The organism is Halovenus marina (assembly GCF_051414115.1).
Taxonomy (GTDB): Archaea; Halobacteriota; Halobacteria; order Halobacteriales; family Haloarculaceae; genus Halovenus; species Halovenus marina.
This window is the reverse complement of record NZ_JBLKNZ010000001.1, coordinates 1447576-1503884: the sequence shown is the minus strand read 5'-3', so window position 1 is coordinate 1503884 and position 56309 is coordinate 1447576. Positions and strand designations below refer to the sequence as shown.

Genomic DNA, 56309 nt, shown 5'->3' with positions numbered 1-56309 from the left:
CACTGTGTCAGTCCGTGTGACATGGCATCGAACGGAGCGACGACACGTCCGATGCGGGGAATGGTGACTTTGATATAGCTGGTGAATCAATAGCGTCCTGTAGCTGGAATGGACTCACCGAGCATCCTTCTCGTCGAAGACGACCCGGAACTCGCCAGTATACACACCGATTTTCTCGACGACGAGTATCAGGTCACGACCGTTCACAGCGGCGAGACAGCGCTGGAGACGCTCGGAGACGAGTTCGACGTCATCCTGCTCGACCGCCGTCTGCCAGTCGTCTCGGGAAACGAGGTGCTCGCAGCGATCGAAAACCGGAATCTCGACTGCCGGGTTGCGCTTGTCACCGCTGTCGCCCCGGATTTTGACATCATCAATCTCGGCATCGACGACTACCTCGTCAAACCGGTCACGAGAGCGGAGTTGCGCGAGACAATCTCACGACTGCTCTCGCTCGACGAGTACACCGAACACAAGCGCAAACTCACTGCAAAGCGACTCAAGCGAAATCTCCTCGAAGTCGAGAAGAGTCGGCGCGAACTGCATGGCAGCCCCGAATTCGTCGAACTGACCGCTGAAATCGACGAACTCGAAGCCGAGATGGAGTCGATAGCCGAATCGCTCGACGTCGAGAACATCGAAAGTCGGCTGTGATCGACGGGCGTTCTCCCCGATCAACAGTCCCGTCCGCGTTCCTCACTTCCGTTCGACCATGTCGCCGAGCGTGTAGCTGCCAGCATCCGAGTCGCTTTCCCACTCGGTGTCGTCAGCACCGCCGCTCTCGGACAGATCGATGTCGAGTTCGTGTTCGAGTTTGGACTGAATTTCGTCGGTCGGGAGCGTCGACCCCTGTTCGAGTTTCCGGATGAGACTCGCTTTCTCGTTGAGTCGCTTCGCCAGGTCCTCCTGACTGAGTCCCGCCTTCTCGCGCGCCGTCCGGATGCGCTCGTCGTAGTCCTGCGCGATTTCGTCGATGTCGTCGAACATCTCGGTGTTCCGGGATGAACTCCCGCCGGAACTCCCGCTCGTCCCCCCCGTCGTGCTGCTACTGGAAGACGAACTCGAAGACGACGAGGTGGAATACTTCGTCGATGTCGACGAACTGCCCTCGTCCGTTTTCACCTCCGTCCCGAAGTCCGTACACTCGTCACAGACATCGAGTTCAGCCCCTTCGATCTTGACGCGGTTTGGATTTGCCGTCTCCGTTCCGCACATCTCACACTGAACCATATCTGCCGTAGATTGGCCGCAGGCATAAAACGCACGCACACTCCAGATGATGCCGTCTCGTACGAACTCATATTACCGTATCGGAAGGTCGTTTACAGGTCCCGCATCGCTCCGGAGAAGCGCTGGAGAGCGGTCAGGTGGCCGACGACGGCAAAGACGACGAGCAGCCAGCCGATCAGCCCGAGACCGTACGCAGTCGCGTCGGTCAGGACTCGCAGCGTCGCCACGACGCCGACCAGCGCGAGTCGGTCCGCTCGCCCGAGCAACCCGCCGTACACTCGGTCGAGACCGACAGCCTGTGCCTGTGTTCCGAGATACGAGGTCATCAACACACCCGTGACTGCGGTGAATCCGAGCGCGAACGCCTCGATACCGGCGGCCAGCCCTGCGAGGATCAGAATGTCAGAATAGCGGTCGAAGACGTGGTCGAGCAGGTCACCGGCGGCCGACTGACTGTCGAGTTCTCGCGCGAGCGCACCGTCGAGCAAGTCGAGCATCCCGTTACAGAACACCAGCACGGCACCGAGTAGATACAGCGACCGCATCTCCCCGGCACCGTAGAAGCTGAGTCCAGCAGCCAACGCAGTCACCAGCGCGATGACGCTCACGCCATTCGGCGTCAGACCGACGCGTCTCGCGCCCCCGACGAATGGTTCGAGCACTCGCTCGGCCACCGGTCGCAACGAGTCGAGAGTCATGCTCTGCTCACCGTGTCACACTCGCTTTGGGATACTCCGGTGCTGGACAAATATTTGTGGTTCCTCGGCTCACAGATAGTCGATGTAGGAGACGGTTCCGGCGGACGGTTCGCGCCTGCCGTTGATCACGTCCTCGATCGCCGCTGCAACCTCCGCGATGGATCTGTCTGTCGTCTCGATTTCGTACACGTTCTCACGCCCGTAGAGTTCGACGGCTTCGGTCAGGATGACGTCGAGCGCCTCGCTCTCTGCGTTCTCCGTGATCGATTCCTCGGCGTGGTCCGTCCCGTCGAGGCGCTGTTCGAGTTGCTCGGGATGACAGCGCAAGACGACGACCCTGTCTGCCGGGAACTGGTGTGCGAGATGTGACTCGAAGATGACGCCCTCCCTCCCGGACAGCCACTCCGCCGTGGCCTCGATGTCGACCACGAGCGAATCGCGTTCGGCGTCCCGGCCGGTCGTCAACCCCTCCTCGCGAACGACGTCGTTGAGATGGACGACGTCCAGATCCGTATCGAGTGCCTCCGTTGCGCTCGTCTTTCCCGTCCCGGGCGTGCCCGTGACTGCAACGCGAAGACCCCCTTTTCGGGGTGGACTTGCCTCATCTGGGTCGGACCCGTCGCTCATCAGTCGAGAACCCCGTTTATCGCCTCGATAGCTTCGGGCATGGTCTCGCGAGTCCCGCACGTTATCCGGACGCATTCAGGAAGCCCGAAACTCGAACAGTCACGGATGATGACGCCCTGTTCCTGAGCTGCAGCTGCGACAGTCTCGCCGTCGCCGACGTCGGCGAGCACGAAGTTGCCGCCGCTCTCCCATGTCGGCGCCGCGAGATTGTCGTGAATGTACTCCCGCGCCCACCGCACCGTTTCGACGGTTCGTTCGAGGTGCTCATCGTCGTCGAGTGCCGCCAGTCCGGCGTGACAGGCGATCAGACTCACTGCGAAGGGCGTGTTCACTCGTTCGTAGGCGTCGGCCCACTGCTCGGGGACCAGCGCGTAGCCGAGTCGAAGCCCCGCGAGACCGTACGCCTTCGAGAACGTCCGAAGGACCGCGATGTCGTCGCGCTCGTCGACCAGCGCGCGCGCAGACGGGCTATCGGTGAACTCGCCGTATGCTTCGTCGACGACCAGAAGCGTCTCGGAGTCGGTTTCGGCCGCGAGCGTCGCTATCTCCTCGCGCGGCATCTCCGATCCGGTCGGATTGTGCGGACTCGTCACGTAGACGATCCGGTGACCGTCGTAGGCCTCCAGGACTCCGCTTGCGGTCTGGGCGAAGTCGTCGCTCCGTTCGAGGCGATACTGGTCGACCGTCGCGCCGTGATACCGGGCGCTCATCGGGTAATACGCGAATCCGGGGTCTGGAACGAGGACGCTGTCGCCGGGGTCGAGCATGGCCCGTCCGAGATAGTCGAGCACCCCATCGCCGCCAGCGCCCAGCCAGACCTGTCGGTCGTCGACACCCCACTCGTCTGCGATTGCCGCTTCGAGATCCGTGTGAGCGGCCTTCGGATAGGTGTGAACGCGCTCTGCGTGCCCGGAAATTGCCTCGACTGCGGCCGGACTCGGGCCGAAGGGGTTCTCGTTCGAGGAGAGTTTCACCAGACTCTCCGGATCGAGACCGAGATCGCGTGCGACCTCCTCGATCCCCCGGCCAGCGCGATACGGCGTGTGGTCCGACAGGTCCCGCGTGTTCATGTTCGGTGGGAGCGGACGGCCAGTCTTAAGCGTGGTTATCGCGGACTCGCGCGGCCATCTCACGGGGTTGATCCGAGAAGATTAGAGAGCGAGTGCGAGTCAGAACGGCGCTTCGAGTTCCTCGTCGGACACCTCTCCCTCGACTGTCCCGCTCTTTCCGATCAGCACCCGGAACTCGCCGTCGTCGCGCTGTCGGTACTCCCAGCGGAACTGCGGCCCCGCTTCGGCGTCGAACTGGTGATACAGGGGCTTGGGGTCGTGGTCGTTCACCAGCACGAACCCCTCGCCGCCGTCGAGCTCGGCGTAGCTCTCGAAGATCAACTCGTGGCGCTTCGCGGGCGGCAGGTCCCGAACGTCGAGTTCCTCTGTGATCGCTATCGAGTCGTCAGTGTTCGTTTCACTTTCGTTCGCCGCCGTCTGTTTCGTCTCGCTGTCGGTCGCTGCTGTCTGTTCAATCTCGTCTGTGTCTGCTCCGTGGGCGTTCGCCCCGTGTTCGCAGCCACCGGCGGCAGATTCTCCTGATACCGCCTCTGATCCCTCTCCAACCTCCGCGCGCTTCGTGACATGGACGCGACAGTAGCCGGGTGACTGCTCGACTATCTCCCAGTCGAACGAGTCGCCGTACTGCCTTTGGAACTCCTGGCGGAGCGGACGTGGCTCGTGGGGTGCGACGAGTTCCAGCGTCCTACCTTCCGGGATCATCCCGTAGCGGTGATGGATGGTCGGATGTCGCTCTGCTTTGGGAATCTCGCGGACGTCGTAGGTCGTGACCACGTCTCGCTCACTCGCATCTGACGCCGCCGTCTTCTCTATCCGAACGCGCCACTCGGAACGCCCCTCCTGTTCGTACTCCCAGTCGAGGCTGTCGCCGTGCATCGATCGGAGTTCGTGATACAGGGGCTTGGGGTCGTGGTCGTTCACCAGCACGAACCCCTCGCCCGCCTCCAGCGTCTCGAACGTTTCGAGCAGGGCCTCGTGTCGCCGCTGGGGGATCAGGTCACGTACGTCGAACGACCCCATCTCCCCGTCGAGTGGTCCCTCCTTGGTCATCTGCAGTCGGCGCGGGTCGCCGTCGGGTTCGTCGTGCTCCCACGTGAGCGACCGGCCCCGGTCGTTTTGATACTGAATCAGGAGCGTGTTGACCTGCCGGTCTGCGGTCAGCGCGATCTCGGTCCCCGCCTCCGCGTCGTCGAGCGCGTCGAAGAGGAGTTCCTGGTGCGTTTCGTCTGGATGCGTTCGCAAGTCGAGTGCTCGTGTCATCTCCGTGGTCGATCATTTCGACGCTGACGGATGACCGCTACCCCGAAGCGGTTCGGGACGACCCACAAATAGCGCTCCCACAGATCTAGAGACGATGACGACCACGCACGAAAACTCCTGGTCTGCGAACCTCGAACAGCCCAGATACGCCGACAGTCCAGCGCTCGCTGTCGACGACGCTCTCGATGCGATAGCACGCACGGCGTCAGGCTATCACGTGAATCTGGTCACGCACGGCAATCTCGGGCATCCAGCGGACTTTCTCTACGACGAACTCGACGTCGCTGATTACGATATCGAGTGGGAGTACGTCGACCAGTGTGGCTGTGGCGGGCACGTCACTCGGGTTCACGTTCGGTGAGCTGCCCCAAACCAGACGGCGGTCGGTCTGATCCGAATATATTCGGAGACAGGTGAAGGGGAACGCGCGTCGAAGGAGTGCCTATGAGCGCCATCCTGGGGAATCTGGACACCGACCAGCAACCGCCGATGACGGTTCCGCTCCGTCACTTCGCCATCGGACTCTGCGTTCTGCTCGTCGGCGTGGGATTCGGCATCGGACTGGTCGTCGATAGCGTTCCCGGATGGGGCACACTCGCACACGTCCACCTGTTGCTGGCTGGCTGGGTCTGTCTCACGATCATGGGGGCGATGACGCAGTTCGTCCCCGTTTGGTCGGGCGTCGACCTGCACTCGCGACGGCTCGCGAACGTCCAGCTACTCCTGGTCACGCTGGGGCTGCTCGGGTTCGCAACCGCGTTTGTGCGGGAAACGGTCGCCTGGCTCGCCCCATTCGGGGCGGTGATGCTGGTCGGGTTCTGGGTCTTCGTCTACAACATCTCGCGAACGCTCGTAGGCGTCGACGAGTACGACGTGACGGAGCGTCACTTCGGCTACGCGATCGTCTTCTTTCTCGCACTGACGGCTCTCGGACTGGTTCTCGCGGTCAACCTCTCTCACGGGATTCTCCCCTCGGCGTCGGTCTCTCACCTCGAACTGCGGAGCGCGCACGCGACGCTCGCGGTCTTTGGGGCCGTTCTGACGACCATCTACGGCGCGCTGTACCAGCTCGGGACGATGTTCACACAGACCGAGTTGCACGGAATCGACCACTACCTCCAGTCGGTCGAGGAGGGCGGCCATCTCGCGGGCGCCGTCCTGCTGGCAGGTGGTCGCCTGTTCGAGAGTCCCGCGCTCGCCCGAGTCGGTGGACTCCTGGTTCTCGCTGGCGCGATTGCCATCGCGGTCGTTCTCGGGCGCAAACTCGTCGAGATGCGCGTCGAGTGGACGCCCATGCACAGTCGGTACGCCGTTCTCGCGCCCGCGCTGGTTCTCTGGGCGCTTTTCTCCGTTTCGGCATGGGTGCGCCAGCCGACTGCGCCCCAGCACCTGTTTGGCGCGTCCGGCTCCGTTCACCTCCTACTACTCGGCGTGATCGGGTTCGTCATTCTGGGGACGCTCTATCACATCGTCCCATTCATCATCTGGGTCCACCAGTACAGCGACCGACTCGGCTTCGAGGCGGTGCCGATGATCGACGACCTCTACGACGACCGACTCGCGACGGTCGATTTTGCGCTCGTGCTCGGCGGAACGGTTCTGCTCGTCCTTTCGGAGATGGCACTCCACGCCGACACCGTTACGGGTGCCGGTGGCGCGCTCGTGACGCTCGGACTCTGTGTCTTCATCGCGAACATGCTACTGGTCGTCCACAGGCACAGTCCACAGCCGCTGGACCGAATCGTGCTCGGGCGGTTCAGTCCACGACGGATTGACTCACAGCAGGGTCACACGGCGTCGGATTGACTCTCGGGAGATCACGGGTGATATACGAGCCGAGACGGGACTCTCGGGCATGAGACGGCGGGCTGGAACGAGTCTGTATGCCGGACTGCTGTTTGTCGTTCTCGGAGGCGTCGCGTGGGTGACCGGACAGCCGTTCATCTTCCCGAGTCTCGGCCCCTCGGCGTTCGTGCTCGCCTTCGAGCGGCGCAGCGAACGGACGCGAGCCACCCGCATCGTCGGAAGCCATCTCATCGGCGGCGTCGCCGGACTCCTCGCCTGGTCGCTGCTGGCGGGGAATGTCTCAATCACCGCCACGCTCACGCCAGCCTCCCCCGAGGGGTTCCGACTCGCAGCGAGCGCGACGGTTTCGATCATGCTGACGAGTTGGGCGATGATCGGAACCGACCTGATCCACCCACCGGCCTGTGCGACGACGCTCATCGTCTCGCTCGGACTGCTTTCGACCCCCGTTCAAGTCGGCATCATCGTCGTCAGCGTCGTCGTCCTGACCGCGTTTCACGCGGGAGGGTTGCTCGCATTCGAGCGGCTTTTCGGGCGGTCACATCCACTCTCTGGTTGAACACTGACTGTCGTGAGTCAGTCACAGCGAGAGACCTGCAGGTCGAAGGTCCCATCGCGGATCGAGATCCGAACGGAGTCGAGACGGAGCGAGTATCTGCTGACGTTGTTGCCCGTCGTTTTGACCTCGGTGTGCTCTTCGAGCAATCCCGCCTCGGTGAGCGCATCGACCTTTCGATAGGTCGTCGACAGCGAGAGGTCACAGGTTTCGGAGATCTCCCGGGCTGACTGTGGACGCTCGACAGTTGCTTCGAGGATGGTGCGGGCGTCCGAGTCGTTGAGCGCGTCGAGCAGCGAATCTATCCGTTTCCGGTCGGCGCTATCGGCTCCACGTACTGCCTGTCCCGTTCCCTTCGTCCCCCGTCGGGCAGTCGGATGTATGTCGCTCATCAGTTTCGGTCCACCTGCTACGACGTTTCGCCCAGATTGGTGTGAGGATTTGGCCGAATACGTTCGCCCCGTCGCTGGTGTTCGGAGCGAGTTTTATGTCTGTCGCGCCCGACAGTACAGATGATGTCAGCACCCGAAACTGGAGACACTGCACCCACGTTCACAGCGACAGTCGGAACGAGCGACCACGAACCGTTCGACCTCGACGATGTACTCGGGGACGGACCCGTCGTCCTCGCCTTCTTCCCCGGCGCGTTCACGCCGCCCTGTACGAACGAGATGATAGCGTTGCAGGAGCGACTCGACGAATTCGAGTCGGCTGGAGCGACCGTTCTTGGCGTGAGCGCCGACTCGCCGTTCTCACAGGGCGCGTTCTGTAACGAACACGGTATCGAGTTCGACCTCGTCAGCGACATGAGCGGCGAGGTGATTCGAACCTACGGCGTTGAGTTGGATATTGCCGACCTTGGTCTTCACGGGACCGCCAACCGCAGCGTCTTCGTGCTCGACGACGAGGGAACGGTCGTCTACCGGTGGATCGCAGACGACCCGACGAACGAACCCGATTACGACGAACTGATCGACGCAGTCGAGAACGCCTGAGAGCGGGACGTATCAGTCCGAATCGCCTGTTCTGCACTGCGCGCTATCCGTTCGAGGGATCGATCTTCTCGACCGAATCGCCGACAGAAAGTTGTTTTCCTCTGTCGCGTTCTGGAACGCGCGCGATGAGCATCACCGTGTAGTGGTGGTCGAACGCATCGTCGTCGGCCCAGTCGGGGAACGTCTCGCGACGTTTCTGAACGAACCGCTCCCGGAACTCGGGAATTGGTTCTCCTGTATCCGGGTCTCGTTCGGGCACGACACACCGACCGCACGGGGTGACACCCTCGAATCTGATCCCACCAGCCTCGAAGGCTGGCGCGTTCTCACCGACGAATCGGTCCTCCCAGAAGGCCGGAACGCCCGATACTTCGATGTTGGCCCGAAGGCGACGACGAGCGCTCTCTGCGGACAACCCGTCGAACCAGGATGCGACAGTTTCGATCGTCGCGGTGCTGATAACCGACGGCCCCATATCGCGCCGGTCGACGTAGCCGAGTGACTGGTCGCGTTCGAACGAGAGGTCGACGCCGAAGAAGTCAGCGAACCACGCCTCGGCGCGGTCACGCTCTGCCGGTTCGTCCAGCGAAAACTGGTGACTACGACCATCGGGCGTCGCGACACTCAGAAGGGCTGAGTCGGATTCGAACTCGGTCGACAATTCGTGGACGCGCGCGCTCCATCTCCCGTTGATGATCTCCCTTTCGCTGTCGAACAGCGCGAACTCCCTGTCGTGAGCCAGCGTCCCGCCCGCCAGTATCTCGGCCGCTTCGAGGTCGATTCCGTCGAGTCCTTTCACCGGAAAGACGCTGATTCGGTCGATGGTGGCCATCTGTGCCCTGTTTGTACCCGGCTCATAATGAAACCGGTCGCTCGTCCAGATGAGTGCTCCGTTCGAGACACACCGCTGTCACTCATTCCATATAACTGTCACGACGGGATCCTCGTCGAACGTCTCGTAGCGATACCCGCGCTCATCGAGTTGCGGATAGAGGTGCTGAGGTCGCCGATCGTTCAGCTGCACGAGAACGACCGAATCGTCCAACTCGGCGAGTCGCTCCAGCGTGTTCTTGAGCGGCTGTGGCGGCGGCAGTTCGCGCGCATCCAGCATCTCGTGAGGGCGCTCGCTCGGGGCCTCCGTTCTGTCGAGATAGGATTCAGCCTCCATACGCGAGCGTAGCTTCTCCGAAAGCAATCAGTTGCCCCGAACATATTCCCCTAACTCGTAACTTCGGGTCGCAGGCGAATATCTCCGGGGTCAGGCGTACATGCTGGTATCCCGTACTGAGAGCCATGCCCAGTTTCCCGTCGCCGTTCGGATCGGACGACGACGATTCGCTGTTCGACAGCTACGACGAGTTCGTCCCCGAACACATCCCCGAATCTGATCAGTTCCTTGATGCGCACGACGTGCTTGCCGACGAGGCCCACCTCGCTGTGCACCGGTTGACCCGCGAACTCTTCGAGGAGCGGACAGTCTACGACATGACCTTCAACTACAACCTGGCGCGGCTGAATCTCGACACCCGCCACACGAATGCTGGCTACCGATACGCCAGAGAGGCGGACAACCCCTCCGTGTTGCGGGCCGAGTTTACGCCGACGACACCGTTCTGTCCACAGACACACACTCTGACCAGCGGGTCTTTCCGCGCCTGGAACGGGCTGTCCGACCGCCACGAGTACGATATCGTTCGCGTTCGGGCGGCACCGATGCACCACCAGAGTGACGCGATAAACGAACAACTCGAAGCACTCGAACAGGCCTACAGAGAGACGGGCGAGGTGAGCGACGAGGCGCCATCTGACATCGGGTCGAATCTGATGGAGCGGTCGATGCGGGAGGAGGGAACCAGCCGCGGTTCGAGCGAAGCGCCATTCTGACTGGATAACCTGACCAGCACGTCTCGCAGACCGGTCACTCAGTTTCGAGCGTTCGACCGCAGTCGGGACACTCCTCGTCGACGATAGTCACCTGCATGTCACACTCCGGGCAGTACTCCCGGTAGCAGGATCGGTCTCCCATACGCTCTGTTGCCGCGGTATCCACAAAAGGGTAGTGCCGGGGGGAACCACTCTAAGGGACATCAGCCCGGAGAAGACGAACAGTTTCGGGGTAATATATGTCCGGGCGCTCGGCCAACTGCGAGTATGAGCCTCGACCGGCCCGACGCCGACAACACGCTGGACGTCCGAGAGATAGACGGTGAACCGTTCGACGACATCATGGGTGCGCTCGCTGATCTCTCCCCCGACGAATCGCTGTTGTTGCTGAACAGCTTCGAACCGGAACCGCTCTATCGGGTCATCGAACAGCGCGGCTTCGAGTACGAAACCACCAACCCCGAACCGGACCTCTGGTGTGTCACGATCACACATGAATGAGGGCTGTGTGTCTGTCTCGGAGCCCCGAATCGATTCGGACCGAGTTCAGCGAGCACTCCATCAGCGGGCTGACACGATCACAGAGAGCGAACTCGAAACAGCTCTCTCGAAACTGGAAGCGCGTGGCGAACTGACACCCGAACGGCGGGAAGTTCTCCGGACGCTCGCAACCAGACTCGCAAGACGGATTACTGCGGCCCCAGCGGCGAGCGTCGAACGGCGACAATCTGCCGATGCGGAGCGGACCCAGGCCGTAGCTCGGCTCTTTGATCTCGATGTCGGAGCACGTGACTGATCGGAACGGTTTTTCTGTCGGATCGACAACCACGGGCAGGGCGTGTGGCCTAGCGGATAGGGCGAGGGGTTCCTAACCCCTCGATCGCGGGTTCGAATCCCGCCACGCCCGTGGCTTGTCGCGAGCAACTGCGAGCGACAGCCACGGCACGGGATTCGAATCAGGGAGGTCGCGCGCAGCGAAGCGAGCACGTCCGACCGTGGTTCGAATCCCGCCACGCCCGTCCACTTTTTACTGCGTCGGGTGGCCTCGCTTCGCTCGGCCACCGCTCTCTGCTCACGGGCCGTAGGCCCGTTCGCATGGTTCGAGGGAACGGAGTTCCCTCGCAACTTGTAAAAACATGGGGAAAAACCCCCTACTGGCTCCCTACGGTCGCCAGCAGTAAAACGGCTCGCTTCGCTCGCCGTATGCTTGCGTTTGCGAACTTCCCCGCGCCCGTGCAGCGAACAGAGTGAGCGAACACAGTATCCCGATTTTCCGGCCTCAGGCTGTCTGCCGCCGCTACGTCTCGGTCGTGACCTCGAACCGCGCGCCGCCGGTGTCACTCTCCGTCACCGAAACTGCCCACCCGTGCGCCTCGGCGATACTCTGTACGATGCTCAGTCCGAGTCCGGTTCCCTCCGCTGCCGTCGTGTGGCCGTACTCGAATACGTCGGCGCGCTCCTCTTCGGGGATTCCCGGGCCGTCGTCGGCCACATAGAATCCACGATGTTCCGTGAGCGGCCCGACCGAGAGCGTTACCTCGGGGCCGCCGTGCATGACCGCGTTGCGAAAGAGGTTCTCCAGCAGCGCCCGCAGGCGCTCGTCGTCTGCCTTCACCAGTGGGGGATCTGCGGTCTGCAGTGTCGCCGTGTCGGGTGCACCAACCGTCGCCCAGGCCAGATCCACAGCCTCGTTGAGGTCGACAGGTTCGGTTTCGCCTGCGACTTTCCCCTGCTTGGCGAGCATCAGGACGTCCTCGATGAGTGTCTCCATTCGACCGTGTACTTCGAGGAGTTCGTCCAATTTCTCACTGTCACAGTCACGCTGTGCGAGTCGAACCTTCGCCTGTGCAGTGTTCAGCGGGTCGCGCAGGTCGTGTGAGATCACACTGGCGAACCGTTCCAGTTGCTCTATTTGTCGTTCGAGTTGCCGCTGGTACTCCTCGCGACCCGTGACGTCGCGGAAGATCCCGATCCGTTCGGTCGCGTCACCGAGTTCTTCGACGACATCCACGTTGAGTTCGGTCACGTACGTGTCGCCCTCCGACGACTTGATCGTAACTGTGTTCTCTGTCTCGGTCGAGTCCGTACTGGCCGCATCGGTGACGCGAAGCAGGAGTCGCTCGACTGACTCCACCGCAGTCACGTCGATGTCGGTGACGTGTGTGCCAAGTACAGCACTGCGGTCGATATCGAACAGCCGAGCGAACGCGTCGTTGACCTCTGTGATGATCCCGTCGTCCGTGACGACGACAATTGGGTCGGGCGTGGACTCGAACAGCGTCTGGAACCGCTCTTCAGTAAATTCCTGTTCGCGTTTGAGTTCCAGCGACAGTTCACGGCGCTGCAGCAGATTCGACACCCGATTTGTGAGTTTCGCCCGCGCGATTGGTGTGTCGATGACTTCGTCGACGTGCTCCCAGACGCTTTCGGCCGCCCTGTCCGGTGACCGACCGCCCAGTAACAGCAGATAGGGCAGAAACACCGGCGACGCCCGTTCCTTTTTCTCGACCAGCGTCTCTCGATGACTACGAAAGGCGGGGCCATCGACGATACAGAGGTCGAACTCGGTTTTGAGGAACGAGTCAGCGCTGTGTACACCGTCGACGACCTCGTAATCCCCGTCGAGGGCGTCAGCCAATAGCTGACGATTCTGCTGGTCCTCGAGCAGTAGTTGAATTGCCTCCATACGCTACTCGGCCGTCACCCCCTTGTGGAGAACTGCACCGACTCCCGCGCGTCCGCTACCCTCGGCCATGGAACGTCGTTGCCGCCGGAACCATTTGGTGGTGGCGGTATCGTCAGAAGAGTTGACACTCTCGCGTGCTGGCCAGACTGACCGTGTGTGCTTCCACCGTGCTACTCGGGTGTGGCGTCTTCGTCTGACAATCCAGACAGCATCTTCTCGAACAGTTCGTCGTCCATCTCAGCTAGCTGTTCCGTCGTGTGTCCGTCGAGTTCCGCGCTTCGCTCCTGGAGTGTCTCGTACTCGTCGCTTTTAATGAGTTCCCGGTCGGTTTTCTCGGCTTCGAGTGCGGCCTTCTTCTGGGCGACTGCAAACAGTTCCTTCGTCCGGTCGTCGTACGACGAGAGCGTGACCAACTCACCGACGACGTCTCTGATCGCCTCGTCGTCGACGGGCTTTGTCAGATACGCATCGAAGTTCATCTCCGTGATATCGAATCCGGGGTCAACGGCAGTGACCATCGCCACGCGCACATCGAGGCCACGCGCTCGAATGGCTTCGAGCACCTCGTGTCCCGACAGGCCAGGCATCCGGCGGTCGAGCAAGACGACGTCGACCGTCTCGTCGATCTGTTCGAGCGCCTGTTCGCCGCTGTACGCCTTCCACACCTCGTATTCGTCGTCCAGTGCGAGCCCGTAGATCTCCACAACATCCTCCTCGTCGTCGACGATGAGAACCCGTGAAGGGTTGTCCGCCATCACCTGTGTCAGTTTGGGTGAAGGCTACTAGTCTTTTGTGCTCGGATACACGCCAGACTGGCGTACAATTACGTAGAATCGGCGTGTTCCGGCTCTGCAACGTACGATTCGGGCTCGCCCTGTCGCAATCGCAGAACAATTCTGGTTCCGTCCTCGCCCGCTCGCTGTTCTCGATAGATTTCGCCGCCGTAGGACTCGACGATCCACCGAATCAGCCAGAGTCCGAGGCCACTCCCGTGGCTCAGTTGGGTGATCTCTTCCTCGCCCGTTACGATCTGCCATTCGTCGTCCGGGATACCGGGACCGTTGTCGTGGAAGGACAGCTCGACCCACCCGTCCTGGTCGACGTCACGCGCACTGATCGCAAGCCGCGGGCGTGCTCTCTCGTTGTGTTCTATCGCATTTTCGACGAGTTCCTCGCAGGCTCGCTTGATGTTCTCGTTGGCCACGAGCCACAGTTCATCGGGAAGATCAGTGACGAAGTCCGCGTCGGGATAGGCTGTCTGCTTTTCAGCGGTGAGCTCGCGGAGGTGGGCTGTGGCGTCGACGACGCCGGTTTCGCTCGCCCGCCTGCCGAGTACGCGTTCGATCTCCTTTGCCTTCTCGCTGAGTGTTGCGACCTCTCTTGCGTTGTTCTCCAGTGTCGCCGCGTACTCTGCGAGTTCCTCGTCTTCGATGTTCTCCGCGAGCCGTTTGGCCAGCGCCATCACGACGTTCATGTCGTTGCGGAGGTTGTGTCGTAACACGCGGTTGAGGACCTGCAGATACCGCTCGCGTTCCTTTTGCTCAGTGATGTCCGTGTACACCGCGAACCCGTAGGAGTCCTCCTCCCGTGTGTACTCGAACCCACGAAGGAGAAAGTCACGGCGACCGTCGGGCGTCTCTCGCTTTACGCCCGCACTCGTTTCCTCTCCTCCTAATGCACGTTCGTCGAGTGTCGTCGCAGACTCGCGCTCGCCTCCCGGAACAATGAGGTCGTTCAGGTTCGCGCCCTGCACGCCGTCGCGCCCGTACCCGAACGTCTCGACGAATGCGGGGTTGACGTACTGCACGATCGGATCCCTGTCGACGAATTTGACTTCGACGACCGGGTCGGGGAGGTTCTCGAACAGCTCCTGAAACCGCTCGCGCTCGGTGACGAGTGTACTGCGGGTCTTCGCGAGTTCGCTGATGTCCGTGACGACCCCTGCAATCGCCGCCACGGTACTGCTTTCCTCGATTGGTGAGAGTTCGAGTTCCACCGGACGCGTCTCGCCGCCCCCTGTGCGCACGCCGACCTCGACGGTGCAACTCTCGTGGGGGACACTGATCGCGTCCTCGAAGGCCGTCTCCACCACGTCGCTATCCCCGTCGACGACGATATCGGTCAGTTGTGTGCCAGCAAGTTCGTCAGCCTCCCGCCCAAGATACGCTGCGAGCGGGTCGGTGACGTGTGCGAACTGTCCGTGTTCGTCGAGCAGAAAGACCTTCACGTCGACCCGGTCGATGATACGCTGGAGGTAGCGCATTTCGGTTTCCTGTTCGAGGCGGTCGAAGGCGTTGGCCGCGGAGGTGGTCAGGAGGTTGATGAGCGCGACGTCCTCGGTTCTGAAGGCGTCGGTGTCGGTGGCACCCACACCCAGCACGCCGTAGTGCGCAATCGGGAAGAACATCGCAGAGTCGATCGAGTCGTAGTCGTGGTCGGTCGCGGTAGACAGGTCGTCGATAACCGTCGGTTCGCCCGACTGGAACGTCTCTCCAGCCACGCTCTCCTCGTCGTCGTACGTCGGTGGATCGGTGACGCGCTCCGCCGCCGCAGCCGAGAGGCGGGACGGCGGCAAGGTTCCAGACTCGGGGTCGTGGAGACGGACGGAACTGATCTCGTAGCCGAAGACCGTCTCTATCCCGTCGGTGATCGCCGCGACGAGTTCGTCGCGGTCGCTGGCGCGAATAAATGCCTGCGTGGCGTCGAGCAGGTCGTTGAGCGTCTGCTCGTGTTCTTTCCGTTCTGTGATGTCCTGTGCTGCACCGCGGATGGTCACCACCCCGCCGTCGTCGACGATAGGGACACCCTGGACGCGGAGCCATCGAACGTCGCCCGACCGTCGATAGCGCGCCTCCACGTCGAAGGGTTCTCTCGATTCCACCGCTGACTCGACGGCACGTTCGACGATCGGCCGGTCCTCGTCGAGGTAGATGTCGAGCGCGTCGTCGAGCGATGGCTCCTCGTCGTCCTCGCCCAGCAGATCGAAGAGATTGTCGCTCCAGAAGACCTCCATCGTGTCGATATCGATCTCCCAGCCGCCGACGTCGGCAATATGCTCCGTCTGTTCGAGCAGGTCCTGCAACCGACGGAGTTCCCGCTGGCGCTCCTTGCGCTCAGTGATGTCGGTAAAGTACACCGACAGACCGTCTTCGTCGGGGTGGGCCCGCACCTCGAACCAGACGTCGAGCGGTTCGTAGTGCTCCTCGAACGTTATCGTGTTCTGTGTCTCGAGCGCCTCGTGGTATCGTTCGTAGAACGGTGTCCCGACAGCGTCGGGGATCTCCTCCCACAGATGCCGCCCCAGCAACTCCTCGTCATCGTAGTCAGCCCCCATCGTCTGTCGCAGGATATTGGCCCCTGTCCCGTTGACGTAGGTGATCTGCCACTCGTCGTCGACCGCAAAGAAGCCGTCGTCGATACGTTCGATAGTCTGCTCGAACCGGTCGCGTGCCGCTTCGATCTCTCGCCGATACTCACGCTGTTCGAGGTCCCGTCGGAGCCACTGTGCCATCAGGTCGACAAGCGTCCGTTCCTCGCTCGAAAACGCCACATCCCGTGGGTGTTCGTCAGCGAAGCACAACGTCCCGTACGGCTCGCCGTCGACGACGATTTCTGCCCCGAGATAACAGCCCAGACCGTACTTCTCGAAGGCGGGATCACCTGCCATCTCGTCGGCTGCGGTCTGGATCGCGAGCGGACTCTCCGTCTCCACGTCGATCGTTCGACGGCAGTACGTCTCTGCGAGATCGCTTTCGTTGCCGGACTGGATCAGCGGGTGGTCACCCCGCGCTTCGACGATCTCGAAGTAGTCGGTGTCGGCGTCGATGCGGGCGAGAAACGCGATGTCCAGGTCGAAGCGGTCGGTGCCGAAGTCGAGAAGGTGCTGTATCTGCTCTGTGAGTGTAAGGTCGGGGTTCGACGTGATCTCGTGAAGTCGCCTGAGCGTCTCCCGCTCCTCCCGTGCTTCCTGCTCGCTGTCTCTGCGTTCGGTGATGTCGTAGCCTGCGATGACGCATCCGCTGGTGGTATCCTCGTCACGAACCGGTTCGAACTGCAGGTCGAGATGTCGCCGCTCGACCGTCTCGCCTCCGAGTTCGACTTCGAGGCGGGCCGTCTCCCTGGCGGTCGCACGCTCGACTGCGCTCCGAACACGCTCGGCCGCAGCGTCGTCTTCTTCCCACCACGGGCCCTCCCAGACGGCCACGCCCTCGATGTCAGACTGCGTGGAATCGACGTATTCGAGCGCCGTCTGATTCGTTCGCACGACCCGTCCACTCGCATCGAGGACGACCACGAACGACGCCGGGTGGTTGAAGACGGCTTCGAGTTGCTGTTCGCGGTCGCGGAGCAGTCGTTCGTTCTCCTTGCGCTCTGTGATGTCCCGGACGAACGCGAGCACGCGGTCGATCCCACTCAGTGTGACAGGCCTGTGGCTAACCTCCATCCATCGCTCGTCACCGGTGGCTGTCTGTACGAGCCACTCGACAGTCTGGCCCCCATCCTCGGCGGCCTGTGTCACCAACTGTCTGGCACGGTCTTCGGTGTACTCCTGTATCTCGGGGGCGATATCACCGAGCATCAGTTCGTCCTCGGTCGGATCGTAGCCGAGTATCTCGTAGAACCGGCGATTTGCTTCGAGAATATCGCCCGTATCCGGGTCGTGAACGACGATTCCGTCGTTTGCCTGGTCGAAAATCTGCTCGTACGTTCCCAGTTCGCGTGCCTGTGAGACGATGGCCCTGATCCGGTTGACGACAATTCCGCTGTGGAGGGCACCGTCCGAGACTGGCAACACGTCGGTTGCGGCGCTATCGAGCGCGCCATCGGCGTGTGTAGTCTCGGTCGCGAGGAGAATCGGCAGGTCGGGATGTGCTTCACGAAGCGCAGTCAGTATCTCGACGCCATCGATCGCTGGCGGGTCGTGTTGGCAGATAACACAATCGACGTGTTTCTCGGATAACACTGACCAAGCGGTCTCGAGATCAGAGACGGACTCGATAGCAAGCGGATCCCTCTCCTTGACTGTGAGTTGTGACGCGAGAGAGACCGTCTCACCGACAGATTGCTCGATTATGAGCACGCGAATCGCTAGTTCGGCAGAACTGGTCCCGACCATCGTTTGCCAGTATCTTTGAGAGTGAATAAGCGTTCTGGGATTACGGAACGACTATCCACCACGTATTTTCATTTACTCAGATAGTTAAATGCCTTTTGAATCATCTAAAATGTGTCATGTGCCAAGGATAATTCTCCTACGGAAATAGAATATATCTTAACGATGGACACGCCTGTATACGCACATGCCGAATTGTCCGAAGTGCGGCGAGACCATCGGTTCAGACGACAGTTTCTGTAGTTATTGTGGGACCGATCTCAGTCAGGTTGAAATCGAGGAACAGACAGCACCACAGTCACCGCCGCCAGCGGTATCGCCACAGGACCAGCGTTCGGGGGAACAACAGTCAGAGCAATCATATCAAGAGCCACGGCGACAGCAATCGACAACGTCACAGAGTGGACCGGCGAGTCAGAGCCGACGGACGCTGCTGCAGGCTGGGGTCGCAGTCCTCGGCATCGGTGGCGTCGCCTACGCGCTTCAGAGTGACGACATCACGGTGCCGGTACTCGAAGACGAGGAAAGCCCGGCAGACAACACCACGTCCGGAGGGGACGGGACCGTTACCCCGCAGAGCACGCCCGACGATGATGGCGGATCCGACGACTCAGGGGGTGGCGAAACTGGCCCGTACGGTGGCTGGCTGAGCGGTGCTACCAACTACGAGGAGGGAACCCACGACTTCCGCGGGTTCGACGAGGTGGTCGTCACCGTCAGTCCAGGGGAACAACTCGCCTTTGAGCCGACCGCGATTCTCGTCGATCCGGGGACGAAAGTACGCTGGCGATGGACGGGCAGTGGTGGCGCTCACTCGGTCACACACCAACCCTCACGGGGAGCAGAACTGTTCGACAGCCCGCTGTACGATCAGCAGGGTGTCCATTTCGAGTACACCTTCGAAGAACGGGGGTTGTTCAGATATTACTGTACCCCGCACGAGCAGACCGGGATGAAAGGCGTCGTCGCTGTTGGACAGACGGAGGACACACTGGTCGAACCCGAGCGAGAACCCACTCCGGAATCTACTCCGGATAGCGACGAAACATATCCGAGTCAGGCGGTCAGGCTGTTTGTGCCGAGCACGACAGAACGACTGCAACTGTTAAGCGAGATCGCCGCAGATCATCTCGGGGTCGAGGTCCAACTGGAAGAACTCGGTCGCGGGGAGATGCTGGACGCGCTCGACAGTTCCGACCCAGACGGGTACACGATCGGCATGCACAGTGCGTCCATGATGCAGGAATACGGCACGGAAGCGCTTCTAGATGTCGCTCGCCCGGTTGGACAGTTCATCGGCGTTCCAGCTTCACTCACGGTCGCACCGGGCTACGCCCAGACTGTCGAAGAATTTATCCAGCGAATCGAGAACGAATCGGGGCAAGCGGTCACGGTTCTCCAGCCGGAAATATTTCAGACATCGATCATCACTGCACGGGTACTACGAGAGTATATCGGCTCTGACGCGTCCTTCGAGATCGTCCCCAGTGACCCACAGGCGGCGTTCCGGCGCGTCCTCGAGGAGGATGGGATCCTTGCCACGACGGCAGAGCCGATCTGGGCACCGCCCCAGCTGTTGGAAGAACTGAACTTGCTCGCTGTGTTCGGGGAGAACCGTCTCATCTGGCGGGAGGGCGTCCCGACGTTCCAGGAGGCGACCGGCAGCACGCTCCCACCGATGGAATTCTGGGAGGGTGTCATCGCACCACGGGAAACGCCCTCCGGGCGGATCGACCGCCTCGCTGTCGCTATCGAGCGCGCGGCGAACCATCCAGAGTTCCAACAGCACATGCGAGACCGTCGCCTGCAACCGATGTATCGTGGCCCCGATGATTTCAGGCAGTTCCTCGACGAGCAGGGCATCCTGTACAACGAATACGGCAACCTCTGACGTCAGCGGACTACTGCTCGACGGGGGTTTTGATGATCGTGATCGGCTTTTCAGACATATTGACGACCCGGTCTGCCACGCTGCCCAGCAGCCGTCGATACTCGCCCGGCCGGTGTTTCGAGCCGATCACGGTCAGGTCGATATCGGCGTCGTCCATGTAGTGGAGAATTTCTGTGTGAGGAATGCCGTGACGGATCTCTGATTCCGTCGGGACACCGGCCGACTGGGCGTCTGCGACGATCTCTTCGACCGCCTCCTGTCCTGCCTGTTCGAGTGCCGATTCGAGGCCCTCGAACTCGTGGACGTACTCGTCACCGGGGTAGGAACTGTACGCATCAGCGTCGACGACATAGAGCACGTGAAGCGTCGCATCGTACCGCTGTGCGGCATCGATCGCGTGTTCGGTCGCTTGGTTGACGCCGCGACTCATGTCCGTCGGAAGGAGCAATCGGTCGTACATCGTCGCGATAGTTCGAGCGGTACCCACTAAAGTCATCGTTCACATTCTCACCTGCCAATTTCGAAACGTTCAAGCAAGCGATCCCCTACTGTGTATCAGAATCGATGGCCGAACCGATCGAGGTCGTCCACGTCGACGACGACGAAAACTACAGGGCCCTCGTCTCGGAGCAACTCCAGCGGGTCGCAGAGAACATGACTGTCAGGTCAGTTGGGACCGGGTCAAATTCTCTCGATCTGTTGTCCGAGGAGTCGGTCGACTGTATCCTCGCGGATTATCGGCTCCCGAAGATGAACGGGCTCGAACTGCTCTCTGCGGTCCGCGAGCGCCACTCTGAGATACCCTATATCCTCTACACTGGGAAGGGATCCGAAGAGGTTGCCAGCGATGCGATCGCGGCTGGCGTCTCGGATTACGTGACCAAATCCATGACCACTGAGAGCTGGGAACTGCTCGCCCAGCGGATCGAGAACGCTGTCGAGGAACGCCGAGCGAAAGACCGGGCGCAGAAGTCCACACGAATCGCCGACCTCGTTCGCTCGATCCAGTCTGAACTCGTTCATGTGACCGACATCGAATCGATCGACTCGGCAATCTGCGAGACGCTGGTCGACGCCGAGCCGTACGTACTCGCCTGGATCGCTGACTACGACGCGGACACTGACCAGGTCGAAATCCGTGATTGGTGTGGCGTCGGCGCAGGATATCTCGATGTGATCGAAGTATCGGCCGACGAAAGTGAGAGCGGACAGGGACCGACGGGGACGACGATCCGTACCCGTTCGGTGACGGTCACACAGGACATTCAAACAGACCCGTCGTACGAGCCGTGGCGTCAGGCAGCACTCGAACGTGGTTTTCAGTCGAGCGCGGCAGTGCCGCTCATCTACGACGGGACGCTCTACGGCGTGTTGAACCTCTATGCGGACCGATCGGAGGCCTTCGAGTCTGAGGAGCAGAAACTCCTCTCGGAACTCGGAGCGACGATCGGTGCGGCGTACCATCGCATCCGGATACAGGAGCGATACCGCGTCCAGTATCAGCAACTGTTCCAGCAAGCGCCCGACGGGATCATCCTGCACGACTTGCACGGCGATATCCTCGACGTGAACAGAGCGATCTGTGAGAGTCTGGGGTACACCCACGAGGAACTCTGCTCGATGAACGTCTCTGACGTCGAAACCGGGATCGAGATGGAACGGCTGGGGCAGGCATGGCAGAAGTTAGACCCCGGTGAGACGATGAAAATCGAGGGGCGACACGAACGGCAGGACGGCTCGACGTTCCCGGTCGAAGTGTGGGTGAACAAGGTCGAGGTGAGCGGGGAGGTCCGCGGACTCTCGCTGACGAGAAACATCACTGATAGGAAAGCGCGCCAGCAGGAACTCCGAGAGTTGAAAGAGCGTCTCGAACTCGCTATTGAGGTGGCGAACCTCGGTGTGTGGGACTGGGATGTCGAGCAGGACAGGATCGAATACAACGACCAGCTAGCCAAGATGTTCGGCTACGAGTCGACTGCGCTGAGCATCGACGAGATGGAGGCTCGCGTCCACCCAGAGGAGCGCGAGGCAGTCAAGGAGACACTCAGCCAGCACCTCGACGGAGAAACGGCGTACTTCGACGAGGAGTATCGGATGCGAACGGCGGACGGCGACTACAAGTGGGTCAGAAACATCGGGCGAGTCATCAAGCGCGACGAGTCACGGTCCGCGCTTCGAGCCGTCGGTGTGTATCTCGACATCGACGAACAGAAACACGCGGAACTGGCGCTCGAACGTGAGCGGGACAACCTCGACGTACTCAATCAGATCGTCCGCCACGACATCCGCAACTATCTCCAGATCGTCTCGCTGTATGCGGAGTCGCTCGCAGACCACGTCGACGAGGAGGGTCAGGACGAACTGGAGCGCGTGCAGTCGAGCGCGCAGCGAGCGACCGAGATCACACAGACAGCGGGCGACGTTGCGGAGGTGATGTTGCAGGCCGAGACGGACCCGGAACCGCTCAGGTTCAACTCGGTGCTAGAGCGGGATGTCGCGGAGGTGCGGTCGGCCTACGGGAACGCTATCATCGACATCGAGGGGTCGATCCCGGCAGTCGAGGTGTATGCCGACGACATGCTGGAGTCGGTGTTCAGAAATCTTCTGACGAACGCCATCGAACACAACGATAGCGACACGCCCGTGGTGACTGTCTCGGTCGATGTCACCGACGACTTTGCCACGATCCGGATCGCAGACAACGGCCCGGGGGTCCCCGACGAGCGGAAATCGGAGATCTTCGAGAAGGGTGAAAAGGCCCTCCAGAGTTCCGGCACCGGGCTTGGGTTGTATCTCGTCCAGACCCTCGTCGACCGCTACGAGGGGAACATCTGGGTCGAGGACAACCGGGGCAAACAGTCGGCGGCCGACGAGTCGACCGGGGCCGTCTTCTGCGTCCAGTTGCCCCTCGCAGAGTGATCTGTGTGTACGTCCTCAGATGTCAGACAGTCGTGACCAGAGATGAGACAGTAATGACTAGAAATCGGACAACTGTGACTGGATGCCAGCGACGAGTTCTGATTTCCGCCGGAGTTGCGCTAGACTGACCGGTAGTTCCGGTGCGAGTTCGGCAATCGCGTCGTGGAACGTCTCCGCGACAGCCGGGTCGTTCTCGAAGGCGTGGCGGATCCCCTCCCGGATCTGCCAGACGCCGACGGGTGCCCAGTAGGCGTCACTCGCGTGGCGGATGACGAGTGCGATCCCCTGTCGGTCGTTCGCTGCGAGTTCTTCGAGCACCGCGAGACGGGAGGCGTGGTACGCGCCCGCAGTCTCCTCGACGTAGCCCGTTCGGCCGTCGTAGCCCTCGCTGTCGGCGGCGAGATAGTACTCGCCCCCTTCGTCTGGGTTCCAGATACTGCCCGGCGCTTTGAGTTCGACGAGTTCGTACTCCCAGTTGCCGGGAGCGACGATCACCCAGTAATCGTTACCGACGTAGTGGTTGTACCACACCTGTACCTCCGTGACCGATGGCGCGTTGCGGATCTGTCCGCGGAGATACTGGCCGACAGTGTCGTCGACTGCGGTGATCGACCAGCGAGTCGGGACGAAGCGGCGATTGTGCCCCTCGCCGAGTGCGCCAGCCGAGAGGATAGTGTTGATGTCGTAAACGTCGAACCCGCGCCGGTAGAGGTACGTCATCGCGCCCTCGGCGCGCCAGTCGTCATCTTCGAGTGTCTTCTCGACGGCGCGCGGAACGGAGGGATTTTCAGCAAGTCGCGCGTCGGTTGCCCGAGCGCGCGGCCCGGTTGGCGTCGCAATATCGTCCACCGAGAGGTCGATATCCGGGGTCCCATCGAGTCCAACCTCCACGTCGACGGGCCGGTCGGCGATGGCGACTTCGCGCTGGACGCCGACAAAGCCGTCCCACACGTCCTCGACGTTGACCTGCGTCGACCGCGTCGAGTTCAGAAGTCCGGTGCGGCGCTTGAGCACGTCGTCGATGTCCAGTCCGTGCTGGTACCATTGCTCGCTCGTGGCGAAGGACTCGGGGTCTTTCTCCCGGTCCATCGGCGAGAGCAGTCCAGTCGAGACGTCAGGGTAGTTCGAGCGTCCGACGAATATCTCGGGCGCGGTCGAGCCATACAGAGAGTCACCCTGCACGACCTCCTCGAACTGGCGCTCGACTTCGTCGAGGTGGTCGGTGATGGCGTAGGACTTCTCGCGCGCGAGGCGGCGTCGCTCGGCGGCCTCGTCGCGGGAAAAGCCCTCGATGAACTCGTCGAGACGCATTCAGTTTCGGTACGGTATCGGTCGATAAGAATCTGACCCCAGCACACGAAACAGAGAACGGTTCGGTCGTCACAGCCGCCGGGTGCGCGGCCGCGTTCGAGAACAGCCTTCAGCTATGGATACCCATCGCTTCGATCTGTTCCTGATACCGGTTACGGATGGTCACTTCGGTCACCTGTGCGACGTCTGCGACCTCGCGCTGGGTCTTTTTCTCGTTGCAGAGCAGTGAGGCGGCATAGATCGCGGCTGCAGCGTATCCCGTCGGCGACTTTCCAGATAACAGTCCTTCCTCCGCGGTCGTCTCGATGATCTCGTTTGCCTTGGTCTGGACCTCTTCTGAGAGTTCGAGTTCGGAGCAAAAGCGGGGAACGTACTTCTTCGGATCGACCGGTTCCATCTCCAGGCCGAGTTCCTGTGAGATATACCGATAGGTGCGGCCGATCTCCTTGCGTTCGACGCGTGATACCTCCGATATCTCTTCGAGACTGCGCGGGATCCCCTCCTTGCGACAGGCGGCATACAGTGCGCTCGTCGCGACACCCTCGATCGAGCGGCCACGGATGAGGTCGTCATCCAGCGCTCGCCGATAGATGACAGAGGCGACCTCCCGGACGGAACGTGGTACACCGAGCGCCGAGGCCATCCGGTCGATTTCAGAGAGTGCAAACTGCAGATTCCGCTCGCCCGCGTCCTTCGTCCGGATCCGCTCTTGCCACTTTCGCAGTCGGTGCATCTGACTGCGCTTTTTCGAGGATATCGACCGTCCGTACGCGTCCTTGTCCTTCCAGTCGATGGTGGTCGTCAACCCCTTGTCGTGCATCGTCTGCGTGGTTGGCGCTCCCACGCGCGATTTCTCCTGGCGCTCCTGATGATTGAACGCCCGCCACTCCGGACCGGGATCGATGTTCCCCTCCTCGACGACGAGGCCGCAGTCGTCGCAGATGAGTTCACCGCGGTCGGAGCTTTTGATGAGATTCGACGACCCACACTCGGAACATTCACGCACCTCCTCTGATTCCTGTTGTTCAGTTTCACTTTCAGACTCGCGCTCGCGCTCCCGCTGGCGGCTGGACCGTGTCATCGCATTTTTATAGTAGTATCGTGGCGGCCCTTAAACCCTTGCCACGTATCTGTCGTCTCGTACTGGTCAGGGTTCCTCGATAAGCCCGACGAAAGCCGGAAAACAGCATCTCCACCGAACACCGTAAATCGCAAACCGTAAAAGGGATCGGGAGCGGATATGGGCCAATGCCGGTCATCGAGTGTGACCCAGCGACCGCCCGGGAGCGTCTGGAAGCCGCGGGGATACCGGTCGAACCGGGAAACACCGATCACGAACTGTGGCGCGCGAGCGCCGAGGGTGGAACCGCTGTCGCCTACGAAAACAAGGTCGTCATTCAGGGGTCGGACACGACCACGATGGAGGCGGCGCTCCGGGACGCTGACGGGCGCGCACATCTCTACGTCGACGGCGCGTCTCGTGGCAATCCGGGGCCAGCGGCTATTGGCTGGGTCATCGTCACCGGGGATGGTGGGATTTTCGCCGAGGGGAACAAGCGGATCGGAACGACGACGAACAACCGCGCGGAGTACGAGGCGCTCGTCCAGGGCCTGTCGCTCGCGGCCGAGTACGGCTTCGACCGGATCGAGGTACGGAGCGACTCGGAACTGGTCGTGCGACAGGTCACCGGCGAGTGGTCGGTCAACGACCCGGACCTGCGCGAATACCGGGTTCGTGTCCGGGAGTTGCTGGCGGAGTTCGATGACTGGTCGCTCTCTCACGTACCGCGAGAGATAAACGAACGGGCAGACGAACTTGCAAACGAGGCGTTCGAGGATGGCTGACGATTCACCGATACCAGACGGCGACGCAGACGACACGGACAGCGACGAGACCGACTCGGAGCTACCAGCAGAGGTGATCGAGCGTGCGGTTCGACTCACCCGGCTGGCGCGCGAGGCTGTCGACGACAACGAGGCTGAGGCGTACCGCCAGTCGCGGGCCGAACTGCTCGCTGACCACGAGTTCACTGCCCGCGTGCGGTCTGAGGACAACGATGTGCTCGTTCTGTATCCCGTCGACTGGGTCGAGGATGACGTCGTAGTCCCCGAGCGAATCGACGACATCGACCGCGGCGTCGAACGGCCGCTCGAAGGGCCGGGTGACGCTGACGACTGGGCGACTGTCGACGACCACAATCAGTCGATCGTGGCGACCGTTCAGTCGGAGTGTCGGTCCGTACACGGAGCGAACGCACAGGCGCTCGCTGACTTCATGAGCAACCATTACGCGAAACCCATCGAGGACGCCACCAGCGAGGAACTCCGGGAGTTTCTGGACGAATACTTCCCACGAAACGCCTGGCCGACGGACAAACAGCGCCGACTCGTCGAGGCGTCACTCGAACACGTCTACGAGCGGACCGACGTGGAATTACCGCTCGATTGAGGATTCTGGTCGTACGGTCTTGCGTTATCTGTCCGAGTGCATCGGCTGTTGCTCTCGGGTGACGACGTCAAAAAATGTGTCTCGGTACGTCCGTTAGGCCTTACCGCGCCTGCTCGACGAGTTCTTCGATGTCGCTGGCGCGCTCTTCGTTGGTGATGATGCTGTCGAACACCCATTCGAGCTGGCTCAGAATTGCGTCGTAGCCGTCGTCGGTCAGGGCGTACTCGTTTGTTCGCTTGTCGAGTTCGCTCTTTTCGACCAGTCCCATCTCGACGAGGTCGTCCAGGTTCGGGTACAGCCGACCGTGGTTTACTTCCGAGTTGTAGTAGGTTTCGAGTTCGCGCTTGATCGCGAGCCCGTATCGGGCCTCCTCGGCCAGAATCGTGAGGATGTTCTGCTGGAACGCTGTGAGTTCACGCGCGATACCGGGGCTGTCAGTAACTGCTTGTGCCTCTGACATGCTTAGATGAATGTCATTTGCACACTTAATTGTTTGGAAACAGAATCCCTGTTGTCAGGTGTGTATCGCAATACGGCAGATGGATATACCTGAGTCTGTCGAAGCAGGTGATAGGTAGTCCCTGCTACAGGTCGTGCCGAACCGGTGCCTCTGACCACTTCTATCGGACTAGACCGAAAGTAGTTTTTGGTCGCTTATTGTTGATGATACTGATGGTAAATCTCTGGGAAGACCTCGAGACGGGACCGAACCCACCCGAGGAGATATACGCAGTTGTTGAGTGTCTGAAAGGCGAGCGAAACAAGTACGAGTACGACAAGGACCTGCCCGGCGTCGTGCTCGACCGCGTCCTGCACAGCAACGTTCACTACCCCTCGGACTACGGCTTCATCCCACAGTCGTACTACGACGACGAGGACCCCTTCGACGTACTCGTGCTGGTCGAAGACCAGACGTTCCCGGGGTGTGTCATCGAGGCACGACCGGTCGCACTGATGAAGATGGACGACGACGGCGAGCAGGACGACAAGGTCATCGCCGTTCCCTCTGAGGACCCACGTTACGACCACATTCAGGATGTCGAAGACATCGCCCAGCAGGAGAAAGACGAGATCAGCGAGTTCTTCGAGACGTACAAGAACCTCGAAGCGGGCAAGGAAACCGAGACCCTCGGCTGGGAGGACAAAGAAGCCGCACAGGACGCAATCGAACACTCACAGGACCTGTACGAGGAACACTTCGGCTGACGTCGTCCCACGTCCGATTTTTCGCACTCACAGCAGAGCGCTGAGTGGCGACTCTCGACTCAGATCCCACCCGGCCTGTATTCGTTCCAGTAATAACGGCAACTGTTGCCGATGTATTATGAGCATGGGTAATTACTTGTGTGTCGCGGCACTACCTGTAGCCGTGATGGCAGCAAGTACTCAGCCAGTCGGTCTGGACCATCCGACGGTCGTTCCGGAGAACTTCGAGCGCGAGGACGCGGATTCCGACGCTGATGACACCGCCCCCGTGGAGTGACGAACAATCGGGCATATTTGCTCATTTCGGACACGGAAGCGGCCAGTACCGGAAAAGAACCTTCTTGTAGGATAGACCAGTAGCCTGAGACATGGGCCTGTTCGATCGGATCCGTGGTGACGACGGACCGCGGGTGGCATTCATCGGTATCGACGGCGTGCCGTACAGTCTGCTCGCCGACCACTTCGACGAGTTCGAGAACTTCGAGGCGATAGCACGCGAGGGGACTGCTGGCCCGATCGACAGCATCGTCCCGCCGGAGTCGAGTGCCTGCTGGCCGTCGCTGACGACCGGCGTCAACCCTGGCGAGACGGGCGTCTACGGATTTCAGGACCGCGAAGTCGGCTCCTACGACACTTACGTCCCGATGGGCAACGACGTGCAGGCGACACGGCTCTGGAGCCGTGTCACGGAGGCAGGCCGGAACGCGACGGTGATGAACGTCCCCGTCACTTTCCCGCCGGACAGGGACATCCAGCGGATGGTCTCGGGCTTTCTCTCGCCGGGGGTCGACAAGGCCGCCTACCCCGACGAACTCAGAGAATACCTGGAAGCGAACGACTACCGGATCGACGTGAATGCGAAACTCGGTCACAAGGACGACAAGACGGAGTTCATCGAAGACGCCCACGAGACGCTCGACAGGCGCTTCGAGGCGTTCTCGCACTACATCGGCGAGGACGACTGGGACCTGTTTTTCGGCGTGTTCATGACGACCGACCGGGTCAATCACTTCCTCTTCGAGGACTACGAACGTGACGGCGAGTACTACGACGAATTTCTGGACTTCTACCGCAAACTCGACGACTACATCGGGCGACTGCGCGACCAACTCGACGACGACGTGACGCTCGTGATCGCATCCGACCACGGGTTCACCACGCTTGACTACGAGGTGCATCTCAACGCCTGGCTACAGGAGGAAGGCTGGCTCTCCTACGACACTGACGACCCCGACGAACTCGGTGATATCTCAGAGGGAACGCGCGCATACTCGCTGATCCCCGGTCGACTGTACCTCAATCTGGAGGGCAGAGAACCGGACGGTGCCGTCCCCGAAGACGAGTACGAGAGCGTCCGTGCCGAACTCAAAACCGAGATCGAATCGCTCACTGGGCCGGAGGGTCGCGAAGTCGTCGACCGCGTCGAGACCAGAGAGAACGCCTTCCGCGGCGACCACACCGATATCGCGCCGGATCTCGTCATCATCCCGAACCACGGGTTCGACCTCAAGGCTGGCTTCACCGGCGACGACGAGGTGTTCGGCACGGGTCCGCGAAACGGGATGCACAGCTTCGATAACGCCTGTCTGTTCATCGACGACGACGATGCGAGCGTAAAAGACGTGGACCTGTACGACATCGCGCCGACCGTTCTCTCGCTTTTGGAGATGGACTACGACCGAACCGACTTCGACGGCGCGTCGCTCGTTCGGTGATACTGTCGGCTGTCCGTGCGGGCACCGGATCGCAAAGTAGTTTCGAGATGGGACAGCCGACAGTATGAGTCCCCTCAGAACAGGTCGTCGAGTTCGTCGTTGCCGAACGTTTCCACGGGGTCGCGTTCTTCCTGTTCCTGCTGGGCTTCTCGTGCGCGGTCCAGAAACTCCTGGACGCGCTGTGAGCGCTCGACGCCGCCGAGCAGGACGAGCGCGGCGAGTCGGTCGCTTTCGAGCGGGAAGTCCCCGCCGCGCACCTGGAGCGACCCGGTTTCCTCCTCGATCCAGCTACGTGCGCGTTCGACGCCTTTGCGCGCGATGTGGTCCGGTTCGCCAGCGATCACCAGCAGCGCCGCCTCAGCGTCAACCGCATTCGGGAGGCTCATCCCCGTGAGCAGGGCCTTGCGCGTCAGGCTGGTGATCGTGTTGATATTGTCACTCGCGTCGGGCGATGCCTCGGCGCTCGCGTAGCCGAGACAGGCGATCCCACCGCCCTGTAGCGTGTTGATTATCTCTGAGGAGTCGACGACGCTCTCTCCGACGCCTTCGACGACTTCACCCGAGGCGAGGAGGAGACCGACGCGCTGAGAGATCTGTTCGTTGATGTGGGCGAACCCTTCACTGACGGTTTCGTCGTTCTGTCGCCACGCGTCGTTGTCAACGAGGATTGCCGCATCGGATTCGCGTGCGACCGTCTTCAGCGACCGTCCGGCGTTTGCCTGGTAGATCGATCCCTCGTCGCGACCGGGGAGGATTCCGAGGACGTACACCGGAACTTCGTAGACGCGGCGGAGTTCCTTCGCGAGCGCTGGCGCGCCGCCTGAGCCAGTTCCGCCACCAAGCCCACCGACGATCATGACTGCTTCCGCCTCGGTCGTGATGCGGCCATCGAGCGCATCCATGACCTCTGTGGCCTCACTCTGCATAATCTCCGCGCCGAGTTCGTTGTCGCCGCCGACGCCGTGGCCCTTGACGCGGTCCTGGCCGATGAGCATCGTCTCGAGTTCGAGTTGTTTGAGGTCTTGCTGTGCCGTGTTGACCGCAAAGGCCCCCTGTACCGCCCCGAAGCCCATCTCCGAATCGAATCTGACGAGTTCCTCCGTCACCTTCCCGCCTGCTTGTCCGACACCAATCAGGACGACCTTCATGTTTTCTACTGTCGACGCACCGGCTAATTAACGTTTGGCTCACGTATTTTGCGGCAATATTTTCAACATCGTGTCATCTGTGCCGGGCTCTCTGGTCTGGATCCGGCAACGACAGGTGGAGTCGGGGATTTCAAGCCCGTCGACGCTCCAGGTCTGATATGGATCCGGAACGGCTTCGCGAGGAGATTCCAGCACTGGACACCTGTCGGTACTGCAACTGGGGCGCGAGTGGTCCGAGTCCGCGTGCGGTCGTCTCGGCCGCAAACGAGTTCGAGAAACGGCATCAGTTCGACGCGCCCTGTGGCGACGGCATGTACACGGTCGCCAGAGACGCGCTCGAATCTGCTCGTGTGTCGGTTGCGGCGTTCATCGGCGCGACCCCTGAACAGGTTGCCCTCACACGTTCGACTGTCGAAGGGATCAACCACGTAGTCAACGCCATCGACTGGAACGAGGGCGATGTCGTTCTCAGAACTGACCTCGAACACCCAGCGGGCGTCCTGCCGTGGGAGCGAGCGCGGGAAACAGAAGGCATCGAAATCCGCGAATTGCCGACCGAGCGCGGGCGACTCGACCGCGAGATGCTTCGCGATGCAGTCTCGGACGCGCGACTCGTCTGTCTGAGCTCGCTGAGTTGGTCACACGGCACCAAACTCCCCGTCGAGGAAGTCGTCGACCTCGCACACGACGCTGGCGCGCGCGTGCTCGTCGACGCCGTCCAGTCGCCTGGTCAGGTCCCCGTCGATGTCGACGACTGGGGCGCGGATTTCGTCGCTGCATCGGGACACAAGTGGTTGCTCGGCCTGTGGGGGTCCGGCTTTCTCTACGTCGACGAGGATGCGCTCGACGCAGTGACACCGGGACGGATCGGTTACTTCTCCGTGGAAGAACCCGGTGCAGACTACGAGTTTCGGTCAGATGCACGACAATTCGAGCTCGGAACGACGGCGGTCGCTCCCTACGTCGCACTCGAAGCGGCAATCGAACAGATCGAAGCGGTCGGAATCAAGCGAATTGACGAGCGCATCAGCCGTCTGACCGACAGACTCAAAGAGGGCCTCGGCGACAGGCTTGTGAGTCCGCGCGACTCCGAGTCCGGGCTGGTCACGTTCGCTGCCGATGACCCAGATGCCGTCGTCAAGCGTCTCGGTGACCACGGGATTCAGATACGGTCGATCCCGGACCCACACGCGTGTCGGGTCTCGGTCCACGCACCGAACACAGCCGAAGACATCGACGCGCTGCTGGACGTGCTCTAATCTTGGATGCACGCGACAACGACACGCGCATCGGGTGACGACAGGGTTTTTGCTCACAAGTCAAAGACGGGGTATGGATAGACGGGACCTGTTGGCCGCCGCGGCGACGCTGTCGGTCGGACTTGCCGGGTGTCTCGGCACTCCCGACGGGGAGGATAGGGAGACCCCGGCGGGCCGCGACCGAGAGCCTCCGACCAGTATCGAGGAGGTGTCGCTCGTCTTCATGTCTGCCCTGCTCGACGGGAACGTCGAACGCATGCGCGAGTTTCTTCATACCGACAGCCCGCTCCGCGGCGAGCTAGCCGACCACCGGATCGATGACGTCGACGCTGACCTCGAATTCATCGACGTCGAGGTGGTCAGCGAATCCGGCAACGAGGCCGTCGCAGACGTCAGCGTCCTCTCGGGCGAGCGCAACGACTTCGAGCAGCGATACCGGCTTCGGCTGGACAGTGGTGACTGGCGAATCTTCGACATCGAACCCGCGTGAGATCCATACTGTCGTCTGTTCCATCTCGGAGCTACTTCGCCACCTCGGGTGGCGAATCGGTGTCCGAACGGACAGCCGACAGTATCATTCGTCGCCGATGGGCTTTCTGCGCAGCGCGTCGATGTGGTCACGGAGCGCGTTCAGTTCCGACTCCAGTCGCTCGTGTCGGTCGATGAGTTCGCTCAACTCGTCGGTGTTGACCGAGTGGTTCTCCGAGAGGGCAAATTCGAGCGAGTCGTTCGTCGCCTGCACGAGATAGTTCGCCGTCTGGAGTATCTCCTGCGGTGAGCCACGGCAGTCATACAGATCCATCTCGCCGGACCGTGCGGTGTAAGCCACGATCGGAACGTCCTCCTCGGCGTGGTAGGCAGTCGTCACGTCGAGTGTCGTGACGGGGTTTCTGCGGTCGTTCGAAACCTCGATCCGGACGATGTTGAACGGCTCTGCGAGTCGCTGGTAGGTGTCTGCGAGTTCGCGAAGCGTATCCGCTGGACCGACGCCGAGTTGGGCCTCGACGTCGCCGAAGAAGTGTTTCGAGTCGGTCAGCGCGAGCGCAACAGTGTAGAACACCTCCTCGCTGTGTTCGGCAAAGGTCCGGATCCGCTCGCGGAGTCGTTCGTGTTTCCCCTCGATGGCAAGCGTCTCCAGTTCGTCCAGAAGCGCCCGCGTGCCGCGCTCGCAACTGAGAAATTCCTCGACGAGCGCGCCGGGCATCTCCGTCCGCTCCACGTCGTCCATAGGCTCCGTTCGCACTCGACCCGTAATACTGTTTTCAAGGCGCTGGCCGCGTCCGCCGAGCGCTCCCCTGTGTCACTCGTCGGTCTGGACCGTTCCCCACTTGCCCTGATAGAACGCGAGCGGGTCGGCGTCGGGGTTGAGGTCGTCGCCCTCGACGACGCGTCCGACGTATATCGTGTGGTCGCCAGCGGGGTGTGCGTCCTCGATTGTACAGTCCAGATAGGCCAGGTCCTCGTCGAAGACGGGGGCGTGTGTGTCCACGCCGTCCAGCGTCCTCGTCTCGAAGGGGTCGTCGGATAGCTGGGTGATGTCCGCGAAGTGACTGCCCAGGTCCTGCTGGGCCTTCGAGAGGATGTTGACGGTGAATCCCTCGACGTCGCCGCGTTCGAGCAGGTCGTACGTGTGCGTCTCGTGGTCGACACAGACGAGCACGAGCGGCGGGTCGAGCGAGACACTGGAGAAGGCGTTGGCCGTGAGTCCGTGCAAGTCGTCGCCGTCGATGGTCACGACAGTACAGCCCGTTGCGAACGTTCCGACGAGTTCCCTAAAACGACCACTCTCGAGTGACATGCCTGCTACTCCGCTCGCACGGTACTAATGTCTCGTGGTCTGTGGCCCATCGAAGCTCCGCTCCGGGTCATCTCTCGTGGTAGCGACGGTGCCACACGTGGGGGTGAGACCGTCACGCTAAAGCGGACTGCACCGATGAGCACAAGCATGAGGTTTCACGAGGCGGCGAATTTCCTCTTTGACTTGCGGCGGTTCCCCTCCCGGCCCGGGACAGAGGCGACGGCGGCGCTGCTCGCCCATCTCGACGACCCCCACGAGGCGGTTCCCACTGTCCAGATTGCGGGCAGTAACGGAAAGGGATCGACCGCTCGCATGGTCGAGTCGGTGCTCTCGGAGGCTGGACTCGACGTCGGACTGTACACCTCCCCGCATCTCGACGACGTGCGCGAACGGATTCGGGTCAACGAGCGACCGATCCCCGAGAGTGCTGTCGTCGACTTTGTCGAGTCCATCGAGGAGTACGTGACCGACCACGCCGCAGATGGGGAGTCGCCGACATTCTTCGAGACGATTACCGCGCTGGCGCTGTGGGAGTTCGACCGCCGGGACGTCGACGTGGCCGTACTCGAAGTCGGCATCGGCGGCAGGCACGACGCGACGAGTGTCGTCGACCCCGTCGCGAGCGCGGTGACGGCTGTGACGCTCGAACACACAGACGTCCTCGGTGACGACGTCGAGACCATCGCCAGGGACAAGGCGAGCGTCGCCCCCGCGGAGCGAAACCTCGTCACGGCCGCCAGCGGGGACGCGCTCGCGGCCATCCGCGAGGAGACCGACCCGCTCGTGGTTTCTGCCGCTGATGACGCTCCCATCTCCGTCGAGTACGGCGGTCGTGATGGACTCGAAGGCGTCGTCGAAATCGAGACGCCGGAACGGACCGTCGACACTCGCCTCCCGCTCTTGGGGGCACATCAGGCACGGAACGCTGGCGTCGCGGTTGCGCTCGTCGAACAGTTAGCTGACGCCGACGTTCTGGACGGACTGGAGACTGCGACGCTCGCGCGCGGCCTCCGCAACGCTCACTGGCCCGGCCGGTTCGAGGTGATGGGCCGCGACCCGCTCGTCGTCCTCGACGGCGCACACAATCCAGGCGGTGTCGCCAGTCTCGCCGAGACGCTCGACTCCTTCGAGTACGAGGACCTGCACGTCGTCGTCGGTGCGATGGCCGACAAGGACCACCGCGAGATGGCGGCCGAACTTTCGGCTGCCGAGCGCGTGACCGCCTGCGAACCGGACCGTGACCGCGCCGAGGACGAACCCGTCATCGCGCGGGCCTTCGAGAACGAAACCGGCGCCGATGTCGGGACTCGCTCCGACGTGGAGGGAGCCGTTGCCGACGCAATCGAGGCGGCCGGACCCGACGATTGCGTGCTCGTCACCGGGTCGCTGTACACAGTCGCCGAGGCACGAACGCGCTGGTCACGAGCGTACGTCCCCAAGCGAGCGGACACCGTCGACGAAGCGCGCGAGATACTCGAAGACGCCCACGTCACCGACGCGGGCGTGTGGCGGATGGGCGGAAAGGGCGTCCATCGGGTCGTGAAAACGCGCGTCCGGCCGCGACAGGCCCAGTACCTTAAGGAGGAACTGCTCTCGCTTGGCGGGGAGTGTTCCATCTCGGGACTGAACGACCAGGACGAGGAACCCCTCTCGGTCGTGCTGATGGCCACGATGGCGCAGTTCCGACGGCTCTGTGAGAAATTACAGGGCCAGCCATACGGACTCGCGCCGCTCGGTGAACAGATCCGCGAGACGCTCGGAATCGACGTCGACCCCGACGCTTGCGGCTACCCGTGGGAAGATAGCACCGCAGTCATGGGGATTCTCAACGTCACGCCGGATAGCTTCCACGACGGCGGCGAGTTCGAGGCCAGTGAGGACGCGATAGCACGTGCCCGCGAGATGGCCGATGCTGGCGCGGACATCATCGATATCGGCGGCGAATCCACTAGACCCGGCGCGGATCCAGTTCCGGCGTCGACAGAGCAGTCTCGGATCGTCCCCGTCATCGAGGAACTCGCGGATCTGGACGTGCTCGTCTCGGTCGACACCCGGAAAGCCGAGGTTGCCCGCGCTGCCCTCGACGCGGGGGCAGACATCCTCAACGACGTGTCCGGACTCGCCGATCCGAAGATGCGGCTGGTCGCCGCCGAGTACGAGGTGCCGGTCGTCGTGATGCACTCCATCGACGCGCCGGTCGTTCCCGGGAAGGACGTCCCCTACGACGATGTGGTCGAAGACGTCATCGACGAACTCACAGAGCGCGTGTTACTGGCAGAGAAGGCGGGGCTGGACCGCTCGCAGATCATCGTCGATCCGGGATTCGGCTTCGGCAAGACGCCCGCCGAGGACTTCGATATCCTCGGCCGACTCGACGAGTTCCGTGGACTCGGCTGTCCGCTCATGGTCGGACACTCACACAAGTCGATGTTCGAGCAGATCGGTCGCGACTCGAACGAGCGATACGAGCCGACGATCGTGGCGACTGCCCTCGCGGCCGAGCGCGGCGCAGACATCGTCCGCGTCCACGACGTGGCCGCGAACGTCGCCGCTGTCGATGTCGTCGAACGTACAGACGGCGAGTGAGAGACGACCATCAGGGCACTACACGCGCTCGTATGCATCCACGTACCGCTCGATGATGGCGCTGTGGTCGTAGGACCGCCACGTGTCGTCTTCGGTTAGTCTCTCGAAGGAACCAGCGTCGACTATGGCGTCGGCGAGTTGCTGTGGGTTCGTCACCCGATAGCTTCGCTCGTAGTTCTCGATGAGTTCGTGCGCGCTCGATTCGGCCTGGTACTCGACGATGCCGACACAGCCACAGGCGAGCGCCCAGAGCAGTTCCGTCGCGAACTGCTCGCTGTATGCCGTCTGGACGAACGCGTGTGCGCCCCGGTAGATGGAGAGTCGCTCCTGTCGGTCGCAGGCCCCGGCGAAGGTGACGCGGTCGTCGATCCGCAGGTCCGCTGTCTGTGATTCGATCGCGTCTCGCCGTGGGCCGTCACCGACGACAGTCGCAGTCCACTCCCGGTCGCGCAACTCTGCCAACCCGAGCAACAGGTCCTCGACGTTTGCGCTCTCGTCGAGTCGGCGCGCGTACACGACGTCCGTCTCCTCGCCCGGTCGCGAATCGAGCACCTGCTCGTAGTCGATGCTCTCGGGGATCACCTGCACCTGGCTGTCCGCCGCTCCGAGTTCTCGAATCTCCGTCCGGACCATCTCCGACGGCGTCACGATGCGGTCGGGTCGGCCGATAGCCCACCGGGTCGCCCGTGCGTCGGGGTCGAGACCCTCGTTGCCGTACCACTCCAGAAACAGCGGAGCGCGAGCGAGCGTCGCGCCGACGCTCGCAGCGATGACCTGCTGGGGCGGCTGTGGCGTCACATGAACCACGTCAGGGCGATGGCGAGCGAGCAGTCCCGGAATCCGCGAGCAAAACGAGGTGGGGGCGGACCCGAGCGTAACCCCGTAGTATCGCACGCCGTCGAGGAGCCACTCGTCGTCGTAGTCGTTCCACCACTGCGAGCAAAACACCGTCACGTCGTGGCCCGCGTCGGCGAGCAGGCGCGCAATCCGCTCGAAGCGGCGATTACTGGCGCTGTCGCGACTGTGTGTCGTCTCCATCGCGACGAGCGCCACGCGCATATGTCTGCGGACGGGTGGGGCTGTCAAAAATCCCTGTCTTTTCGACCACGACGGGGCGGTCTGGAAACTCGCGTGATACTTCATTACTGTTCCCTTCGAAGAGACACTAGCGGTTCGAAAACGCCCGCACATCCGAACACAGAGTTCGACAGACTATGTTCAGAGACCGCACACACGCTGGCGAACAGCTCGCCGCGCTCATCGCCGACCACGATATCGAGGCCGACATCGTCCTCGCTATCCCACGGGGCGGACTCCCCGTTGGTCGCGCCGTCGCAGACAGACTCGGCGTGTCGCTCGATATCGTCGCTGCCCGGAAACTCGGAGCACCGTGGAACCCAGAACTCGCACTCGGTGCCGTCGCGAGCGATGGAACTGTCTGGCTGAACGAATCGATGATCGACGAGTCCGGCGTCTCGGAGCGCGACATCCACGAGCAGATCGAAACAGAGCGCACGGCCGCACAGGAGAAAGTCACGCGATATCGAGGTGATCGTCGCCCGCTCGAACTCCGCGGGAAGACCGTACTCGTCGTCGACGATGGCGTCGCCACGGGCGCGACGACGACCGCGTGTCTCAGACAGATCAAAAATGCTGGTGCCGAACGTGTCGTCCTCGCTGTCCCAGTCGCGCCACCGGATACCGTCGAGCGTCTCAGATCCGAAGCAGACGAGGTCATCTGTCTCGAAACACCGACTCACTTCGGGGCAGTCGGGCAGTTCTACGAGTCGTTCACACAAGTTTCAGACGAGCAGGCCATGGCGTATCTCGAGAAGGGGTGATCTCGACAGCGTTCGGAGTGTTGCAATCACGACTCGGAGAACGCTGAGTGTACTTTTGTATCCCTGTCGAGAACACATCCTGTATGAGTTCGAGCGGTCTGGTCGGACGGCGAAAAACCGTAATTGGTCTCGCGAGCGCGACACAGGCCGCAAGTGGGGGGATGCTCGGAACCGCATTAGTGGTGTATGTCGGACGAGACGGCTCACCGCTTGCCGTGAGCATGTTGGCAACGATATTTTTTACGAGTTCGATGATCTTCTCGCCGCTCTGGGGCGGAATCGGTGATCTTCTCGGTCGTCGGCGGGACCTCCTGCTTGGTCTCAGTGCGCTTACTACCCTCGTGACTGCCGGATTTCTCGTTATCGACAGCATCTGGGGGCAGATTGGGCTACGCGGTTTCAGAGCCGTCTTCGCGGTGGGATTCGGTCCGGTCGTGCTTTCGATCGTGAGCGGGCTGGCTGGACGCACACATCGAGGCCGGTCAGTCGGGTTCGTAAGCAGCGCATCCGCAGTAGGCGACGTTGGAGCGCAACTCACGGTCAGTGCACTGCTCAGCGCTCTCGCCTCGACGTCGGTCTTTTTCGTCATCGGCACACTGAGCGCGCTCACGACCGTGCTTCTCTTTTTCTTCGATGATCCCGCCGAATCAACTGATTCGTCACCGTCTGTCGGTGAACTGCTGACAAGTGTTCGCACACGGTTGGTCCCGGATCGGGACGAGCGGGCACGACTTCGGCAGACCGGACTCACGTGGTTGTACGCAGGCATCGCCCTCCGACACACCGCAGTTCAGGGCGTCGGTAGCCTCGTACCGATCTATCTCGTCGGCGAACTTGGCCTCCCACTCTCACTCATGGGGGGCATTCTTGCCATCGGGCCTGCTGCACAGATCGGATTCATGCCGCTTTGTGGTCGCCTCGCCGACCGCGGCTCGCGGAAACAGCTCATCGTCGGGGGGATCGTTCTGAGTGCAACCTACACGCTCGTTCTCGCTGGAGCCGTGGTCTTCTCGCGGCCCGTGTTGCGGGCCGCAACTGCTGGCGTCGCATTCATCGTGATCGCAGCCGGATTCTCGGCGATGGATGTTGGAACCGTCTCCATCATCGGCGATTCCGTTCCGAGTTCGCGTGAGTCCGCGTTCGTCGGATTGCGCTCGACTGCTGCTGGCGCTGGCGGGATTGTTGGTCCCTTACTCGTCGGGATTACTGCAACGCTGATCGGGTTCGCAGCCGCGTTCGTCATCGCGAGCACCTTCGCCTTCGCGGCGACCGCTGTCGTCTTGACGAAGTTAGAGGAGCCATCCAGAACGACCGCCCCGACGACCGAACTCCTGACGGTCGAAACCAGCACTGGAATCGTCCAGCGACCCGGAATGCATCGGGGCGAGGATGGGGACTAGTCGTCGGTACTCTGTCGGAAGTTGTCTGTCTCCGAAACTCGTTATTCGTCTTCGGCGAGTTCTGATTCGGCCGCTTCCTCCTCGTGCTCCTCGCGTTGCCGCTCCGTGTCCGCTTCGAGTTCCTCGTCGAGTTCGCGCTCTCGCTGGCGTTTCTCCTCGTCGTGACCTTTCTTGTCCCGGCCGTCTTTCGTGTCGGGCATATCCGAGGGTACGGATCCATCACGGCTAACGTTTGTTGCGAGATGGTATCGGGATACGCATCGTCGAGAGCCGTTTTTCCCCTCTAGACATATGTTTTCGGTGGACATATCGACTAGTGTATGGCAAACGCATTCGACCTCAGACTGTCGTCCAGCACCGAAACAGCATCCACACTGATCGTCGGTATGGCCCACTTCGGGATGGCGGGTGTGACCGCAACCGACTATCTGGTTCGGCATCTCGACTCGACACAGATCGGCCACGTCATCCCCGAAGACCTCCCCGCGATCGCCCCCTTCGAGGAAGGCGTGCCGCGCCATCACAGTCGGCTGTACACGCTCGACGAAAAGGATCTGACTCTCCTTGTCAGTGAGCTGTTCATTCCGGTCGATGCAGCGCGGTCGTTCACCGATTCGCTCCTCGATATGGCCGAAAACGAGGGGATCACAGAAATTCTCGTCCTGCACGGCGTTCCGTTTCCACACGGCCCGGAGGAGCACGATGCGTTCACGGTCGCAACCCCGGAGTATCGGGAACGGCGACTCTCCGACACGGAGTTCAAGCCGCTCCAGGGCGGGTTTCTCGATGGGGTTGTCGGCGAACTCACGATGCGCAGTCTCGACGAAACCGCCCCGGATCTCGGCGTGTTCATCACCCCGACGCATCCGCCGGGTCCGGACATCGATGCAGCCCTTCGACTCATCGAGGCGGCCGAGAGCGTGTACGACTTTGAGGTCGACGAGAGCGAGTTGCGGGAGTTGGGCGAACAGTTCCGGGAGTACTACGAGCAGTTGGCCGACCGGATGAACTCGCTGACAGAGGGTGTCGAGTCGCCCGGGAGCCACGACTATCCGGTAGACCGGATGTACATGTAAGCGACACCCAAGAACCTGTTCTCGTCTCGCAGAATCCCCTCCGACGACGCCAAGGTCTATGTATCCGCCACGCCATCTTCGTCCGTGTACGACCTCGAACGCTATCTGACGATCCGTAGCGCGTATGGGGCGTCGCTGGGGCCCGAGGGCACCGTCGCCTTTCTGCTCGACACGACCGGCGTCTCGCAGGTCTGGACGCTACAGGAACCGCGCGGGTGGCCCACACAGCGAACCTTCTACGACGAACCCGTCTCGTTCTGTCGGTTCTCTCCGACCCGACCGGAATTGGTCTTCGGGATGGACGAGGGCGGCAACGAGCGGATGCAACTGTTCCGACTCGACATGGACGGGCGGATCACGCCACTGACCGACCACCCCGAGGCCAAGCACCGCTGGGGCGGCTTCAGTTCCGACGGCGACCGATTTGCCTTTGCCTCGAATCGCCGGGACGAGTCAGTCTTCGATGTGTACGTGCAGGGCCGCGACGAGATCGGAGCGGCGGCAGAGCGTGTCTTCGAGGGGGACGGCTGGTTCTCGGTCGGCGGGTGGGACCCCGAGGACCGCCGACTCATCCTCACAGAGTCACACTCGAACTTCGACCAGGACGTGTACGTGCTGGATCTTGAGACGGGCGAGCGAACCCACCTGACGCCCCACGACGGCCGCGTTCGGTACAACAGTGTCCAGTGGGGGCCGGATGGTGACATCTACATGGTCACCGACGAGGGTGCGAACACGCTGTCGCTCGCTCACCTCGACCCCGAGACTGGCGACCAGACGACCATCCGAGACGGGGACGAGTGGAACATCGACGGCGTCGCCGTCGACGAGGACAGCGGCCTGCTCGTGTACTCAACGAATGTCGATGGATACACCGAACTCACGCTCGGGCAACTGGAGAGCGCGACGAACCTTTCGACCTTCCCCGTGCCAGCCCTGCCGGGCGCTATCGCTGGCGGCGTGAGTTTCGGGCCCGACGGCGAACGGATCGCGCTCTCGTCCTCTGGACGCACCCGAAACACGAACGTCTCCGTGCTGGATGTGCCCGCGCTCAGAGAGGCCGACACCCTCGACCGCCCGTCGCACCGAGAGCGCGCAGTCGAGGAGGCCCGCGACCAGTACACGGAGGCCTCGACCGCTGGCATCCCACAGGAGTCGTTCATCGCGCCCGAACTCGTCCGGTACCGAACGTTCGATGGCCGGGAGATTCCGGCGTTTTTCTCGCTGCCCGACTCGATTCCCGAGGGCGGTGCGCCGGTCATCGTCGACATCCACGGCGGACCAGAGAGTCAGCGTCGTCCGTCCTTCTCCGGCCTTCGGCAGTACTTTCTCTCGCGAGGGTACGGACTCCTCGAACCGAACGTCCGCGGGTCGACCGGCTACGGGACCGACTACACCGAACTCGACGACGTCGAAAAGCGCATGGACTCGGTGAAAGACATCGACTACGCGGTCGAGTGGCTCACGGAGCGCGAGTCGGTCGACCCGGACCGGATCGTCGCGAAGGGTGGCTCCTACGGCGGTTTCATGGTACTCGCCGCGCTGACGGAGTACCCCGACCGCTGGGCGGCCGGAATCGACAGCGTCGGCATCGCCAACTTCGTGACCTTCCTCGAAAACACCGGGTCCTGGCGGCGAGAACTCAGGGAGGCCGAGTACGGATCGCTCGAAGACGACCGCGACTTTCTCGAATCGATCAGCCCGATCAACAACATCGACCGGATCGAGGCCCCGCTCTTTGTCCTCCACGGCGAGAATGACCCGCGCGTCCCCGTCGAGGAAGCCGAACAGATCGCGGCGGAGGCACAGGACCAGGGCGTCCCGGTCGAAACGCTCATTTTCGACGACGAGGGCCACGGCATCTCCAAACTCGACAATCAGATCGAGGCGTACACCCAGATCGTCGACTTTCTCGACGAGTACGTCTGAAGTTCTGATGGGCCGTCTCCGAATGACGTATGAGTCGGCCGTGAAATATCTCCCTATGGATGAACCACCGGTCACACGCCGTGCGTGTCTGACCACGCTGGGGGCCGCTGGGGCGCTCGCTCTCAGTGGCTGTGCAGAACTCGGCAGTTCCGGAGACGATGACGACGAACCGTCCGTCGAATCGTCGGACACCGTCACGGCAGAAGGGGAGACCACAGACGACACGGGGGGAGATTCTTCCGAGGATACTTCGTTCCCATCACTCGAGCAGACCGATCCGGGCTTCCGAAACTGGATTCCGGGCGCGGAGGCGGATCTGGTGACCTTCGACGCCGCGTACAACATTGCACACGCCCGGGCCAACAGGTCCGCATTACCGCCCGGGGTCTACGAATCGGTGACGGCCTGGACGATGTTCGGTGGCTACCTGGGGATCGACTTCGAGGAAATCGAGGGAATGCTCGGCGGATTGCAACTCGGCGTGGCCTACCTCGGATCGTTTGCTCGCTCCGATGTCGAGTCACGGCTCGCAGATACCCAATACGAGCAGATCGGAACTGCGAGCGACATCACGTACTACGCGGGGTTTGCCACTCATTCGGCGCGCGAGCAACCGAACGTGCTGGCCGTCGGTGACGAGGGTGTCATCTACGGGAGCGCAAAGTCCGATGCCGACACGCCCGGCGAGCAGTTCGTCCAACGAACAGTGCCGCTGTTCGAGACGGCACGGGGCGAGCGTCCCCGACTACACGAGGAATCCGCGGTGTACGAGCAGTACACGGACGATATCGGATGGCCGCTGACTGCACAGGCGCTGCCACCACGGTCGCTCGATCCCGATAGCCCCGGCATGGGAAGTGGCGCTGCACGACTGCCGGGCGTCGACGAACTGGACGAGTCGATCCGGTCGAACACCAGAGTCGGCTACGCGAAACAACTTGGGGACGGCACGCTCGTCGACCGGTGGTGGCTTCGAGCCGACCCGGACGCGAGCGTGACGCCAGAGGCGGTGCGGGACGCGTACACGAGCGAAGAGATGAGCGAGGCAATCGACAGACGAGGAGCGCTTTCCGTCAGGCAACGCGGGCCGGTCGTCGATGTCGCCCTTCAACACCCGATCGAAGCGCCCGGCGGCGGAGCCGACCCGGTGCTCGCCTCGATTGCTGTCTCCGTCGAGTCCGGGACCGCAACGCTCTCTCACATCGGCGGTGAATCCGTTCCGCTCGACCGAGTGACAGTGCAGGCTGGCAGCGAGGCAGTCGACCCCGGAAGCGGAACGCTGTCGCCTGGCGACTCGACCACTGTCGAAGTTGGAACGGTCGACAACGTTCGAGTCATCTACGAATCGCCACACGGTCAGGCTATCGTGATCGGAACGACCCGATAGCGGGCAGAACACACGAGTGCGCAGTCGATACGGCTCGTAGCCAATAAGTACCCCCGGCGGTTCTCTGCGAACGTGAACGCGAACGACAGGGCGATAGCGAGCTTTACCATGCTCGGCCACGGCCTCGTCCACTGGTTCGAGATGTCGATCCCCATCTTCCTGGTTGTCTGGCGTGACGACCCCGGCGCATCAGTGTTGCTCGCTGGGCTGGTCATCGCCCTCGGCTACGCCCCGTTCGGAATGGGCGCGCTCCCCGGCGGCATCCTCAGCGACCGGTTCGGTCCGAAGCGACTGATCCTCACCTCGTTTGCTGGGATGAGCCTCTCCTTTCTCGTGCTCGCGCTCGCATCGTCGATGGTCACCATCGCCGTCGCGCTCGTCTGCTGGGGAATTGCAGCGAGCGTCTACCATCCCGCTGGCAACGCACTGATCAGCACCGGCGTCGAGAGTCGGGGAACCGTCTTCGCGTACCACGGAATGGCCGGAAACGCGGGCATCGCACTCGGACCGTTCGTGACCGCGACGCTTCTGATCGCCTTCGAGTGGAACCTCGTCGCGGCGGTGCTCGCAGTTCCCGGCATCGTCGCGCTGCTCTATGGTCTCACGGTGAACTTCGATCCAACCGCGGCGAGCGCGGAGGACGTCGAAGCCAGCGGCACCGCGCTGACGCTTCCGACCTTTCTGCAAAACTCGAAGAAGTTGCTCGCGAGTGCCTTTCTGGTCGTGTTCGTCCTCGTCACCTTCGAGGGGCTGTTCTATCGGGGCGTGCTGACCTTCCTGCCGGAGATACTCCACGACCTGCAGGCGATCGAAGGCGTCAACCTCGGCGGCCAACTGGAGGGCGTGTCCCCGGCCGACTACGTCTTCGTCGGCCTGCTCGTCGTCGGGATGGCCGGGCAGTACGTCGGCGGAAAGCTGACAGACCGGATCCCTGTCGAGCGCGGCCTCGTCGCAATCTTCGGCATCCTCGCTGCGCTTGTCCTCGTGTTCATTCCAGTCTCGGCGCTCGGTCTCGCACCGCTTCTCGTCCTGTGTGGCCTCCTCGGATTCTTCCTCTTTGCCATCCAGCCGTTCTATCAGGTCGCCGTCGCGCTGTACACACCTGCCGACACTCGCGGACTCTCCTACGGGTACGTCTACCTCGCGGAGTTCGGGTTCGGCGCGAGCAGCGTCGCAATCGGCGGCTTCCTGCTCGGTGCGTATCCGCTCGGCGTCTTCTTCGCCGTCCTCTCGGTGTTTGCCCTCGTCGGCGGGTCGCTCGCGCTTCTGTTGGTCGTCGGCCACGATGGGCTGGCAATCCTGCCCGATACCGAACGCGAACCGTCTGACTGACCTACACGCGACGGCTTTCGAAAACCCACAACTTTACCGCCGGTCCGATAAATCCAGCATGGATGGATCTCGTCGAGAAGTATCAGACGGCCTTCGTTCTCGTGGCCATCATCGGTGGACTCGCACTCGGACAGGTGTCCGGGGTTTCCCGACTCGCAGACCGGCTGATACTTCCATTCCTGATGGTGATGTTGGTCGCCACCTTTGCTGGCGTCTCGCTGGCGCGACTTCGCGGCGCGTTCGGAAATCGCCGCGTCGCCGGGTCGAGCCTCCTCGTCAACTTCGTCTGGAATCCACTGCTCGCTGTCCTGCTCGGCTTTCTGTTCCTTCGAGGGCATCCCGCCCTCTGGGTCGGACTCATCATGCTGCTGGTGACGCCCTGTACCGACTGGTATCTCATCTTCACCGACACCGCAGACGGGGACGTGCCACTCGCAACGTCGCTTCTGCCGTACAATCTCGTCTTGCAGTTGGTTCTCCTTCCGGTGTATCTGTACGTGTTTGCGGGGACACTGGTCGACCTCCCGCTGCATCTCCTGTTCGAGAGTGTCGTGCTCGTGCTCGTCGTGCCACTCGTCCTCGGAGGGATTCTCCGTCGGGGCTTGGTTCAACGAAAGGGGCGCGAGTGGTTCACAGCGCAGTTTCTCCCGATACTAAGCCCGGTTCAGATCATCTTCTTGAGTCTCGCAATCGGGGCGATGTTTGCCTCACAGGCCGAGGTGGTTCTCGAACACACCGGGTTGCTTGCACGTATTGGACTTCCGGTCGCTGCGTTCTACGCGGTCAATCTCGGTGTCGGCTTCGGGGTGAGTCAGTTGCTCTCCTTTTCCTACGCCGAGATGGTGTGTTTCAACAACACGATCCTCTCCCGAAATTCCCCGACGGCGCTCGCGATCGCTGTCGTCGCATTTCCGAACGAACCGCTAATCGCGCTTGCGCTCGTCATCGGCCCACTGCTGGAACTGCCGATGCTCGGCGTCATCGCTCGAATCCACGTCGGAATCAGAGAGCGTGCGTGGTGGCCCTTCGATCTATCCAGTCTCGGTCACCGGGACTGAACAGTTCCCTCGATTTCAAAAACCACAGGGTACATTTGGCTCGTTCGCCAGTCACCTGTATGGAGTGTGCGGCCCGACTGCACCGCGAGGCACGCGAGACGAACCAGCGACGCCTACTGGTGCTGTCGGGGGATGCACCGAACACACGAGCGGCGGCGACCGACCTGTTCGACGAGACCCAGATCGATCCGGCACAGACGACCTACGTCGGCCCTGCAGAGGCGCTGCCGGTCGAGACACTCGACCCCAGACAGGCGACGCAGTTACTCGGGACGACTCGGGAGTGTATCGTGCTCGACTGTCACGAGCGGTGTGAGCCGAACGCGCTCGGGCAACTCGTCGGCGCAGTCGACGGCGGCGGCCTCTTCGTCTTGCTCACTCCGCCGCTCGACTCGTGGCCGGACACCCGTGACGAGTTCGACCAGTCGCTCGCAGTCCTGCCCTTCGAGGCCGGAGACGTCACCGGTCATTTCAGATCGCGGCTGGTGTCGACGCTCCGGGCGCATCGGGGTGTCGCGATATACGACGTCGACAGCGAGCAGTTGGTTGCAGACGGACTCACCGATCCGCCGCAACGTCGCCCACGACCGGAGCCAACACCCCCAGACGACCCGCAGTTTCCGCCCGAAGCCTACGAGGCCTGTCTCACGCAGGACCAGGTCGACACCGTGTCCGATTTCGAGCGACTCCGTGGTGCGGGAACCGCGCTCGTCGTCGAGGCCGACCGCGGACGGGGAAAGTCGAGCGCGGCGGGCATCGCGGCGGCCGTACTGGCCGAGTCCGGTCTCGACATTCTGGTCACCGCTCCGTCACAGCGGACCGTTCGGCCGTGTTTCGAGCGAGCGGGGGAACTACTCGAAACACGTGGAGTCCTGATCGACCGCGAAACGAACCCACAGCGACTCGAAACCCCTGCTGGAACGATCCGGTACGAACCGCCCGCCGTCGCCGCGTCGCTTCCGGATGACCCCGACCGAGTGATCGCCGACGAGGCCGCGGCGGTTCCCGTTCCGATACTCGAATCGCTCCTCGACGCCCCGGGGGCGGCGTTCACGACGACGATTCACGGCTACGAGGGGACCGGGAGAGGGTTTGCGGTCCGGTTCCGTGAGCGACTGGCGGAGTCGTCGTTTGCTATCGAGCGCAGACAGATGAGCGAACCGATACGATACGAGGCAGGCGACCCGGTCGAAGTCTGGTCGTTCCACGCGCTTGCACTCGACGCTCGCCCGCCAGTCGAGCAATTGGTCTCCGACGCCAGCCCCGACACCGTCGTCTACCGGGAGTTCGACGGTGCGGAACTGCTCGGGGACGAACACCTCCTCCGTGCGGTGTTCGGGTTGCTCGTGGTCGCCCACTACCGAACTGAACCGAACGACCTGGCGCGCATGCTCGACGCTCCGAACGTCTCGGTCTGTGCGCTCTGTCACGACGGCTATCCCGTCAGCGTCGCGCTGCTCGCCCGAGAGGGCGGCCTCGACGAGCGAATCCGGGCACGGACCTACGAGGGTGGTGACTTGCAGGGACACATGCTCCCGGACGTTCTGATGGGACAGTTGCGCGACGAGGACGCAGGCGAGCCGGTCGGACAGCGTGTCATGCGAATTGCGACCCACGACGTCGTGCGTTCGCGCGGCCTCGGGTCGGAACTGCTCTCGCAGGTTCGGGCTCGCTGTGAGGCTGACTGGCTCGGCGTCGGCTACGGCGCGACGCCCGAACTGGTCTCGTTCTGGACGGCGAACGGCTTCCGACCGGTTCACGTCTCGACGACCCGCAACGAGCGAAGCGGCGAACACTCCGCGCTCATGCTCGACCCGATCTCGACCGCGGGCCGGGAACTGTTCGACCGACACGCGCGGTGGTTTCGCCGTCGCCTGCCCGCGACGCTCTCGGATCCGCTGTCCGACCTCGACCCGGACGTGGTGCGAGCGGTCTGTCGAGCGATCGCTGACCCGCCAGCGCTCGCTCTCGACAAGATGGAGTGGAAGGTTGCGGCCGGACTCGCACACGGCGTCTCGATTGTCGAGACGGCCCCCCGCGGCGTGCGACGACTCGTCTATCACCACCTCGTCGCGCAAACCGCGAATCTGTCAGATACGCAGGAACGACTGCTCGTCCGACGTGTTCTGCAGGCACACGACTGGGCGTCGGTCGCGGATGCGCTGGGATTTACGTCCACGCCCGAGTGTAAGCGCTTCTTCGGCAACACCGTCGACGTACTCGTCGGCGAATACGGTCCCGACTGGGTTCGGTCCGAACGAAAGCGGTTCGGATAAGGCACTCCGCACAGAACTGGCGGCCGTGACTCTTGTGTTGGCTCTCTCCAGTTCCGACCCACTCGTCGTGGCCGTCGTCGGAGCGCTTTTCGGGGGCGTGCTCGTGACGCTTGCCGACCGCGGCCTAGGATCTGTTCTCTCGCTTGCTGGTGTGCATCTCTACTGGTACTCGACGGACTTTTCCGAGCCATCGACGCTGATCGTGGCTGGCCTCACGATGGCGGGGGTCCTCTCGCTCGTCGGAACACTGTTCGGAGAGACAGTCGCAGAGCGGTTCGGTCGCCCGTCCCGACTCAGTATCGGACTTGCTGGTCTCGCAGGGGTCGTTTTGCTCGCGCTGTCGGCTCCGATAGCGGGACTCGGTGTCGCGCTCCTCGTCGTCTTTCTCGTCGAATACCGGCGCAAGCGGCGGGTCGGATCCGCGACGGCCGTGGTGTTTGCCACTGTCGTCGGTTCGATTGCCACCAGAGACGTTCGCGTTCTCCTGACCGGGAGCATCCTCGCCGTGATGCTCGTGGTGCTCTTTCTGTAGCCGATAGCTCTTTTTGACTCAGCCCGTAGATGTGGTATGGAGTGTGCCGTCGAGGACTGTGACAGCGAGGCGACCTTCGAGTTACACATCCCGTGGGCGGAAAACGAGTACGTCTGCGCGGGCCACGCCCGCGTTCGAGGGCGCGAGGAGGGAGTCGTCGCTGATCCACTCGATACGGCCGGAGATGCGCTACCGGACGGTGCAGACCAGCCCTAGAGCTTCGTCGCCAGCATTACCTCGTCGACGTCCTCCCCATTCATGCGGTAGTGGGCCTCCCGAACTGCCTCGATTTCCCAGCCGCGAGACTGCAGAAACTCGATTGCCACCTCGTTTGTCGCGGGGATCTGATTGTAGATTTTCTCCAGCCCCTGCTTGCTCGCCCATTCGAGGCCGCGTTGGAGCAGGTGGCTGCCGATACCGTTCCCTCGATACTCTTCGAGCACCCCGACAGTGAGCTCTGCGGTGTGGCTCAGCTTGTCGAGATCCGTATGCTTGAGATGCACCCAGCCGACCACCTCGTTGTCGACGGTTGCGACGAAGAACATCCGCGATTCGATCTCGTTGTGGCGGATCAACACCCCCTCGTTGTCGACCACGTCGGCGACCGTCTCGGCTTTGACGTACTCGCCGCCGCCGATCGCCTCTCGAATCGCGCCGACGAGTCCCGTCAGGTCCTCCTCACGGGCCTGCCGAATCGTGAAGGAGACGTCGTCAGTCTCGAACTCCTCCTGTGCGCCCGCGTCGAACGCGACACGGATCTTTCCGTCCACCTCTTCGAGGACCTGATTTCGCTTGAGGATCGCCACGTGATGCCCGAACGCTCGTCGGTCCATCTGAAGCGTCTCCCGGACCGTTTCGGTATCAGTCGCCCCCGACCGCTCCACGTACTCGTAGATATCTCGCCTGTCTTTGTGGTCGAACTTCGGCTTCTGCGCGACTTCCATGCATAGTGATACCACACCACCCCACTTAGTAGTTCAGGGTTGATCATGATCGAATCGTCGGCGTTCGGTTTGGCCGTGCAGAGACGAGTCTCACGAGCAACGAAGCGGAGAACAGACGGACGGGTCAGGTGCGTTCGGGAACGCCAGTCAGGATCTGTGCCACGTCCTTGATGTTGTGGGTATCCACCAGCAGTTCTGCCGCTTCGCGGACGGTGAAGGCCGCGTCGATGTCGACGCCGTAGCAGGCGGCGTACAGCTCCAGCCAGTCGTTCATCGCGTTTTCGAGCGCGTTGTACTCGTCGGGCGGGAAGTGAACCATCAGTCCGCCGGTTCGCGCTTCGACGTACAGCGAGACGGCGGGGCCAGCACCCTCGCGGAGATAGGACATCGCCTTCGTCTCGGCGGGCGGGTCCTCCGGCGACTCGAAGGCGGCACAGTCGTCTGTCGCCTCGTCTGCGAGCGTCCAGACCCGCTCGTGGAATCGCTGTTCGACGGACATCTATCCTTGCTTGTACTCGACGCCCTTGCCGCCGCTCGGGTGCTCCCAGTGAGTGTCCGCGACGACCGCACAGGTGCCACACTCGACACAAGGCTGGGTGTCGAGGCTTACCTTCTTCTCCTCGGTCCCGTTTGTCTTGACCGTCTCCTCGCGGTAACAGCCACCGCCGAAGCCCTCTGCGCTGACCGGACAGGCGGTGACTGCGGTGCCAGAGGCCTCGAAACTGTTGTCGAGCACTTCGATATGCGGGTCGCCGACGTTGTAGGTCAGGTCGCCGATCCGGTCGTCGAGTTCCGGTGGCTGGATGTCGTTTTCCCCCTCGACCGGGTCGCCAAGCACTTCGGCGATCCGTTCGGGAACGGTGACATACGAGAATCGCGTGTCCGGAACCATCCCCAGCACGAACGGCGAGTTGAAGGCCCGTTCGAGGACGCCACCGAAGAGTTTGATTCCCGCCGTGCCGACTGGTGAGTTCACCAGGCCGCCCTGTACCTTGTTGAGGACGGAACTCTCCGTGACACGATGGGTCGCCCGGTAGCGACTCGGGCGCAGTTTCTTCATCACGCCCTCCTCGTTGAGTTTCTGCTCGTAGAGGTCGCCCGCGGCGTCGGTGTTACCGCGAGTTTTGGCCTCTGAAAATGCCTCTGCAGCGAGTCCGCCCGCGCTGACAGCGTGGTTCATCCCCTTGATGATCGGGCCCTGTGCCTGCATCTGTCCAGCGGCGTCACCGACCAGCAGGAGTCGGCCCCGGTGTGGGGAGGGATGAGCGACCTTCTTCGAGTCAGGAACGAGTTTCGCGGCGTACTCGTGTTCCTCGTACTCGCCCTGGAACCACTGGTCGAGCAGCGGATGCGTCAGGAGGTTGTCGAGCAGTTCGTGCGGTTCGGCCCGCTTCTCGGCGAGTGAATCGAGGTGGAACACCGTTCCGATAGACAGCGAATCCTCGTTCGTGTAGAGGAAGCCGCCGCCGCGGACGCCGTCGAAGAGGTCACCGCCGAACAGATGTGCGACGCCCTCGCCGTCGTCGATGTCGAATCGGTCGTTGACGGCGCTGGGTTCCATGTCGACGACTGCCTTGACGCCCTGGAACCAGTCTTCGGGTTCCTCCCAGTCCATCAGTCCGGCGTCCCGTGCGAGCTCCGAGTTGACGCCGTCGGCAGCGATGACGACGTCGGCTTTGATCGGGTCGAGTTCGTCACACGTGACGCCGACAATCTCTCCGCCTTCACGGAGGAGTCCGTTGACCCGAACGTCGGTCAGCAGGCCGCCGCCGGTCTCTCGGGTCTTCTCGTGGACGCGCTCGGCCAGCCACGAGTCCATCTTCCGGCGAAGCACAGCGTCACACCACTCCGTGTCGTGATGGTGTATCCGGTTCAGGTCGAACGTCTTGACCTTCTCTCCGGCGATGTTGTGCATGTAGTACTCGTCGACCGGGCGCTCCGCCGCCGCCTCCCGGAAGCCCGGAAACAGGTTGTCGATGGTGTAGGGGGCGGATTCCTCCCCGTAGATGAGTCCACCGGAGACGTTCTTCGAACCGGCGTCGACGCCACGTTCGAGAACGAGCGTCTCGATGTTTTGCTCTGCCAGTGCTGCTGCCGCCGCTGCGCCGCCGGGACCCGCGCCCACGACGACGGCCTCGTAGTGTTCGTACTCAGTCATCGCTTACCTCCGCAATCGCTCGCTCCAGCGTACCGGTCTCCAGTGCTTCTGTCAGTCGCGGCAACACCTCGAAGAGATCACCCTCGATGAAGTAATCCGAGAAGTCCCGGATGTCCGCGTCGGGGTCGGTGTTGATCGCGACGATCGTCTCGGATTCGTCCATGCCGACCTTGTGCTGTACCGCGCCGGAGATGCCCGCCGCGATGTAGAGGTCAGGTTCGACGACCTGCCCGGATTCGCCGATCTGTCGTTCCTCGGTGATGTACTGGTCGACGTGACCGCCGAACTCGTAGGAGGCGGTGATGACACCGCGCGAGAGGCCGAATCCGGCGTCGTCGAACGCGTCGGCCAACTCCAGTCCGAGTTCGATCCCTTCGGTCGGGTCCTGCCTGTCGATGCCCCGACCCATCGCCACGATGACGTCGTGCCCGGTCAGGTCGACGCCATCGTCGAGTTGGTCGTAGTCGGTGACTTCGATCTGGAACCAGTCCTCGGGCAGTTCGATGTCGTGTTCGACGATTTCGCCCTCGCGGTCGTAGTCCGGTTCCGGCAGGTCGAACGTGCCGGGGATGATGCTCGCACCCTGCGGGTGGAAATCGCGGAACGGCTTGTCGATACAGAGAATCGTCGAGTACTCGAAGCCCGAGAAGTCCGGGCGGGGCATGTGGAGCACGCGCTCGAACTCGACGTTGTCCCCCGGCTTTCCGGTCTTGGCCGGGTTCGAGATCATCGCCTCCTCGATGTAGAGGTCCGAACAGTCGGAAGCGAGTCCGGAGTCGAGTTCACCCTGGACCAGCGCCGACAGGTCACGCCCGTTGTGCGTCGCCGGGAAGATGTTGTATCGCGGTTCGTGGTAGTCCCGCCAGTCCTGCTCGAAGTCCCGGCACATGTGGCAGACGATTTCCGTGTACGGTTTGTGCCGGAACCGTCCGAGCCTGTCGTCCTCGTGATAGACGACCCGATCCGCGCCGTACGCGACGGCTTCCTCCGCGAGGTCACCGATGTCGTCACCGACGATGACGGCAACCACCTCCTCGGAGGAGCCCTCCTCGTCGCCGCCGTAGGCACCGTCGGCGCTCTCGGGATCGCTGTTGTACTCGTCCATCAACTCGCGGGCTTTCCCGAGCATCTCCTTCGAGACGTCGATGAGTTCGCCCTGCTGGGTCTCACAGTAGACCCACATGTCCCGATAGCGCTCGCCGGAGACGCCCTCGACGTACTGCTTGTCGGCAGTCGGATGCGTCAGGTCGGGATACTTCTCCTCGGGCGGGACGTATTCGAGTTCCTCGCCGTCGTCCTCGCTGCCCTCGATCGATTCGATGCGGTTCTCGATCTGGCTGATAGCACCCTTGCGCTCTTTCCCGTCTCGTTCGCGTTCCAGCAGGTCTTCAAGCAGGTCGACATCGTCGATGTCACGAACCATGTTCGCCACGTCGGCGACCGTCAAGTCGGTCAGATCGACCGACTCGGGGTCGACCTCCTCGTCTTCCTCCTCGAGTGTTTCGATGCGGTTCTCGATGAGCGTCTTGACCGGCGTCCGGTCCTCACCGCCTTCTTCGAGTTCCAGCATCTCCCTCAGTTCGTCGACGTCGTCTATCTGGTTGACCTCCGGGCCGAGTTCCGAAATCTCGTGTTCAGTTGGGTCGATTTCCGGCATTATCAATCACCTGTTGCAAACTCGCTCATTTCCTCGAACACGGCTTCCATCCCTTCCTCGTCGTTGGGGTCTATCAGCATCGCGTCGCGCTCGGAGGGGCCTTTCGGGATCGGGTCGACCCCGGCGACGATAGTGGGAGAGCCATCGAGACCGATGAAATCGGGATCGAGGTTGAGCGCATCGTGATTCCAGACGGTCACGTCCTCCTCTAAGTCAATATCTGCTGCTCGCTGTTTGGTTTCTTCGCGCAGGTCCTTGTACCGCAGGCGGTGGTCCGCTTTCCGGTAGTTCGCCTCGAACTCCGGGTCGGTGACAATAAACGCTGGCAGATCCGCCTCGATGGTCTCTATCTCGGAGATGTCCCCCTCAACGAGTCGCTTCGCGCGGACAGTCCCCTCGTCCTCATCGACTTCCAGCGAGATGACGTGCGTGATGAGCGGTCTGTCGGTCAGGTTCTCGTTGATGTCGATACACCAGTTCGTCTGCGGGCCGGTGTGACCTGTCTCGCCGTCTGCGGTCTTGAAGCCCGCGAAAATCAGGTCCGGCTCAGATTCGAACTGTTCGATCCCCGTGGCGACAGTCATCGCTGTCGCCCAGGTGTCCGCTGCTCCCATCTCTCTGTCGCTGAGCAGATAGAGGTCGTCGGCGTAGATGTCCTCCATCCCTTCCTGCAGGATCTCCTTGTATCCGGGCGGACCCATGCTCATCAGCGATACGTGACCGCCCTCTTTGACTTTTGTCTCCAGCGCTGCTCTGAGTGCGATCTTGTCGTTGGGGTTCATCACCGTCGGCGTCTTGCCGCGTTCCAGGTGTCCGTCCTCGTCGAAGGAGACTTTCCCTTCGCGAAAATCCGGAACCCCTTTGGTAAGTACAACCATGTCCATTTCTATCACGTCCTATGTGAGATGGATACCCAAAGGCTGGTAAGTGTTTCGTCACCACGTCCCAAGACCTGTGGGTGTCCGCTCACTTCAAGCGTTCTGAGGGCGTTGCTCCACAAGAGTAGTCGGCTGCTAATCAACGGCTGACCCCCGGTAGCATCCGCAAGAAGAGTGGAACAGTCAGATACGACCCGCTCGGCTGGGGTCGACGTCGATAGCGTCGACGGGACAGACGTCAACACAGAGCATGCAGTCGATACACTGGTCTTCGTGTGTGGGGTGGGCCTTGATCTCACTTTCAGGGTGTCCGGGCGTATCGACCCACTCGAAGACGTCGACAGGGCAGTCTTCGAGACAGGCCCCGTCAGCGATACAGATGTCGAAATCGACCGCCACGTGTGTCCCGTGAATCCCCTGCTTTTCCTCGGTCAGTTCCTCACCGTCGGGCGACCAGATTGCCACGTTGTTGTCGTCTTCGTCGATCTTCTCGTAACTCTCCTCGAACTCCGGGTCGATTGCCATGGTACATATAGCCACACCGGGAGAGTACTTAAAGCTTTGATACTGTCGGCTGTCCGTGCGTACACATATTCGCCATCCTGGGTGGCGAAGTATGTTCGAAATGGAACAGCCGACAGTACGAGTGCGTTCCCAAACCGCATCGAGTCAGGCGATCAGTCCGACCAGCAGATACGCACAGAAAAACGTGACTGTCGCACCGGCGAGCGAGCGGCCGACGCGGTATCCGACGAGTGAGCGGTCGAGGCCCTGTGTCAGCCCGGTCGAAAGTGCGGGCAACAGCACTGCGAGGACGAGCACGTACCAGCCGACGATAGCGCCGAGCCACGGTATCGACTGCCCACCCTCGATGAGTCCAGTTCCGATCCCGTCTGCGAGCGCGACTGTCGCGCCAGCGACCATCGGCCCGAAGAGTGCGCCCGTCGTCGAGAGCGTCCGACAGACGTGAGAGAGACTGTGTCGCGCGTCCTGCTCGATGCGACGCAAGTCGTCGACGTGGTCTGCGAGCATGAGGAGCGCGCTCCCGGCCGGACGCCCTTCGTTCGCTCCGAGAGACAGTAGTGCCATCGACCCGCTGATGCGTCGGCTCGGCAGGTCTTGAAGGACGCCGTACTCACCCAGAAAGGCCTCTCGAACTCCGATCTGCAACTGTCTGGTCTGTCTCGCTCCGTCCGCAAGTGTCTCCCCGAGCGGCCCATCCAACTCGGTCGCTGTCCGGGCGATTGCCGTTTCGACCGCGCGGCCATTCGCCACCCGTCGACCCACGAGCGCGACCGCATCTGAGAGTTCAGATTCCGCGTCCCGGATCCGCTCGTAGACGCCGATCACCGGGCGATAGGTCATCCAGAGCGCACTGCCGGTACTGATCCCGAGTGCCGCAACTGGAGGCCCCCAGGCTGGCGCGAGACGGCCGGTCACGACCCACGCGAGACACCCCAGAAGCAGTCCGAGTCCGGCTGCCACCGGACGCCTGTCGGGAACATCGGGATGCGCCGTCGTCACGTTCGGCGGCGGAAACGCGACCGGTCGTCGCGAGAGCAGCCACACTGAAACGACGAGACACAGTGCCGGGAGGAGGATGCCGTAAATCAGCGCGACCGAAAGCGGCGTCA

54 protein-coding genes and 1 tRNA gene (1 of these 55 running past the window's edge) are annotated in these 56309 nt (G+C 62.1%); 28 read left to right on the top strand and 27 right to left on the bottom strand.

Features of this window, described 5'->3' with window-relative positions; translation table 11 throughout:
• The first annotated feature begins 108 nt into the window (after positions 1-108).
• Complete coding sequence (locus ACMGFL_RS07585; RefSeq protein ID WP_436934930.1) at positions 109-654, top strand: response regulator transcription factor; 546 nt, start codon at positions 109-111, stop codon at positions 652-654.
• 42 nt (positions 655-696) lie between these two features.
• On the opposite strand, the gene ACMGFL_RS07580 is transcribed toward ACMGFL_RS07585, so the two are convergent.
• The 5 genes from ACMGFL_RS07580 to ACMGFL_RS07560 form a co-directional block, all read right to left on the bottom strand.
• Complete coding sequence (locus ACMGFL_RS07580; protein WP_495849329.1) at positions 697-1230, bottom strand: multiprotein bridging factor aMBF1; 534 nt, start codon at positions 1228-1230, stop codon at positions 697-699.
• A gap of 92 nt (positions 1231-1322) precedes the next feature.
• Complete coding sequence (locus tag ACMGFL_RS07575; RefSeq protein ID WP_436934928.1) at positions 1323-1928, bottom strand: CDP-alcohol phosphatidyltransferase family protein; 606 nt, start codon at positions 1926-1928, stop codon at positions 1323-1325.
• 69 nt (positions 1929-1997) lie between these two features.
• Positions 1998-2555 (bottom strand): adenylate kinase family protein, encoded by a 558-nt coding sequence (locus tag ACMGFL_RS07570; protein WP_436934927.1) that lies wholly within the window; start codon positions 2553-2555, stop codon positions 1998-2000.
• On the bottom strand, positions 2555-3625 hold the full coding sequence (gene hisC / locus ACMGFL_RS07565; protein WP_436934926.1) for a histidinol-phosphate transaminase: 1071 nt from the start codon (positions 3623-3625) through the stop codon (positions 2555-2557). Before hisC ends, ACMGFL_RS07570 begins: the two co-directional genes overlap by 1 nt.
• 99 nt (positions 3626-3724) lie before the next feature.
• Positions 3725-4885 carry a DUF2249 domain-containing protein gene (locus ACMGFL_RS07560; RefSeq protein WP_436934925.1) on the bottom strand — a complete coding sequence of 387 codons (1161 nt, stop codon included), beginning with the start codon at positions 4883-4885 and terminating at the stop codon, positions 3725-3727.
• A 94-nt stretch (positions 4886-4979) separates the two neighbouring features.
• Here ACMGFL_RS07560 and ACMGFL_RS07555 point away from each other — a divergent pair, with 94 nt between their 5' ends.
• From ACMGFL_RS07555 to ACMGFL_RS07545, 3 genes are all read left to right on the top strand, one after another.
• On the top strand, positions 4980-5246 hold the full coding sequence (locus ACMGFL_RS07555; RefSeq protein WP_436934924.1) for a CGCGG family putative rSAM-modified RiPP protein: 267 nt from the start codon (positions 4980-4982) through the stop codon (positions 5244-5246).
• Positions 5247-5329: 83 nt separating this feature from the next.
• Positions 5330-6691, top strand: a complete 1362-nt coding sequence (locus ACMGFL_RS07550; RefSeq protein WP_436934923.1) for a hypothetical protein — start codon at positions 5330-5332, stop codon at positions 6689-6691.
• Positions 6692-6740: 49 nt separating this feature from the next.
• A complete protein-coding gene (locus tag ACMGFL_RS07545) occupies positions 6741-7250 on the top strand; it encodes an HPP family protein (protein ID WP_436934922.1) in 510 nt (169 codons plus the stop codon).
• Positions 7251-7267: 17 nt separating this feature from the next.
• On the opposite strand, the gene ACMGFL_RS07540 is transcribed toward ACMGFL_RS07545, so the two are convergent.
• Positions 7268-7639 carry an ArsR/SmtB family transcription factor gene (locus tag ACMGFL_RS07540; RefSeq protein ID WP_436934921.1) on the bottom strand — a complete coding sequence of 124 codons (372 nt, stop codon included), beginning with the start codon at positions 7637-7639 and terminating at the stop codon, positions 7268-7270.
• A 123-nt stretch (positions 7640-7762) separates the two neighbouring features.
• On the opposite strand from ACMGFL_RS07540, the gene ACMGFL_RS07535 reads away from it, so the two are divergent.
• Positions 7763-8242, top strand: coding sequence for a redoxin domain-containing protein (locus ACMGFL_RS07535; RefSeq protein ID WP_436934920.1), 480 nt, complete (start codon positions 7763-7765; stop codon positions 8240-8242).
• 43 nt (positions 8243-8285) lie between these two features.
• On the opposite strand, the gene ACMGFL_RS07530 is transcribed toward ACMGFL_RS07535, so the two are convergent.
• Entirely contained in the window at positions 8286-9074 is a 789-nt protein-coding gene (locus ACMGFL_RS07530) for an MOSC domain-containing protein (protein ID WP_436934919.1), read from the bottom strand.
• Positions 9075-9152: 78 nt separating this feature from the next.
• Entirely contained in the window at positions 9153-9410 is a 258-nt protein-coding gene (locus tag ACMGFL_RS07525) for a DUF2249 domain-containing protein (protein WP_436934918.1), read from the bottom strand.
• A gap of 125 nt (positions 9411-9535) precedes the next feature.
• Here ACMGFL_RS07525 and ACMGFL_RS07520 point away from each other — a divergent pair, with 125 nt between their 5' ends.
• The 4 genes from ACMGFL_RS07520 (at position 9536) to ACMGFL_RS07505 (ending at position 11033) form a co-directional block, all read left to right on the top strand.
• Positions 9536-10126 carry a DUF7998 family protein gene (locus ACMGFL_RS07520; RefSeq protein WP_436934917.1) on the top strand — a complete coding sequence of 197 codons (591 nt, stop codon included), beginning with the start codon at positions 9536-9538 and terminating at the stop codon, positions 10124-10126.
• Positions 10127-10393: 267 nt separating this feature from the next.
• The gene (locus ACMGFL_RS07515; protein WP_436934916.1) at positions 10394-10627 is read left to right on the top strand and encodes a DUF2249 domain-containing protein; all 234 of its coding nucleotides are present in this window, start codon (positions 10394-10396) and stop codon (positions 10625-10627) included.
• Positions 10620-10922: a glutamyl-tRNA reductase gene (locus ACMGFL_RS07510; protein WP_436934915.1), complete on the top strand. Its 303-nt coding sequence runs from the start codon at positions 10620-10622 to the stop codon at positions 10920-10922. The genes ACMGFL_RS07515 and ACMGFL_RS07510 overlap by 8 nt, the downstream gene beginning before the upstream one ends.
• Before the next feature lie 38 nt (positions 10923-10960).
• Positions 10961-11033: transfer RNA gene (locus ACMGFL_RS07505), tRNA-Arg, on the top strand.
• Between the two features lie 390 nt (positions 11034-11423).
• On the opposite strand, the gene ACMGFL_RS07500 is transcribed toward ACMGFL_RS07505, so the two are convergent.
• The 3 genes from ACMGFL_RS07500 to ACMGFL_RS07490 all read right to left on the bottom strand — a co-directional run bounded on the left by ACMGFL_RS07500 (position 11424) and on the right by ACMGFL_RS07490 (position 17928).
• Positions 11424-12812 (bottom strand): two-component system sensor histidine kinase NtrB, encoded by a 1389-nt coding sequence (locus ACMGFL_RS07500; protein ID WP_436934914.1) that lies wholly within the window; start codon positions 12810-12812, stop codon positions 11424-11426.
• 170 nt (positions 12813-12982) lie between these two features.
• Positions 12983-13567 carry a response regulator gene (locus ACMGFL_RS07495; RefSeq protein WP_436934913.1) on the bottom strand — a complete coding sequence of 195 codons (585 nt, stop codon included), beginning with the start codon at positions 13565-13567 and terminating at the stop codon, positions 12983-12985.
• 68 nt (positions 13568-13635) lie between these two features.
• Positions 13636-17928: a PAS domain S-box protein gene (locus ACMGFL_RS07490; RefSeq protein WP_436934912.1), complete on the bottom strand. Its 4293-nt coding sequence runs from the start codon at positions 17926-17928 to the stop codon at positions 13636-13638.
• Between the two features lie 184 nt (positions 17929-18112).
• On the opposite strand from ACMGFL_RS07490, the gene ACMGFL_RS07485 reads away from it, so the two are divergent.
• Positions 18113-19816, top strand: a complete 1704-nt coding sequence (locus ACMGFL_RS07485; RefSeq protein ID WP_436934911.1) for a halocyanin domain-containing protein — start codon at positions 18113-18115, stop codon at positions 19814-19816.
• 10 nt (positions 19817-19826) lie between these two features.
• Here ACMGFL_RS07485 and ACMGFL_RS07480 read toward each other — a convergent pair whose 3' ends face one another.
• Positions 19827-20276 carry a universal stress protein gene (locus ACMGFL_RS07480; RefSeq protein WP_436936429.1) on the bottom strand — a complete coding sequence of 150 codons (450 nt, stop codon included), beginning with the start codon at positions 20274-20276 and terminating at the stop codon, positions 19827-19829.
• Positions 20277-20380: 104 nt separating this feature from the next.
• On the opposite strand from ACMGFL_RS07480, the gene ACMGFL_RS07475 reads away from it, so the two are divergent.
• Positions 20381-22735 (top strand): PAS domain S-box protein, encoded by a 2355-nt coding sequence (locus ACMGFL_RS07475; RefSeq protein ID WP_436934910.1) that lies wholly within the window; start codon positions 20381-20383, stop codon positions 22733-22735.
• Between the two features lie 57 nt (positions 22736-22792).
• Here the strand turns inward: ACMGFL_RS07475 and nreA are convergent, their stop codons facing one another.
• Both nreA and ACMGFL_RS07465 read right to left on the bottom strand, forming a co-directional pair.
• Positions 22793-24046 (bottom strand): DNA repair protein NreA, encoded by a 1254-nt coding sequence (gene nreA, locus ACMGFL_RS07470; protein ID WP_436934909.1) that lies wholly within the window; start codon positions 24044-24046, stop codon positions 22793-22795.
• A gap of 109 nt (positions 24047-24155) precedes the next feature.
• Positions 24156-25127: a transcription initiation factor IIB gene (locus ACMGFL_RS07465; RefSeq protein WP_436934908.1), complete on the bottom strand. Its 972-nt coding sequence runs from the start codon at positions 25125-25127 to the stop codon at positions 24156-24158.
• 167 nt (positions 25128-25294) lie between these two features.
• Here ACMGFL_RS07465 and rnhA point away from each other — a divergent pair, with 167 nt between their 5' ends.
• Both rnhA and ACMGFL_RS07455 read left to right on the top strand, forming a co-directional pair.
• Positions 25295-25891, top strand: a complete 597-nt coding sequence (gene rnhA, locus ACMGFL_RS07460; protein WP_436934907.1) for a ribonuclease HI — start codon at positions 25295-25297, stop codon at positions 25889-25891.
• Complete coding sequence (locus tag ACMGFL_RS07455; RefSeq protein WP_436934906.1) at positions 25884-26495, top strand: DUF7108 family protein; 612 nt, start codon at positions 25884-25886, stop codon at positions 26493-26495. Before rnhA ends, ACMGFL_RS07455 begins: the two co-directional genes overlap by 8 nt.
• 100 nt (positions 26496-26595) lie before the next feature.
• On the opposite strand, the gene ACMGFL_RS07450 is transcribed toward ACMGFL_RS07455, so the two are convergent.
• Complete coding sequence (locus ACMGFL_RS07450; protein WP_436934905.1) at positions 26596-26955, bottom strand: PadR family transcriptional regulator; 360 nt, start codon at positions 26953-26955, stop codon at positions 26596-26598.
• Between the two features lie 212 nt (positions 26956-27167).
• Here ACMGFL_RS07450 and ACMGFL_RS07445 point away from each other — a divergent pair, with 212 nt between their 5' ends.
• Together ACMGFL_RS07445 and ACMGFL_RS07440 are read left to right on the top strand one after the other, a co-directional pair.
• Positions 27168-27701 carry an inorganic diphosphatase gene (locus tag ACMGFL_RS07445; protein WP_436934904.1) on the top strand — a complete coding sequence of 178 codons (534 nt, stop codon included), beginning with the start codon at positions 27168-27170 and terminating at the stop codon, positions 27699-27701.
• A gap of 368 nt (positions 27702-28069) precedes the next feature.
• Positions 28070-29416 (top strand): alkaline phosphatase family protein, encoded by a 1347-nt coding sequence (locus ACMGFL_RS07440; RefSeq protein ID WP_436934903.1) that lies wholly within the window; start codon positions 28070-28072, stop codon positions 29414-29416.
• Positions 29417-29490: 74 nt separating this feature from the next.
• On the opposite strand, the gene ACMGFL_RS07435 is transcribed toward ACMGFL_RS07440, so the two are convergent.
• Positions 29491-30564, bottom strand: a complete 1074-nt coding sequence (locus ACMGFL_RS07435) for a tubulin/FtsZ family protein (protein WP_436934902.1) — start codon at positions 30562-30564, stop codon at positions 29491-29493.
• A gap of 158 nt (positions 30565-30722) precedes the next feature.
• Between ACMGFL_RS07435 and ACMGFL_RS07430 the strand changes: the two genes are divergently transcribed.
• Positions 30723-31823: an aminotransferase class V-fold PLP-dependent enzyme gene (locus tag ACMGFL_RS07430; RefSeq protein ID WP_436934901.1), complete on the top strand. Its 1101-nt coding sequence runs from the start codon at positions 30723-30725 to the stop codon at positions 31821-31823.
• A gap of 73 nt (positions 31824-31896) precedes the next feature.
• A complete protein-coding gene (locus ACMGFL_RS07425) occupies positions 31897-32313 on the top strand; it encodes a hypothetical protein (RefSeq protein ID WP_436934900.1) in 417 nt (138 codons plus the stop codon).
• Positions 32314-32397: 84 nt separating this feature from the next.
• Here ACMGFL_RS07425 and ACMGFL_RS07420 read toward each other — a convergent pair whose 3' ends face one another.
• Positions 32398-33051, bottom strand: coding sequence for a hypothetical protein (locus ACMGFL_RS07420; protein WP_436934899.1), 654 nt, complete (start codon positions 33049-33051; stop codon positions 32398-32400).
• Between the two features lie 72 nt (positions 33052-33123).
• A complete protein-coding gene (locus ACMGFL_RS07415) occupies positions 33124-33621 on the bottom strand; it encodes a flavin reductase family protein (RefSeq protein WP_436934898.1) in 498 nt (165 codons plus the stop codon).
• 147 nt (positions 33622-33768) lie between these two features.
• Here ACMGFL_RS07415 and folP point away from each other — a divergent pair, with 147 nt between their 5' ends.
• The gene (gene folP / locus ACMGFL_RS07410; protein ID WP_436934897.1) at positions 33769-36207 is read left to right on the top strand and encodes a dihydropteroate synthase; all 2439 of its coding nucleotides are present in this window, start codon (positions 33769-33771) and stop codon (positions 36205-36207) included.
• Between the two features lie 18 nt (positions 36208-36225).
• On the opposite strand, the gene ACMGFL_RS07405 is transcribed toward folP, so the two are convergent.
• The gene (locus tag ACMGFL_RS07405; protein WP_436934896.1) at positions 36226-37266 is read right to left on the bottom strand and encodes a glycosyltransferase family 4 protein; all 1041 of its coding nucleotides are present in this window, start codon (positions 37264-37266) and stop codon (positions 36226-36228) included.
• A gap of 155 nt (positions 37267-37421) precedes the next feature.
• Between ACMGFL_RS07405 and ACMGFL_RS07400 the strand changes: the two genes are divergently transcribed.
• Together ACMGFL_RS07400 and ACMGFL_RS07395 are read left to right on the top strand one after the other, a co-directional pair.
• A complete protein-coding gene (locus tag ACMGFL_RS07400; protein WP_436934895.1) occupies positions 37422-38048 on the top strand; it encodes a phosphoribosyltransferase in 627 nt (208 codons plus the stop codon).
• Positions 38049-38131: 83 nt separating this feature from the next.
• Positions 38132-39448 carry an MFS transporter gene (locus tag ACMGFL_RS07395; RefSeq protein WP_436934894.1) on the top strand — a complete coding sequence of 439 codons (1317 nt, stop codon included), beginning with the start codon at positions 38132-38134 and terminating at the stop codon, positions 39446-39448.
• Positions 39449-39489: 41 nt separating this feature from the next.
• Here ACMGFL_RS07395 and ACMGFL_RS07390 read toward each other — a convergent pair whose 3' ends face one another.
• A complete protein-coding gene (locus ACMGFL_RS07390) occupies positions 39490-39648 on the bottom strand; it encodes a hypothetical protein (protein WP_436934893.1) in 159 nt (52 codons plus the stop codon).
• Between the two features lie 120 nt (positions 39649-39768).
• On the opposite strand from ACMGFL_RS07390, the gene ACMGFL_RS07385 reads away from it, so the two are divergent.
• From ACMGFL_RS07385 to ACMGFL_RS07350, 8 genes are all read left to right on the top strand, one after another.
• Positions 39769-40524, top strand: a complete 756-nt coding sequence (locus ACMGFL_RS07385; protein WP_436934892.1) for a proteasome assembly chaperone family protein — start codon at positions 39769-39771, stop codon at positions 40522-40524.
• 84 nt (positions 40525-40608) lie between these two features.
• Positions 40609-42453: a S9 family peptidase gene (locus ACMGFL_RS07380; protein ID WP_436934891.1), complete on the top strand. Its 1845-nt coding sequence runs from the start codon at positions 40609-40611 to the stop codon at positions 42451-42453.
• Between the two features lie 55 nt (positions 42454-42508).
• On the top strand, positions 42509-43840 hold the full coding sequence (locus ACMGFL_RS07375) for a hypothetical protein (RefSeq protein WP_436934890.1): 1332 nt from the start codon (positions 42509-42511) through the stop codon (positions 43838-43840).
• A 108-nt stretch (positions 43841-43948) separates the two neighbouring features.
• On the top strand, positions 43949-45172 hold the full coding sequence (locus tag ACMGFL_RS07370; RefSeq protein ID WP_436936428.1) for an MFS transporter: 1224 nt from the start codon (positions 43949-43951) through the stop codon (positions 45170-45172).
• Between the two features lie 62 nt (positions 45173-45234).
• Positions 45235-46230, top strand: a complete 996-nt coding sequence (locus ACMGFL_RS07365; protein WP_436934889.1) for an arsenic resistance protein — start codon at positions 45235-45237, stop codon at positions 46228-46230.
• A 59-nt stretch (positions 46231-46289) separates the two neighbouring features.
• Positions 46290-48506 (top strand): tRNA(Met) cytidine acetyltransferase TmcA, encoded by a 2217-nt coding sequence (gene tmcA, locus ACMGFL_RS07360; protein WP_436934888.1) that lies wholly within the window; start codon positions 46290-46292, stop codon positions 48504-48506.
• 25 nt (positions 48507-48531) lie between these two features.
• Positions 48532-49038, top strand: a complete 507-nt coding sequence (locus ACMGFL_RS07355) for a DUF456 family protein (RefSeq protein WP_436934887.1) — start codon at positions 48532-48534, stop codon at positions 49036-49038.
• Positions 49039-49074: 36 nt separating this feature from the next.
• Positions 49075-49254, top strand: a complete 180-nt coding sequence (locus ACMGFL_RS07350; RefSeq protein WP_436934886.1) for a DUF8014 family protein — start codon at positions 49075-49077, stop codon at positions 49252-49254.
• On the opposite strand, the gene ACMGFL_RS07345 is transcribed toward ACMGFL_RS07350, so the two are convergent.
• From ACMGFL_RS07345 to ACMGFL_RS07315, 7 genes are all read right to left on the bottom strand, one after another.
• Entirely contained in the window at positions 49251-49982 is a 732-nt protein-coding gene (locus ACMGFL_RS07345) for a GNAT family N-acetyltransferase (RefSeq protein WP_436934885.1), read from the bottom strand. The genes ACMGFL_RS07350 and ACMGFL_RS07345 overlap by 4 nt on opposite strands.
• A 124-nt stretch (positions 49983-50106) precedes the next feature.
• Positions 50107-50481, bottom strand: coding sequence for a DUF8055 family protein (locus tag ACMGFL_RS07340; RefSeq protein ID WP_436934884.1), 375 nt, complete (start codon positions 50479-50481; stop codon positions 50107-50109).
• Complete coding sequence (locus ACMGFL_RS07335; protein WP_436934883.1) at positions 50482-52140, bottom strand: FAD-dependent monooxygenase; 1659 nt, start codon at positions 52138-52140, stop codon at positions 50482-50484.
• Positions 52133-53797 carry an electron transfer flavoprotein subunit alpha/FixB family protein gene (locus ACMGFL_RS07330; protein ID WP_436934882.1) on the bottom strand — a complete coding sequence of 555 codons (1665 nt, stop codon included), beginning with the start codon at positions 53795-53797 and terminating at the stop codon, positions 52133-52135. Before ACMGFL_RS07330 ends, ACMGFL_RS07335 begins: the two co-directional genes overlap by 8 nt.
• 2 nt (positions 53798-53799) lie before the next feature.
• A complete protein-coding gene (locus tag ACMGFL_RS07325) occupies positions 53800-54681 on the bottom strand; it encodes an electron transfer flavoprotein subunit beta/FixA family protein (RefSeq protein ID WP_436934881.1) in 882 nt (293 codons plus the stop codon).
• A 177-nt stretch (positions 54682-54858) separates the two neighbouring features.
• Positions 54859-55200, bottom strand: a complete 342-nt coding sequence (locus ACMGFL_RS07320; RefSeq protein WP_436934880.1) for a 4Fe-4S dicluster domain-containing protein — start codon at positions 55198-55200, stop codon at positions 54859-54861.
• Between the two features lie 144 nt (positions 55201-55344).
• On the bottom strand, positions 55345-56309 hold the 3' portion of the coding sequence (locus ACMGFL_RS07315) for a type II secretion system protein (RefSeq protein ID WP_436934879.1). 820 nt of this gene lie beyond the right edge of the window; the window shows 965 of its 1785 coding nt (coding positions 821-1785); its start codon lies off the right edge, out of view; the stop codon is at positions 55345-55347.

Coding starts and splice junctions, on each gene's coding strand:
- ACMGFL_RS07580 (WP_495849329.1), bottom strand. CDS start 1,230: ATGGTTCAGTGTGAGATGTGCGGAACGGAGACGGCAAATCCAAACCGC.
- ACMGFL_RS07455 (WP_436934906.1), top strand. CDS start 25,884: ATGGCTGACGATTCACCGATACCAGACGGCGACGCAGACGACACGGAC.
- ACMGFL_RS07420 (WP_436934899.1), bottom strand. CDS start 33,051: ATGGACGACGTGGAGCGGACGGAGATGCCCGGCGCGCTCGTCGAGGAA.
- ACMGFL_RS07390 (WP_436934893.1), bottom strand. CDS start 39,648: ATGCCCGACACGAAAGACGGCCGGGACAAGAAAGGTCACGACGAGGAG.
- ACMGFL_RS07515 (WP_436934916.1), top strand. CDS start 10,394: ATGAGCCTCGACCGGCCCGACGCCGACAACACGCTGGACGTCCGAGAG.
- ACMGFL_RS07535 (WP_436934920.1), top strand. CDS start 7,763: ATGTCAGCACCCGAAACTGGAGACACTGCACCCACGTTCACAGCGACA.
- ACMGFL_RS07550 (WP_436934923.1), top strand. CDS start 5,330: ATGAGCGCCATCCTGGGGAATCTGGACACCGACCAGCAACCGCCGATG.
- ACMGFL_RS07430 (WP_436934901.1), top strand. CDS start 30,723: ATGGATCCGGAACGGCTTCGCGAGGAGATTCCAGCACTGGACACCTGT.
- rnhA (WP_436934907.1), top strand. CDS start 25,295: ATGCCGGTCATCGAGTGTGACCCAGCGACCGCCCGGGAGCGTCTGGAA.
- ACMGFL_RS07330 (WP_436934882.1), bottom strand. CDS start 53,797: ATGCCGGAAATCGACCCAACTGAACACGAGATTTCGGAACTCGGCCCG.
- ACMGFL_RS07490 (WP_436934912.1), bottom strand. CDS start 17,928: ATGGTCGGGACCAGTTCTGCCGAACTAGCGATTCGCGTGCTCATAATC.
- hisC (WP_436934926.1), bottom strand. CDS start 3,625: ATGAACACGCGGGACCTGTCGGACCACACGCCGTATCGCGCTGGCCGG.
- ACMGFL_RS07340 (WP_436934884.1), bottom strand. CDS start 50,481: ATGTCCGTCGAACAGCGATTCCACGAGCGGGTCTGGACGCTCGCAGAC.
- tmcA (WP_436934888.1), top strand. CDS start 46,290: ATGGAGTGTGCGGCCCGACTGCACCGCGAGGCACGCGAGACGAACCAG.
- ACMGFL_RS07445 (WP_436934904.1), top strand. CDS start 27,168: ATGGTAAATCTCTGGGAAGACCTCGAGACGGGACCGAACCCACCCGAG.
- ACMGFL_RS07320 (WP_436934880.1), bottom strand. CDS start 55,200: ATGGCAATCGACCCGGAGTTCGAGGAGAGTTACGAGAAGATCGACGAA.
- ACMGFL_RS07440 (WP_436934903.1), top strand. CDS start 28,070: ATGGGCCTGTTCGATCGGATCCGTGGTGACGACGGACCGCGGGTGGCA.
- ACMGFL_RS07570 (WP_436934927.1), bottom strand. CDS start 2,555: ATGAGCGACGGGTCCGACCCAGATGAGGCAAGTCCACCCCGAAAAGGG.
- ACMGFL_RS07510 (WP_436934915.1), top strand. CDS start 10,620: ATGAATGAGGGCTGTGTGTCTGTCTCGGAGCCCCGAATCGATTCGGAC.
- ACMGFL_RS07435 (WP_436934902.1), bottom strand. CDS start 30,564: ATGAAGGTCGTCCTGATTGGTGTCGGACAAGCAGGCGGGAAGGTGACG.
- ACMGFL_RS07475 (WP_436934910.1), top strand. CDS start 20,381: ATGGCCGAACCGATCGAGGTCGTCCACGTCGACGACGACGAAAACTAC.
- ACMGFL_RS07485 (WP_436934911.1), top strand. CDS start 18,113: ATGCCGAATTGTCCGAAGTGCGGCGAGACCATCGGTTCAGACGACAGT.
- ACMGFL_RS07325 (WP_436934881.1), bottom strand. CDS start 54,681: ATGGACATGGTTGTACTTACCAAAGGGGTTCCGGATTTTCGCGAAGGG.
- ACMGFL_RS07480 (WP_436936429.1), bottom strand. CDS start 20,276: ATGTACGACCGATTGCTCCTTCCGACGGACATGAGTCGCGGCGTCAAC.
- ACMGFL_RS07365 (WP_436934889.1), top strand. CDS start 45,235: ATGGATCTCGTCGAGAAGTATCAGACGGCCTTCGTTCTCGTGGCCATC.
- ACMGFL_RS07345 (WP_436934885.1), bottom strand. CDS start 49,982: ATGGAAGTCGCGCAGAAGCCGAAGTTCGACCACAAAGACAGGCGAGAT.
- ACMGFL_RS07375 (WP_436934890.1), top strand. CDS start 42,509: ATGGATGAACCACCGGTCACACGCCGTGCGTGTCTGACCACGCTGGGG.
- ACMGFL_RS07585 (WP_436934930.1), top strand. CDS start 109: ATGGACTCACCGAGCATCCTTCTCGTCGAAGACGACCCGGAACTCGCC.
- ACMGFL_RS07395 (WP_436934894.1), top strand. CDS start 38,132: ATGAGTTCGAGCGGTCTGGTCGGACGGCGAAAAACCGTAATTGGTCTC.
- ACMGFL_RS07425 (WP_436934900.1), top strand. CDS start 31,897: ATGGATAGACGGGACCTGTTGGCCGCCGCGGCGACGCTGTCGGTCGGA.
- ACMGFL_RS07500 (WP_436934914.1), bottom strand. CDS start 12,812: ATGGAGGCAATTCAACTACTGCTCGAGGACCAGCAGAATCGTCAGCTA.
- ACMGFL_RS07350 (WP_436934886.1), top strand. CDS start 49,075: ATGGAGTGTGCCGTCGAGGACTGTGACAGCGAGGCGACCTTCGAGTTA.
- ACMGFL_RS07545 (WP_436934922.1), top strand. CDS start 6,741: ATGAGACGGCGGGCTGGAACGAGTCTGTATGCCGGACTGCTGTTTGTC.
- ACMGFL_RS07525 (WP_436934918.1), bottom strand. CDS start 9,410: ATGGAGGCTGAATCCTATCTCGACAGAACGGAGGCCCCGAGCGAGCGC.
- ACMGFL_RS07335 (WP_436934883.1), bottom strand. CDS start 52,140: ATGACTGAGTACGAACACTACGAGGCCGTCGTCGTGGGCGCGGGTCCC.
- ACMGFL_RS07370 (WP_436936428.1), top strand. CDS start 43,949: ATGCTCGGCCACGGCCTCGTCCACTGGTTCGAGATGTCGATCCCCATC.
- ACMGFL_RS07405 (WP_436934896.1), bottom strand. CDS start 37,266: ATGCGCGTGGCGCTCGTCGCGATGGAGACGACACACAGTCGCGACAGC.
- ACMGFL_RS07415 (WP_436934898.1), bottom strand. CDS start 33,621: ATGTCACTCGAGAGTGGTCGTTTTAGGGAACTCGTCGGAACGTTCGCA.
- ACMGFL_RS07530 (WP_436934919.1), bottom strand. CDS start 9,074: ATGGCCACCATCGACCGAATCAGCGTCTTTCCGGTGAAAGGACTCGAC.
- ACMGFL_RS07575 (WP_436934928.1), bottom strand. CDS start 1,928: ATGACTCTCGACTCGTTGCGACCGGTGGCCGAGCGAGTGCTCGAACCA.
- ACMGFL_RS07495 (WP_436934913.1), bottom strand. CDS start 13,567: ATGGCGGACAACCCTTCACGGGTTCTCATCGTCGACGACGAGGAGGAT.
- nreA (WP_436934909.1), bottom strand. CDS start 24,046: ATGCGTCTCGACGAGTTCATCGAGGGCTTTTCCCGCGACGAGGCCGCC.
- ACMGFL_RS07450 (WP_436934905.1), bottom strand. CDS start 26,955: ATGTCAGAGGCACAAGCAGTTACTGACAGCCCCGGTATCGCGCGTGAA.
- ACMGFL_RS07540 (WP_436934921.1), bottom strand. CDS start 7,639: ATGAGCGACATACATCCGACTGCCCGACGGGGGACGAAGGGAACGGGA.
- ACMGFL_RS07385 (WP_436934892.1), top strand. CDS start 39,769: ATGGCAAACGCATTCGACCTCAGACTGTCGTCCAGCACCGAAACAGCA.
- folP (WP_436934897.1), top strand. CDS start 33,769: ATGAGGTTTCACGAGGCGGCGAATTTCCTCTTTGACTTGCGGCGGTTC.
- ACMGFL_RS07560 (WP_436934925.1), bottom strand. CDS start 4,885: ATGACACGAGCACTCGACTTGCGAACGCATCCAGACGAAACGCACCAG.
- ACMGFL_RS07520 (WP_436934917.1), top strand. CDS start 9,536: ATGCCCAGTTTCCCGTCGCCGTTCGGATCGGACGACGACGATTCGCTG.
- ACMGFL_RS07400 (WP_436934895.1), top strand. CDS start 37,422: ATGTTCAGAGACCGCACACACGCTGGCGAACAGCTCGCCGCGCTCATC.
- ACMGFL_RS07555 (WP_436934924.1), top strand. CDS start 4,980: ATGACGACCACGCACGAAAACTCCTGGTCTGCGAACCTCGAACAGCCC.
- ACMGFL_RS07465 (WP_436934908.1), bottom strand. CDS start 25,127: ATGACACGGTCCAGCCGCCAGCGGGAGCGCGAGCGCGAGTCTGAAAGT.